The organism is Sphingomonas panni (assembly GCF_022664435.1).
Taxonomy (GTDB): Bacteria; Pseudomonadota; Alphaproteobacteria; order Sphingomonadales; family Sphingomonadaceae; genus Sphingomonas; species Sphingomonas panni.
The window spans coordinates 112,689-168,525 of sequence record NZ_JAKREU010000007.1; the positions used below are offsets into that span (position 1 = coordinate 112,689).

At 67.1% G+C, this 55,837-nt stretch carries 55 protein-coding genes and 1 pseudogene (2 of these 56 only partly in view); 30 read left to right on the top strand and 26 right to left on the bottom strand.

Going from position 1 to position 55,837, the window contains the following annotated elements:
* Together dnaJ and dnaK are read right to left on the bottom strand one after the other, a co-directional pair.
* On the bottom strand, positions 1-565 hold the 5' portion of the coding sequence (dnaJ, locus tag MF609_RS14250) for a molecular chaperone DnaJ (RefSeq protein WP_242416952.1). The gene continues 560 nt to the left of window position 1, outside the view; only the first 565 of its 1,125 coding nucleotides appear in the window; the start codon lies at positions 563-565; its stop codon lies beyond the left edge, outside the window.
* A 120-nt stretch (positions 566-685) separates the two neighbouring features.
* The gene (gene dnaK, locus MF609_RS14255) at positions 686-2,593 is read right to left on the bottom strand and encodes a molecular chaperone DnaK (RefSeq protein WP_242416953.1); all 1,908 of its coding nucleotides are present in this window, start codon (positions 2,591-2,593) and stop codon (positions 686-688) included.
* Positions 2,594-2,748: 155 nt separating this feature from the next.
* Here dnaK and MF609_RS14260 point away from each other — a divergent pair, with 155 nt between their 5' ends.
* Entirely contained in the window at positions 2,749-3,186 is a 438-nt protein-coding gene (locus tag MF609_RS14260) for a copper chaperone PCu(A)C (RefSeq protein ID WP_242416954.1), read from the top strand.
* A 41-nt stretch (positions 3,187-3,227) separates the two neighbouring features.
* The gene (locus MF609_RS14265; protein ID WP_242417084.1) at positions 3,228-3,644 is read left to right on the top strand and encodes a vgr related protein; all 417 of its coding nucleotides are present in this window, start codon (positions 3,228-3,230) and stop codon (positions 3,642-3,644) included.
* 9 nt (positions 3,645-3,653) lie between these two features.
* Here the strand turns inward: MF609_RS14265 and MF609_RS14270 are convergent, their stop codons facing one another.
* Positions 3,654-4,556 carry an energy transducer TonB gene (locus tag MF609_RS14270; RefSeq protein ID WP_242416955.1) on the bottom strand — a complete coding sequence of 301 codons (903 nt, stop codon included), beginning with the start codon at positions 4,554-4,556 and terminating at the stop codon, positions 3,654-3,656.
* Positions 4,557-4,578: 22 nt separating this feature from the next.
* Here MF609_RS14270 and MF609_RS14275 point away from each other — a divergent pair, with 22 nt between their 5' ends.
* The 9 genes from MF609_RS14275 (at position 4,579) to MF609_RS14315 (ending at position 10,977) form a co-directional block, all read left to right on the top strand.
* On the top strand, positions 4,579-5,385 hold the full coding sequence (locus MF609_RS14275; protein WP_242416956.1) for a DUF1206 domain-containing protein: 807 nt from the start codon (positions 4,579-4,581) through the stop codon (positions 5,383-5,385).
* On the top strand, positions 5,382-5,753 hold the full coding sequence (locus tag MF609_RS14280) for a GCN5-related N-acetyltransferase (RefSeq protein ID WP_242416957.1): 372 nt from the start codon (positions 5,382-5,384) through the stop codon (positions 5,751-5,753). The genes MF609_RS14275 and MF609_RS14280 overlap by 4 nt, the downstream gene beginning before the upstream one ends.
* The gene (gene uvrA / locus MF609_RS14285; protein ID WP_242416958.1) at positions 5,750-8,710 is read left to right on the top strand and encodes an excinuclease ABC subunit UvrA; all 2,961 of its coding nucleotides are present in this window, start codon (positions 5,750-5,752) and stop codon (positions 8,708-8,710) included. The genes MF609_RS14280 and uvrA overlap by 4 nt, the downstream gene beginning before the upstream one ends.
* A complete protein-coding gene (locus MF609_RS14290; RefSeq protein ID WP_242416960.1) occupies positions 8,707-9,255 on the top strand; it encodes a hypothetical protein in 549 nt (182 codons plus the stop codon). Before uvrA ends, MF609_RS14290 begins: the two co-directional genes overlap by 4 nt.
* Complete coding sequence (locus MF609_RS14295; RefSeq protein WP_242416961.1) at positions 9,233-9,427, top strand: hypothetical protein; 195 nt, start codon at positions 9,233-9,235, stop codon at positions 9,425-9,427. The genes MF609_RS14290 and MF609_RS14295 overlap by 23 nt, the downstream gene beginning before the upstream one ends.
* Positions 9,428-9,526: 99 nt before the next feature.
* On the top strand, positions 9,527-9,937 hold the full coding sequence (locus tag MF609_RS14300; RefSeq protein WP_242416962.1) for a hypothetical protein: 411 nt from the start codon (positions 9,527-9,529) through the stop codon (positions 9,935-9,937).
* A 188-nt stretch (positions 9,938-10,125) separates the two neighbouring features.
* A complete protein-coding gene (locus MF609_RS14305) occupies positions 10,126-10,338 on the top strand; it encodes a cold-shock protein (RefSeq protein ID WP_242416964.1) in 213 nt (70 codons plus the stop codon).
* A 59-nt stretch (positions 10,339-10,397) separates the two neighbouring features.
* Positions 10,398-10,601: a hypothetical protein gene (locus MF609_RS14310; RefSeq protein ID WP_055759661.1), complete on the top strand. Its 204-nt coding sequence runs from the start codon at positions 10,398-10,400 to the stop codon at positions 10,599-10,601.
* A gap of 49 nt (positions 10,602-10,650) precedes the next feature.
* Positions 10,651-10,977, top strand: coding sequence for a hypothetical protein (locus MF609_RS14315; protein ID WP_242416966.1), 327 nt, complete (start codon positions 10,651-10,653; stop codon positions 10,975-10,977).
* An 89-nt stretch (positions 10,978-11,066) separates the two neighbouring features.
* On the opposite strand, the pseudogene MF609_RS14320 reads toward MF609_RS14315, so the two are convergent.
* The 10 genes and pseudogenes from MF609_RS14320 to MF609_RS14365 all read right to left on the bottom strand — a co-directional run bounded on the left by MF609_RS14320 (position 11,067) and on the right by MF609_RS14365 (position 20,482).
* A pseudogene (locus MF609_RS14320) lies at positions 11,067-12,013 on the bottom strand (IS630 family transposase).
* Between the two features lie 90 nt (positions 12,014-12,103).
* Positions 12,104-14,134, bottom strand: coding sequence for a TonB-dependent receptor plug domain-containing protein (locus MF609_RS14325; RefSeq protein WP_242416967.1), 2,031 nt, complete (start codon positions 14,132-14,134; stop codon positions 12,104-12,106).
* A 22-nt stretch (positions 14,135-14,156) separates the two neighbouring features.
* Entirely contained in the window at positions 14,157-14,504 is a 348-nt protein-coding gene (locus MF609_RS14330) for a HesB/IscA family protein (RefSeq protein WP_242416968.1), read from the bottom strand.
* Positions 14,504-14,962, bottom strand: a complete 459-nt coding sequence (locus MF609_RS14335) for an SUF system Fe-S cluster assembly protein (protein ID WP_242416969.1) — start codon at positions 14,960-14,962, stop codon at positions 14,504-14,506. Before MF609_RS14335 ends, MF609_RS14330 begins: the two co-directional genes overlap by 1 nt.
* Entirely contained in the window at positions 14,959-16,164 is a 1,206-nt protein-coding gene (locus MF609_RS14340) for an aminotransferase class V-fold PLP-dependent enzyme (RefSeq protein ID WP_242416971.1), read from the bottom strand. Before MF609_RS14340 ends, MF609_RS14335 begins: the two co-directional genes overlap by 4 nt.
* A 112-nt stretch (positions 16,165-16,276) precedes the next feature.
* Positions 16,277-17,353 (bottom strand): SufD family Fe-S cluster assembly protein, encoded by a 1,077-nt coding sequence (locus MF609_RS14345; RefSeq protein WP_242416972.1) that lies wholly within the window; start codon positions 17,351-17,353, stop codon positions 16,277-16,279.
* 154 nt (positions 17,354-17,507) lie between these two features.
* The gene (sufC, locus tag MF609_RS14350; RefSeq protein ID WP_242416973.1) at positions 17,508-18,251 is read right to left on the bottom strand and encodes a Fe-S cluster assembly ATPase SufC; all 744 of its coding nucleotides are present in this window, start codon (positions 18,249-18,251) and stop codon (positions 17,508-17,510) included.
* A 46-nt stretch (positions 18,252-18,297) separates the two neighbouring features.
* Entirely contained in the window at positions 18,298-18,594 is a 297-nt protein-coding gene (locus tag MF609_RS14355; RefSeq protein WP_242416974.1) for a hypothetical protein, read from the bottom strand.
* On the bottom strand, positions 18,591-20,054 hold the full coding sequence (gene sufB, locus MF609_RS14360) for a Fe-S cluster assembly protein SufB (RefSeq protein ID WP_242416975.1): 1,464 nt from the start codon (positions 20,052-20,054) through the stop codon (positions 18,591-18,593). Before sufB ends, MF609_RS14355 begins: the two co-directional genes overlap by 4 nt.
* Positions 20,054-20,482 (bottom strand): SUF system Fe-S cluster assembly regulator, encoded by a 429-nt coding sequence (locus tag MF609_RS14365; RefSeq protein WP_242416976.1) that lies wholly within the window; start codon positions 20,480-20,482, stop codon positions 20,054-20,056. The genes sufB and MF609_RS14365 overlap by 1 nt, the downstream gene beginning before the upstream one ends.
* 400 nt (positions 20,483-20,882) lie before the next feature.
* On the opposite strand from MF609_RS14365, the gene MF609_RS14370 reads away from it, so the two are divergent.
* Entirely contained in the window at positions 20,883-21,869 is a 987-nt protein-coding gene (locus MF609_RS14370; protein ID WP_242416977.1) for a quinone-dependent dihydroorotate dehydrogenase, read from the top strand.
* A complete protein-coding gene (locus tag MF609_RS14375; RefSeq protein ID WP_242417085.1) occupies positions 21,869-22,546 on the top strand; it encodes an HPP family protein in 678 nt (225 codons plus the stop codon). The genes MF609_RS14370 and MF609_RS14375 overlap by 1 nt, the downstream gene beginning before the upstream one ends.
* 123 nt (positions 22,547-22,669) lie before the next feature.
* Here the strand turns inward: MF609_RS14375 and ggt are convergent, their stop codons facing one another.
* Positions 22,670-24,409, bottom strand: a complete 1,740-nt coding sequence (gene ggt, locus MF609_RS14380) for a gamma-glutamyltransferase (RefSeq protein WP_242416978.1) — start codon at positions 24,407-24,409, stop codon at positions 22,670-22,672.
* 101 nt (positions 24,410-24,510) lie between these two features.
* On the opposite strand from ggt, the gene MF609_RS14385 reads away from it, so the two are divergent.
* Both MF609_RS14385 and MF609_RS14390 read left to right on the top strand, forming a co-directional pair.
* Positions 24,511-26,301 (top strand): AMP-dependent synthetase/ligase, encoded by a 1,791-nt coding sequence (locus tag MF609_RS14385; RefSeq protein WP_242416979.1) that lies wholly within the window; start codon positions 24,511-24,513, stop codon positions 26,299-26,301.
* Positions 26,298-26,639: a low molecular weight protein tyrosine phosphatase family protein gene (locus MF609_RS14390; protein WP_242416980.1), complete on the top strand. Its 342-nt coding sequence runs from the start codon at positions 26,298-26,300 to the stop codon at positions 26,637-26,639. Before MF609_RS14385 ends, MF609_RS14390 begins: the two co-directional genes overlap by 4 nt.
* A gap of 78 nt (positions 26,640-26,717) precedes the next feature.
* Here the strand turns inward: MF609_RS14390 and MF609_RS14395 are convergent, their stop codons facing one another.
* Positions 26,718-29,123 (bottom strand): TonB-dependent receptor, encoded by a 2,406-nt coding sequence (locus tag MF609_RS14395; protein WP_242416981.1) that lies wholly within the window; start codon positions 29,121-29,123, stop codon positions 26,718-26,720.
* A 195-nt stretch (positions 29,124-29,318) separates the two neighbouring features.
* Here MF609_RS14395 and MF609_RS14400 point away from each other — a divergent pair, with 195 nt between their 5' ends.
* Positions 29,319-30,509 carry an MFS transporter gene (locus MF609_RS14400; RefSeq protein WP_242416982.1) on the top strand — a complete coding sequence of 397 codons (1,191 nt, stop codon included), beginning with the start codon at positions 29,319-29,321 and terminating at the stop codon, positions 30,507-30,509.
* Between the two features lie 344 nt (positions 30,510-30,853).
* Here MF609_RS14400 and MF609_RS14405 read toward each other — a convergent pair whose 3' ends face one another.
* Positions 30,854-33,772 (bottom strand): M16 family metallopeptidase, encoded by a 2,919-nt coding sequence (locus MF609_RS14405; protein WP_242416983.1) that lies wholly within the window; start codon positions 33,770-33,772, stop codon positions 30,854-30,856.
* Between the two features lie 104 nt (positions 33,773-33,876).
* Positions 33,877-34,596, bottom strand: a complete 720-nt coding sequence (locus tag MF609_RS14410; RefSeq protein ID WP_242416984.1) for a Crp/Fnr family transcriptional regulator — start codon at positions 34,594-34,596, stop codon at positions 33,877-33,879.
* Between the two features lie 138 nt (positions 34,597-34,734).
* On the opposite strand from MF609_RS14410, the gene MF609_RS14415 reads away from it, so the two are divergent.
* The 7 genes from MF609_RS14415 to MF609_RS14445 all read left to right on the top strand — a co-directional run bounded on the left by MF609_RS14415 (position 34,735) and on the right by MF609_RS14445 (position 38,751).
* A complete protein-coding gene (locus MF609_RS14415; RefSeq protein ID WP_242416985.1) occupies positions 34,735-35,310 on the top strand; it encodes a NifU family protein in 576 nt (191 codons plus the stop codon).
* Complete coding sequence (locus MF609_RS14420) at positions 35,310-35,900, top strand: malonic semialdehyde reductase (RefSeq protein WP_419723104.1); 591 nt, start codon at positions 35,310-35,312, stop codon at positions 35,898-35,900. Before MF609_RS14415 ends, MF609_RS14420 begins: the two co-directional genes overlap by 1 nt.
* Positions 35,901-35,907: 7 nt before the next feature.
* On the top strand, positions 35,908-36,525 hold the full coding sequence (tsaB, locus tag MF609_RS14425; RefSeq protein ID WP_242416986.1) for a tRNA (adenosine(37)-N6)-threonylcarbamoyltransferase complex dimerization subunit type 1 TsaB: 618 nt from the start codon (positions 35,908-35,910) through the stop codon (positions 36,523-36,525).
* On the top strand, positions 36,522-37,004 hold the full coding sequence (locus tag MF609_RS14430) for a GNAT family N-acetyltransferase (RefSeq protein WP_242416987.1): 483 nt from the start codon (positions 36,522-36,524) through the stop codon (positions 37,002-37,004). Before tsaB ends, MF609_RS14430 begins: the two co-directional genes overlap by 4 nt.
* Before the next feature lie 90 nt (positions 37,005-37,094).
* Complete coding sequence (locus MF609_RS14435; protein WP_242416988.1) at positions 37,095-37,508, top strand: Ros/MucR family transcriptional regulator; 414 nt, start codon at positions 37,095-37,097, stop codon at positions 37,506-37,508.
* A gap of 89 nt (positions 37,509-37,597) precedes the next feature.
* The gene (locus MF609_RS14440) at positions 37,598-38,020 is read left to right on the top strand and encodes a Fur family transcriptional regulator (protein ID WP_066689351.1); all 423 of its coding nucleotides are present in this window, start codon (positions 37,598-37,600) and stop codon (positions 38,018-38,020) included.
* Between the two features lie 5 nt (positions 38,021-38,025).
* Positions 38,026-38,751: a lysophospholipid acyltransferase family protein gene (locus tag MF609_RS14445; protein WP_242416989.1), complete on the top strand. Its 726-nt coding sequence runs from the start codon at positions 38,026-38,028 to the stop codon at positions 38,749-38,751.
* Between the two features lie 109 nt (positions 38,752-38,860).
* On the opposite strand, the gene MF609_RS14450 is transcribed toward MF609_RS14445, so the two are convergent.
* On the bottom strand, positions 38,861-39,793 hold the full coding sequence (locus MF609_RS14450; protein WP_242416990.1) for a Gfo/Idh/MocA family protein: 933 nt from the start codon (positions 39,791-39,793) through the stop codon (positions 38,861-38,863).
* A gap of 60 nt (positions 39,794-39,853) precedes the next feature.
* Positions 39,854-40,609, bottom strand: a complete 756-nt coding sequence (locus MF609_RS14455; protein ID WP_242416991.1) for a competence/damage-inducible protein A — start codon at positions 40,607-40,609, stop codon at positions 39,854-39,856.
* Between the two features lie 63 nt (positions 40,610-40,672).
* On the opposite strand from MF609_RS14455, the gene map reads away from it, so the two are divergent.
* From map to MF609_RS14475, 4 genes are all read left to right on the top strand, one after another.
* Complete coding sequence (gene map, locus MF609_RS14460) at positions 40,673-41,500, top strand: type I methionyl aminopeptidase (protein WP_242416992.1); 828 nt, start codon at positions 40,673-40,675, stop codon at positions 41,498-41,500.
* A 194-nt stretch (positions 41,501-41,694) separates the two neighbouring features.
* Positions 41,695-42,033 carry a P-II family nitrogen regulator gene (locus MF609_RS14465; RefSeq protein ID WP_242416993.1) on the top strand — a complete coding sequence of 113 codons (339 nt, stop codon included), beginning with the start codon at positions 41,695-41,697 and terminating at the stop codon, positions 42,031-42,033.
* A gap of 90 nt (positions 42,034-42,123) precedes the next feature.
* The gene (gene glnA, locus MF609_RS14470) at positions 42,124-43,536 is read left to right on the top strand and encodes a type I glutamate--ammonia ligase (RefSeq protein ID WP_242416994.1); all 1,413 of its coding nucleotides are present in this window, start codon (positions 42,124-42,126) and stop codon (positions 43,534-43,536) included.
* Positions 43,537-43,911: 375 nt separating this feature from the next.
* Positions 43,912-44,862, top strand: a complete 951-nt coding sequence (locus MF609_RS14475) for a metallophosphoesterase (RefSeq protein ID WP_242416995.1) — start codon at positions 43,912-43,914, stop codon at positions 44,860-44,862.
* On the opposite strand, the gene MF609_RS14480 is transcribed toward MF609_RS14475, so the two are convergent.
* The 4 genes from MF609_RS14480 to MF609_RS14495 all read right to left on the bottom strand — a co-directional run bounded on the left by MF609_RS14480 (position 44,852) and on the right by MF609_RS14495 (position 52,724).
* A complete protein-coding gene (locus MF609_RS14480; protein WP_242416996.1) occupies positions 44,852-46,276 on the bottom strand; it encodes a short-chain fatty acid transporter in 1,425 nt (474 codons plus the stop codon). The two genes, MF609_RS14475 and MF609_RS14480, sit on opposite strands and share 11 nt — an antisense overlap.
* A gap of 72 nt (positions 46,277-46,348) precedes the next feature.
* Entirely contained in the window at positions 46,349-50,509 is a 4,161-nt protein-coding gene (locus tag MF609_RS14485) for a translocation/assembly module TamB domain-containing protein (RefSeq protein ID WP_242416997.1), read from the bottom strand.
* The gene (locus MF609_RS14490) at positions 50,506-52,443 is read right to left on the bottom strand and encodes an autotransporter assembly complex protein TamA (RefSeq protein WP_419723103.1); all 1,938 of its coding nucleotides are present in this window, start codon (positions 52,441-52,443) and stop codon (positions 50,506-50,508) included. The genes MF609_RS14485 and MF609_RS14490 overlap by 4 nt, the downstream gene beginning before the upstream one ends.
* 56 nt (positions 52,444-52,499) lie before the next feature.
* Complete coding sequence (locus MF609_RS14495; protein WP_242416998.1) at positions 52,500-52,724, bottom strand: hypothetical protein; 225 nt, start codon at positions 52,722-52,724, stop codon at positions 52,500-52,502.
* A gap of 205 nt (positions 52,725-52,929) precedes the next feature.
* Between MF609_RS14495 and MF609_RS14500 the strand changes: the two genes are divergently transcribed.
* The gene (locus tag MF609_RS14500; protein WP_242416999.1) at positions 52,930-53,070 is read left to right on the top strand and encodes a hypothetical protein; all 141 of its coding nucleotides are present in this window, start codon (positions 52,930-52,932) and stop codon (positions 53,068-53,070) included.
* Positions 53,071-53,079: 9 nt separating this feature from the next.
* Here MF609_RS14500 and MF609_RS14505 read toward each other — a convergent pair whose 3' ends face one another.
* Complete coding sequence (locus tag MF609_RS14505; protein ID WP_242417000.1) at positions 53,080-53,694, bottom strand: S24 family peptidase; 615 nt, start codon at positions 53,692-53,694, stop codon at positions 53,080-53,082.
* Positions 53,695-53,789: 95 nt separating this feature from the next.
* On the opposite strand from MF609_RS14505, the gene MF609_RS14510 reads away from it, so the two are divergent.
* On the top strand, positions 53,790-53,975 hold the full coding sequence (locus MF609_RS14510) for a hypothetical protein (protein WP_242417001.1): 186 nt from the start codon (positions 53,790-53,792) through the stop codon (positions 53,973-53,975).
* A complete protein-coding gene (locus MF609_RS14515; RefSeq protein WP_242417002.1) occupies positions 53,972-54,283 on the top strand; it encodes a hypothetical protein in 312 nt (103 codons plus the stop codon). The genes MF609_RS14510 and MF609_RS14515 overlap by 4 nt, the downstream gene beginning before the upstream one ends.
* Positions 54,284-54,287: 4 nt before the next feature.
* Here MF609_RS14515 and MF609_RS14520 read toward each other — a convergent pair whose 3' ends face one another.
* Both MF609_RS14520 and MF609_RS14525 read right to left on the bottom strand, forming a co-directional pair.
* Positions 54,288-55,067 carry a hypothetical protein gene (locus tag MF609_RS14520; RefSeq protein WP_242417003.1) on the bottom strand — a complete coding sequence of 260 codons (780 nt, stop codon included), beginning with the start codon at positions 55,065-55,067 and terminating at the stop codon, positions 54,288-54,290.
* Positions 55,064-55,837 carry the 3' portion of a TIGR04063 family PEP-CTERM/XrtA system glycosyltransferase gene (locus MF609_RS14525; protein WP_242417004.1) on the bottom strand. Its footprint extends 468 nt past the window's final position, so the window shows 774 of its 1,242 coding nt (coding positions 469-1,242); its start codon lies beyond the right edge, outside the window; the stop codon is at positions 55,064-55,066. Before MF609_RS14525 ends, MF609_RS14520 begins: the two co-directional genes overlap by 4 nt.

Genomic DNA, 55,837 nt, shown 5'->3' on the forward strand with positions numbered 1-55,837 from the left:
TCGGACAGGCTCGCTCGACAACGAAGAAGCCCTGCTGCGCCCGGACCTTCCCATGGCCGTTGCAGGTGTGACAGGTGCGCGCCTTGGTGCCCGGCGACGCGCCGCTGCCGCCGCAGGGCGCGCAGGCGGCGGAGACGTCGACGGTGATCTCGGTCTGGTGGCCGTGATAGGCCTCCTCCAGCGAAACCTCCATGTCGTAGCGCAGGTCGGCACCACGGCGTGGGCCGGCACGGCCGCCCTGGCGCCCGCCGCCCATGAATTCGCCGAAGACGCTTTCGAAAATGTCGGAGAAGCCGCCGAAATCCTGCGCGCCGCCGCCGGCACCGCCCGCACCCTGGCGGAAGGCGGCATGGCCGTAGCGGTCATACGCCGCGCGCTTCTGCGGGTCCTTCAGGCAGTCATAGGCTTCGTTGATCGCCTTGAACTTCGCCTCGGAATCCTTGCACCCGGCATTCTTGTCGGGGTGATATTTGATCGCGAGCTTGCGATAGGCCGACTTGATCGTCCCCGCATCCGCGGTGCGCTCGCATTCGAGCAGTTCGTAGAAATCGACTTCGGTGGTCATCAAAAAGCCCTCTCCCCTTCAGGGGAGAGGGTTTGGGAGAGGGGCAGTCCACAACGACCCGCCCGCCACGCCCCCTCTCCCCGGCCCTCTCCCCCGAGGGGGAGAGGGAGGGGCGTTGGTTTACGCCTTGTGGCTGTCGTCGACTTCCGAGAATTCGGCATCGACGACGTCGTCGGCCTTGTTCTCCGCCGCAGCGTCGGCCGCCGGGGCGGCTTCGGCCTGCTGCTGCTTTTCATAGATCGCCTGGCCGAGCTTCATCGCGACCTGCGCCAGAGCCTGGCTCTTTTCGGTCATGCGATCGGCATCGCCGCTCTCGACCGCCGCCTTGGTCTCGGCAACCGCGGCTTCGATCTCCGACTTCAGCGACGCGTCGACCTTGTCGCCATTGTCGGCCAGCTGGCGCTCGGTCGTGTGGATCAGCGATTCGGCGTTGTTCTTCGCCTCGGCGCCGGCACGACGCTTCTTGTCCTCTTCAGCGAACTGTTCGGCGTCGCGGACCATCTGGTCGATGTCGCTGTCCGACAGGCCGCCCGAGGCCTGGATGCGAATCTGCTGCTCCTTGCCGGTGCCCTTGTCCTTGGCCGACACGTTGACGATGCCGTTGGCGTCGATGTCGAACGTGACCTCGATCTGCGGCACGCCGCGCGGCGCGGGCGGGATGCCGACCAGATCGAACTGGCCCAGCATCTTGTTGTCGGCGGCCATTTCGCGCTCGCCCTGGAACACGCGGATCGTCACCGCACCCTGATTGTCGTCGGCGGTCGAATAGACCTGCGACTTCTTGGTCGGGATGGTGGTGTTGCGGTCGATCATGCGGGTCATGATGCCGCCCAGCGTCTCGATGCCCAGCGACAGCGGGGTCACGTCGAGCAGCAGCACGTCCTTCACGTCACCCTGCAGCACGCCCGCCTGGATCGCGGCACCGATCGCCACGACTTCGTCGGGGTTCACGCCGGTGTGCGGTTCCTTGCCGAAGAACTGCTTCACGACCTCGCGGACGCGCGGCATCCGGGTCATGCCGCCGACCAGCACGACTTCATCGATCGCGCTCGCCTGCACGCCGGCATCGGCCAGCGCCTTCTTGCACGGCTCGAGGGTGCGCTTGACGAGGTCTTCGACCAGTCGTTCGAGGTCCGCACGGGTGATCGACTTGACGAGGTGCTTCGGACCAGTCGCGTCGGCCGTGATGAACGGCAGGTTCACTTCGGTCGTCTGCGCCGACGACAGCTCGATCTTCGCCTTTTCGGCGGCTTCCTTCAGACGCTGGAGCGCCAGCTTGTCCTTGGTCAGGTCGATGCCCTCGACCTTCTTGAACTCATCCGCCAGGAACTGCACGATCTTCGCGTCGAAGTCTTCGCCGCCGAGGAAGGTGTCGCCGTTGGTCGCCTTCACTTCGAACACGCCGTCGCCGATTTCCAGCACGGAAATGTCGAAGGTGCCGCCGCCAAGGTCATAGACCGCGATGGTCTTGTTGTTGTCCTTGTCGAGGCCATAGGCGAGCGCCGCCGCCGTCGGTTCGTTGATGATGCGCAGGACTTCGAGACCGGCGATCTTGCCGGCGTCCTTGGTCGCCTGACGCTGGGCGTCGTTGAAATAGGCCGGCACGGTGATGACCGCCTGGGTCACGGTCTCGCCGAGATACGATTCGGCCGTTTCCTTCATCTTCTGCAGGATGAACGCGCTGATCTGCGACGGCGAATATTCCTCGCCGCCCGCCTTCACCCACGCATCGCCGTTCGGCCCGCGCGCGATGGTGTAGGGAACCAGCTCGGTATCCTTCTTGGTGACCGGATCGTCGAAGCGGCGGCCGATCAGGCGCTTCACCGCGAAGATCGTGTTGTCGCCGTTGGTCACGGCCTGACGCTTGGCCGGCTGGCCGATCAGCCGCTCGCCATCCTTTGCGAACGCCACGATCGACGGCGTGGTGCGCGCGCCTTCCGCATTTTCGATGACCTTGGGGCTACCGCCCTCCATCACCGCGACGCAGCTGTTGGTCGTGCCCAGATCGATACCGATTACTTTAGCCATGGTCCCTCATTGGCCCCCGGGTTGAATGTAAAACCTGGACCCGGCGGCACGGGGAGGTGCCGTCCGGGTCGTTCCGAGGGCGGATATAGGCAGGGTTCGGCTTGCCGCAAGATTATGCGCGGCATAGGGAACCGTATCGGGACAGGAGCGTGCGCATGAAGACACGGTGGATGGTACTGGCAGCGGCGGCGATCGCGCTGACGGGATGCCAGCAACCCACGCGGGTCGAGAATGCGTGGGTCCGCCTGTCCGCCGTGCCCGGACGCCCGGCCGCGGCCTATGCCACGATCCAGCCGGGTTCGCTCGGCCAAGCGCTCATCGGCGTCGCCAGCCCGGCGGTGGGGCGGATCGAGTTGCACGAGAGCATGACCGGCCATGGCGGCATGGGCATGATGCGGCCGCTGGAGCGGGTGGCGCTGACCGCGCATGAACCCACGACGCTGGCACCCGGCGGCATTCATGCGATGCTGTTCGACCTGAAGGGCGGCTTGCGGCCGGGCGGCACCATCCCGCTGACCTTCCGCTTCGACGGATCGCAGGACATCATCGTCGACGCGAAGCTGGTCGGCGCGGGCGATCCGGCACCGAAGTGAAGCGCCTGCTCACCCCCGCCGAAACCGATCTCGCCCGCACCATGTTCGGCGACACGATCGACTATCGACGGGCGCGGGTGGCGAACGCGAAATGGGCGTTCTTTCAGCCGAAACAGGTCGCGATGGCGCCGACCGGGTGCATCCATTTCCACCCGCAAGGCAATCTGTACCGCGACGACTTCGCCTGCGCCGGGCGCGACCTCGCCGCGCTGTTCCTGCACGAGATGATGCACATCCACCAGGCGCAGCATCGCGGGCGATACTGGCTCCCGCTGATGCGCCATCCCTTCTGCACCTATCGCTACGCCATCGTGCCCGGCAAACCGTTCGAGGCGTACGGTATCGAGCAGCAGGCGGAGATCGTCCGCCATGCCTTTCTGCTGCGACAGGGGGTCACGGTGAAGGACAAGCCGCCGCTGGCGGTGTATGAGGCTTTGCTGCCGTTCGGGCGGGGGTGAGGGCGAGCGTCAGGATTGGAAACGGACGACGCGCGACGACAGGGTTTCGACCGGCTTGCCATTTGCATCACGTGCCGGGGTGTAGCGCGCGCGACGCCCCAACGCTTCACACGGGATCGCGTCGAACGTCGCGTTCCCCGACGACCGCACGACGCGGCAATTGCGGATGCGACCTTCTGTCGTGATGATCCAGGCGATGGTGACGACCGCGCTGGCTCCAAGTAATTGGCGTGGAAAGTCCGAATTCAGCAACCACATTGCCGGGTCGCGCTGTGCGCGGGCCGGAACAGCAGGCGTGGTATCGACCGCAGCAACGTCGAAGCCCCAGGATTTCATCAAATCGGTTTCGCACCGGCGCAGCACGTTCAGAGCGGCGGGCGACAGCCCGAGGTCCAGACGCAACGGCTTGCCGCCGGACAAGGTGAAGCCAATCGGCTCCGTTCCGGCAAAATCGGTGACCGTATCACGCGGCAGGTCGAAGGTGACGGCCATGTTCGGCGCTTTCGGCATGGGTGCGCGCTGTCCATGGCCGTCGAATACGCCGGTCCCGGCACGGCCGTCGACATGGACCACTACGCGTGGACCATAACCAATTTGCTTCCGGCTACCCAGCAGCAACGTCTGGACCCGATCGTTGAACGGTGTCGGACGGAAGGCAATGCTCACCGTGTCAGCGGCAGTCCCATAGTCGCGGCTGAGCACGCACATGTCTTCCGCATAGTTGACGCTCCATGCCGCCTTGGGTTTGAGCGGCGGCGCGTCCGCCCCACCCACTTGGCCCACCAGTACCGCCGCCAGCATGATCGTCCGCACCATATCGCACCCCGTTGCCCTTCCGCCGAAGCTGCCACCGGGATCGCGACGCTGCAACCGCCGGAACCCTTGATCGCGCAAGCTGTTGGCATAGCGCAACGATTTCGAAGGCTTCCTCCCCATGTCGACGCGTACCGGCGCTACCCTGCTCGCCCGTCTGGGATTCGCCGCGCGCGGCATCGTGTATTGCATCGTCGGCTGGTTCGCGATCGATGCGGCGCTGCGCGGTGGCAGGGCCGGCGACAATCAGGGGGCGATCGCCAGCCTGGCGGACGAGCCGTTCGGTGAATGGCTGCTGGCGGCGATGGCCGTGGGGCTGGCCGGCTATGCGCTGTGGCGGCTGACCGAGGCGCTGTTCGATCCCGAGGCGCAGGCGAACGATGCCAAGGGCGCGTTCCGCCGTGCGGGGCACGCGGTCAGCGGCATCGCCCATGTCGTGCTGGCGTGGACTGCGGCGCGACTTGCCATCCACAGTGCGCGGGCGACCGGCCGGGTCGGCGGCGAGGACAGCGCCCATGACTGGACCGCATGGATGCTCGACCAGCCGGGCGGGCGGTTGCTGGTGGCGCTGGTCGCCATCGCCCTGCTTGCCGCCGCCGCACAGCAGGCGAAGAAGGCATGGACCGGCGAGTTCGCCCGCACCCTATCAGGAGGCACGCCGGTGCCGGACTATGTCTGCACCATGGGGCGCGTCGGCTATGGTGCGCGGGCGGCGGTGTTCGCGGCGATCGCGATCCTGTTCGTCGGCGCGGCATGGGCAGCGGATGCTGAAGAAGCCGGCGGGATGGCGAGCGGCATGGCATTGTTGCAGCGACAGGCGGGCGGACAGTTGCTGCTGACCGCCATCGGAATCGGCTTCGTCGCGTTCGGCGCGTTCAGCTTCGTCGAGGCCCGCTGGCGGCGATTGCAGGTCCGGCTGCCGTCATGATCGGCCGAAGCGATCTGGAGGCGCGCTGGCTCGATCTGACGCGACGCGCCCTGCCCGGTGTCGCGCGGGAACGCGGCTGGCCGGTGACGGCCGACCATTGTTTCCAGCGTATCCTGCTCGACCACGCCTTTGGCGGGACATGGTACGATCATGTTGCCGGCCGACCGGCCTATGCCCATGCCGATGCGGACGCACTCGAACGCGCGGTGGCACTGGGCGAGGCAGCATTGGCCGGAGAGGCCGATCTGGTCGCGCTCAACCGGCAATCGCTGGCGTGGCGCGGCAAGTCCCCCTCGAAACCGCGAGGCCCCGCCCCCATCTCTCGCCCTAGCCAATCCAAAAGAACGAAGATAGAACGGACCGCATGAGCCTGACCCATATCTCCGTCCGCGGTGCGCGGGAACATAACCTCAAGGGTGTCGACATCGACATCCCGCGCGACACGCTGACGGTCATCACTGGCCTGTCGGGTTCGGGCAAGTCCTCCCTAGCCTTCGACACCATCTATGCCGAGGGGCAGCGCCGCTACGTCGAATCGCTGTCGGCCTATGCACGCCAGTTCCTCGAGCTGATGCAGAAGCCCAATGTCGAGCATATCGAGGGGCTGTCGCCGGCGATTTCGATCGAACAGAAGACGACCAGCCGCAATCCCCGCTCGACGGTCGCGACGGTCACCGAAATCTACGATTACATGCGCCTGCTTTGGGCGCGGGTCGGCGTGCCCTTCTCGCCCGCCACCGGCCTGCCGATCAGTGCGCAGACGGTCAGCCAGATGGTCGACCGCGTGCTGGCCCTGCCCGAGGGGACGCGGCTGCTGCTGCTCGCCCCGGTGGTGCGCGGGCGCAAGGGCGAATATCGCAAGGAATTGGCCGAATGGCAGAAGGCCGGGTTCCAGCGCGTGCGGGTCAATGGCGAAGTCCATCTGATCGAGGATGCGCCCGCCCTCGACAAGAAGTTCAAGCATGACATTGAGATCGTCGTCGACCGGCTGGTGGTGAACGCCGATGCTGCCACGCGCCTTGCCGAGAGTTTCGAAACGGCGCTGAAGCTTGCCGACGGCCTCGCCTATGTCGATCTGGTCGATACCACCGTCGCGCAGGCGCAGTCGGGCAATCCGCCGCTGGACAGCGAACAGGGCGACCGCGTGACCGAGGCTGCGCCGCAGACGGGCAAGCTGAAGGGTGCCGGTATCCCCGACAACCGCATCGTCTTTTCGGAGAAATTTGCCTGTCCGGTCAGCGGCTTCACGATCAGCGAGATCGAACCGCGCCTGTTCAGCTTCAACGCACCGCAGGGCGCATGTCCGGCGTGCGACGGTCTGGGCGAACGGCTGGAGTTTGACGAGGACCTGATCGTCCCGAACCACGAACTGTCGATCAAGAAGGGCGCGGTGGTGCCGTGGGCGAAGTCCAACCCGCCCTCCCCCTATTATATGCAGGTGCTGGGATCGCTGGCGAAGGCGTACGGCTTCTCACTCGACGCGGCGTGGAAGGATCTGCCCGACGAAGCGCAACGTGTGATCCTGCACGGCACCGCCGGCAAGCCGGTGACGCTGACCTTCGTCGACGGCAAGAAGTCGTACGACGTCAAGAAGCCGTTCGAAGGCGTGCTGGGCAATCTCAACCGGCGGATGCTGTCGACCGAAAGCGCGTGGATGCGCGAGGAACTGTCGAAATATCAGGCGTCGCAGCCGTGCGAAACCTGTCACGGCGCGCGGTTGAAGCCCGAAGCGCTGGCGGTGAAGGTCGCGATGCAGGACATCGCCCATGCCACGCGGCTGTCGGTGGTCGATGCGTTGGCCTTTTTCCAGTCGCTGCCCGACCATTTCAACGACCAGCAAAAGGCGATCGCCCAGTCGATCCTGAAGGAGATCGTCGAGCGATTGGGCTTCCTCAACAATGTCGGGTTGGATTACCTGAATCTCGACCGGACCAGCGGCACGCTGTCTGGTGGCGAGAGTCAGCGTATCCGCCTAGCCTCACAGATCGGCAGCGGGCTGTCGGGCGTGCTGTACGTGCTGGACGAGCCGTCGATCGGGCTGCACCAGCGCGACAACGACATGCTGCTGGCGACGCTGCGCCGCCTGCGCGACCTCGGCAATACGGTGCTTGTGGTCGAGCATGACGAGGACGCGATCCGCACCGCCGATTACGTCATCGATATGGGTCCGGGCGCGGGCGTCCATGGCGGCGAGATCGTCGCCAAGGGGACGCTGAAGCAGATACTGAAGTCGAAGGGATCGGTGACCGCCGATTACCTCAACGGCACGCGGTCGGTGCCGCTGCCGGACAAGCGGCGCAAGGGCAATGGCAAGAAGCTGACGGTGCACAACGCCACCGCCAACAACCTGACCGGCGTGACCGCCAGCATTCCGCTCGGCACCTTCACCTGCATCACCGGCGTATCGGGATCGGGCAAGTCGAGCTTCACCATCGACACGCTCTATGCCGCCGCCGCCCGTACGCTGAACGGCGCGCGGATCGTACAGGGCAAGCATGAAAAGATTACCGGACTCCAGCATCTCGACAAGGTGATCGACATCGACCAGTCGCCGATCGGCCGCACCCCGCGGTCGAACCCGGCGACCTATACCGGTGCCTTCACCCAGATTCGCGACTGGTTCGCCGGGCTGCCCGAGGCGCAGGCACGCGGCTACAAGCCCGGCCGCTTCAGCTTCAACGTCAAGGGCGGCCGGTGCGAGGCGTGTCAGGGCGATGGTGTGCTGAAGATCGAGATGCACTTCCTGCCGGACGTCTATGTCGAGTGCGACGTGTGCCATGGCGCGCGCTACAATCGCGAGACGCTGGAGGTGAAGTTCAAGGGGATGAGCATCGCCGACGTGCTCGACATGACGGTCGAGGACGCAGTCGAGTTCTTCAAGGCGGTGCCGCCGATCCGCGACAAGATGGCGATGCTGGCCGAAGTCGGCCTTGGGTACGTCAAGGTCGGGCAACAGGCGACCACCCTGTCGGGCGGTGAGGCGCAGCGGGTGAAGCTGGCCAAGGAACTGGCGCGACGGGCGACCGGCAACACGCTCTACATTCTCGACGAACCGACGACGGGGCTGCATTTCGAGGATGTGCGGAAACTGCTGGAGGTGCTCCACCAGTTGGTCGAACAGGGCAATACCGTGGTGGTGATCGAGCACAACCTAGACGTCATCAAGACCGCCGACTGGATTTTGGACATGGGGCCGGAAGGCGGCGTCAAGGGCGGCAAGCTGGTCGCGGAGGGCACGCCGGAAACCGTCGCTTCGGTCGAGGGTAGCTTTACCGGACGGTATTTGAAGCCGTTGCTGACCCCGAGGGCACAGGCGGCGGAGTGAGCGTCTGGCGCTCATCGTTCGAAGCTGCGCTGCGGATGTTCGCGGCGGTGAGCGAGGCGTTGCGTGCCACCGGACAACCCCGCCCGATCCTGGTCGGCGGGGCCGCAGTCGAATATTGGTCGGGTAGCGCGGTTTCGACTGGCGATTTCGATCTATGTTCGCCCGTCCAAGCCGAATTGGAAGCGGTCCTGCGCGAGCATGGTTTCATCCGCCCGAACGGCCCGGGGCTTGCGACGCGCGGCTGGATTCATCCCGAATTGGCGCTCGGTTTCGAGGTGGTAGGCAGTACACCGCTCGACGGCTTGGTGCCGCGCGAGCGCATCCTGTTGATCGATGACTTCGCGCCCGGTTCGTCCTTCGCCATCCTGGGAGTCGAGGACCTGATCGCCGACCGGATGGGACAATATGCTTCTGGCACCGCTCCCGACCGGATCGATCAGGCGCGGCTATTATACCGGCTTCATTCTCCGCTCGATCATGTTTATCTTGAACGTCGGATACGTGAGGAAAGTGCGGGCGATCATGGCGTCGACGATCTCGACTGAAGTGGAGGAGTGGCCCGGCCTGCGGCTACGGCATGGTGAGGTCGCGGCGCGGCTGGTCGAACGCCGCGCGGCATTGGGCAACCCCGAACTGCCGCGCAATGGTGGCACCAATCGGACCGACAGCAAGCGCGCGCTGCTGGCCGCAATCGACGACGCCGGCGGCCGCTGGTAGTTTCGCCTACGAAACCATTGTTTTCCGTATAAATTCGGAACATCCGCCCGCCCGCGGCATTCCCGTTTGATCGAACTATCAAGCGAAGGACAAGTCGACATGCGCGCGCTCACCCTCGGCCTCGTCGCCGCCGCTACCCTGGTTTCCGGATGCACCGACTACGGCATGGGCGGCCCGCGCTATGCCGATGCGGGCTATAGCCGCTACGACTACGACCGGCCCGATCCGGCCTATAACGGCTATGACGCGGCGCGCTATTATCGTGACGACCGCCGCTATCGCGAGCGCCGCCTGTCACAGAACGACCGCGTCTATGTCGGCAATGACGGTCGCTATTATTGCCGCCGCAACGACGGCACCACTGGCCTGATCGTCGGCGGTATCGCGGGCGGCGTGCTGGGCACGGCGCTGCGCCCAGGCGGTTCGGGACTGCTCGGCGCGCTGCTCGGCGGTGCAGCAGGTGCTGCCGGCGGCCAGGCCATCGACCGCAACAATGTCCGTTGCCGCTGAGACAGGCATTACCGAATAACGGCGTAGATCGGCCTGCCCCTTGAACGGGGCGGGCCGATACCCATATCGGCGATGCTACAGTCGCAAATCGATGGTGTCCTGCTTTGCGGCAAGTTCCTTCTTTCCCTGCTGCCTAAGGCACGGGGGTCGGGCGTTTCCGGCGCCCGCAACCCACGGAAGGAACCGTCATGGCCACACTCGGCACCGTAAAATTCTTCAACATCGACAAGGGCTATGGCTTCATCGCCCCGGATAACGGCGGCACCGACGCCTTCGTCCATATTTCGGCCGTCGAGCGCGCGGGTATGGTCACGCTGAACCAGAACCAGCGCGTGGGCTACGAACTGGAAGAAGACCGGCGTGGTCGGGTCAGCGCGGTCAACCTGACCGCCGCCGACTGATTTTGACGGGGCGGGCGGAGCGATCTCCACCCGCCCCTTTTGTTTGCAGGAGGATATTCTTGGCCGACACCGCCGAAGCCTATCGCGCCCGCGCCGCCGTGGAGCGTGCCAATGCCGAAGCCGCGACGCTGGACAATGTCCGCGACCGCTGCCGCCGCGCCGAACAGGCGTGGACCGAAATGGCCGACCGGGCCGAGCGTACGACCGAACAGCGGCTGATCCGCGAAGCCGCGACCGTTCGCCGGAGCGAAGCCGTCGGTTGAACCTGTCTGCGCGCCGGTCGTTGGACCGGTGACAGCAAAAGGATCGATCATGGCCAAGCATAAGAAACACAAGCCGAAATCGCGCACCGCCGGGGTGTCCGCCCTGCGCACGGTCGCATTGGCCGCGTCCGGCATCGCCATCGGTCTGTTCGGCGTGCTGCTGGCACGGCGCAAGCCGAGCGAAGGCCATGCCGCGCCCGATCTGGCGCTGCACAAGGAACGCCCCGGCCCGACCGACCGCGCGCCCGAAGCCTTCCGCCCCGACCCGACCGCCCCCGTGTCTGCCGCCGATCGGGAGGCCCTGCGCCCCGCCACCGGCCCGGTGCCCTCGATGGTCGCACCGCGCGGCAGCATGGCGTCGCAGACCGGCGCTTGAGATCCAAGTCCACCGACAGGGCATCGACCCGATGCCCTGTCGGTGGCGTTTCCGATATCCGCCGACGTGGTCGCTAGAGCGGTTTTCGATCAGTCTGCATCATATCCGCAGGCTGCAAAGTAGTTGGCGCATTCCTGTGGTGAGTAGAGGTGGAGGATGCGCCCGATAGCGTTCCATAGGCCATGGATGGTCCGTTCTGCGGCTTTGCGCAGGTTCGCCTTCAGCCTGGAGAATGCCTGCTCGATTGGGTTGAAGTCCGGGCTGTACGGCGGGAGGAACAGGAGCGTTGCGCCGACACTCTCGATGGCGGTGCGCACGGCGGGCGTCTTGTGGCTCGACAGGTTGTCCATGATGACGACGTCGCCGCAGTCCAGTTCGGGTACGAGGACACGCGTTACATAGGTGAGGAACGCATCGGCGTTCATCGGCCCGTCGAGCACCCAGGGTGCAACCATGCCGGTGCGGCGCAGACCGGCCGTGAAGGTGGTGGTCTTCCAGTGGCCAAAGGGAATGCCGGCACGCAATCGCTGGCCACGTCGACATCGTCCATGACGGCGGGCCATGTTGGTGGACGCCCATGTCTCGTCGATGAAGACCAGTCTGTCGGGATCGAGGTCGAGCTAGCCCTCAAACCATTCCTCGCGGCGCTTCAGGACGTCGGGGCGGTCCTGCTCGCTCGCGTGGCCGGTCTTTTTTTGCGCGCAATCCCATGCCAGGCAAAGAAGCGCCATAGCGTGGCAATGCTCGTGGTCACGCCGCGCGCAGCCAGCATCTCCCGCAATTCCGCCAGGGTCTGATCAGGCTGCTGCTCGATCGCATCGAGGATAAAGGCTGCATGGTCCTCGATCTTCGCCGTACGGCGGTCGCCGCCTCGGACCTTGCCTGCTGGCGTGCCGTGAACAAGCACCAGTTGCCGCCAGCGGATCGCGCTTGCTGCGCTGACGCCGAACCGGTCGGCCGCCTGTCGGCATGATAGTCCACCTTCAACAGCCGCAACGACGCGGTCCCGCAGATCACGTGATAAAGCTCGACCCAGTCGCGCCAGCCTCCTTTGCCAGCACGGATCGTGAATCAGAAAACGGCCGCCATGTGAATCCCCGATGATTCAATTCGACTGAAAACCGCTCTAACCGCCCAGCCGGACGCCCAGCCACAAGGTGCGGGGAGAGGCTCGCTCTACCACGCCATCGCCACCGATCGCCGTTTCGATCCTGGTATCGGTGACGTTCTCCGCCCGTGCCTCGACCGTCAGCCCGCGGGTTGCCGGTATGGCCGCTACCAGATCGAGCGTCGTGGCGGCGGAAAGCCGGCGCTGATTGGCATCGTCCTCATACTGACCGGCGACATGGCGCAACGTCGCAGATGTCTGCCACCGGTCGCGTTGCCAGCCGAGCGTCGCCGAACCGCTATGCGCCGGCGTCTGCGCAGGGCGCAGGCCGTCCAACGCGCTGCCATCGCGCACCCGCGAGTCGGTATAAGCATAGGACAACCGCCCCTCGATCGCGCCCAGCCGACCGGACGCATCCAGTTCGACACCCTTGACGCGAACATGGTCGAGATTGGCGCGGCGGCGAAACACGCCTGCGGCCGACACGAAGCCGACGCCGGGAAAATTGCCGGGGCCGTTGGCGACGGTGACGTTGGCGATGGCGTCGCGCAGGTCGTTGGCAAAGGCGGTCGCCGCGAGACGGATGCCCGACGCCGGACGCAGTTCGATGCCGGCTTCCCCGCCCCACAGCGTCTCCGGCGCGAGCGCGGCATTGGCGGCGGTCGCATCGGCACCGACGCGGAACGGGCGATAGAGTTCGTTGAGGGTCGGCAGGCGCCAGCCGCGATAGCCCGCGAGCCGCACGGTTACCGCATCGGCGGGGGCCCATGCGATGCCGGCCCGCCCGGTCGGCTCCCACCCCCGTCGATCCGCAAACTGCAAATCGGTCAGCGTCGCGCCGATCAGCGCCGCCTCCCGCAAGTGGCCATCGGCGATCGTCCAGCGGTCGAGGCGGCCGCTAGCGCTCAGCACAATATCGCCGGTCGCAACGCTTGCATCGGTGAACAGGCCAATGGTCGTGTTGCGTCCACCCGCGACGCGCCGCCGCGTCGGGCTGCCCGCGACATAGGTGTAGAGTTCCTGCGTTTCTCCGGTAACGACGCGGACGTCGCCGCCCAGCCGGAGCGACAACGCCCCGAAAACAGGCGCGATCTCCGCACGACCGCCAACGCCGGTCGCCGGCACATTATATTGGTCGAGCGTCAGCGCGGTCGATGTCCGCCCCGCCGCGACACTGGCGAAGCGACTGGCAAAGGCGCGGGTCTGGAGATAGCCGAGCAACGACCAGCTGGTGGTCCCGCGCCCGACCAGGCGCACACTGGCATCCGCGCCCTCGCTGCGATTGTCGGTGAAGTCGATGCCCCGGTCGCGCCGGTCGGTAAAGCCCGAGACATTGGCCTGCAGCTCGGTCGTCGGCGTAACCTGCATCACGGCCCGGGCGGCGGCGCTGGCCTGTTCGAACGGCGCGGCGCGATCGGCGGGGCCGCGATCCTCGCGAACGATGGGCACGAAGCCATCGCCCCGCACATAGGCGCCGGACAGGGTAGCGAACCCGCCGCCACGCACCAGCGCCACCGAGCTTCGCGCGTCGATAGAGGCGCGACTGCCCCCGGTGATCGACGCAGCGAACGGCGTCAGATCGCCCGGTCCGGCGCTGTCGAGTTCGATCGTACCGGCCAACGCGCCCGGTCCGGCCACACCACTTCCCCCGCCGCGCGTCACCCGAATACGGCCGAGCCGATCGGTGGCATAGGCGGGAAAGGCGACCCAGCCGCCGAATGGATCGGCCTGCGGCACACCGTCGAGTAGCAGCAGCGCCCGGCTCGACGCATTGCCACCCAGACCGCGCAAAGTAATCCCCTGCGAGGTGGGATTGGCACTGCGGGAATCGGACCGGCGGAATTGCTGGAGGCCGGCGACATCGCGCAACACGTCCTCCACCCGGCCGCTAGCGGAAGCGAGGATACGGTCGCGATCCAGTTCGACGATATCATAGACGCGTTCGCCCAGTGCATCGGCGAGACCGCGTCCGGTAACGACGATCTCCGGCGCGTCCTGTGCCGCCGCCACACCCGGCCATGCGACCAGCAACCAGTAAAAACGCTTCACGCCTGCCCCCTTCAGGGGACGATCACACCGTGAAGCTCTCCCCGCATCCACATGCGCCCTTCGCATTCGGATTGGCGAAGACGAAGCCTGCGGTGAAATCGTCCTCGACCCAGTCCATCGTCGAACCGATCAGATAGAGGATCGATCCGCCGTCTACGAAGAAGGTGCCGCCGGGCGTTTCGATCCGTTCGTCCATCGCATTGGCGCTGGTCACGTAATCGACCGAATAGGCGAGGCCCGAACAGCCGCGACGCGGCGTCGACAGCTTGACGCCGATGGCATCGGCCGGGGCCTTCGCCATCAGGTCGGCGACGCGCCGTTCGGCGTTGGACGTCAGGATGATCGCCGCGGGGCGAACGCGCGTGGCCATTACAGCATTCCCAGTTCGAGCTTGGCGTCGTCCGACATCTTCTGCGGGTCCCATGGCGGATCCCAGACGAGATTGACGTCGGCGGTGGAGACGCCGGGCACGGCCGAAACGCGCAGTTCGACCTCGGCCGGCATCGATTCCGCAACCGGGCAATGCGGCGTGGTCAGCGTCATCGTCACCGCGACATGGCCGTTGTCCGCCACGTCGACGCCGTAGATCAGCCCGAGGTCATAGATATTGACCGGAATTTCGGGGTCGAAGATGTCCTTCAGCGCGGCGATCACCGCTTCGTACACGTCGCCACCCGGCTCGCCATCGGCGACGGGTACCGGCTTCTTCGCCAGGAAATCGCCCAGATAGTCGCGCTGGCGCGGTTCGTCGGCATCGGTCACCCGTGCGCGCGGCGGCGGGGCCACGGCGTCGACTTCCTCGACCTCAAAGCTGCGTTCATCGTTCATCCGAAAATCCTGCTCACCCGTTCCAGTCCGCGCACCAGCGCGGCCACGTCGTCCGGCCCGTTATACACGCCGAAGCTCGCCCGCGCCGTGGCGGGAACACCCAGCACGTCCATCAGCGGCTGCGCGCAATGATGGCCGGCGCGGATCGCGACGCGTTCCTCGTCCAAGATGGTGCCGACATCGTGCGGATGCACCCCCTCCACCACGAAACTGACGATTCCGGCGGAATCGTCGGGTCCGAGCAGGCGCACCGAATTGATCCGGCCCAGGGCTTCGCGGGTGGCGGTCACCAGCGCGGTTTCATGCGCATGGATCGCGTCCAGCCCGATACCCTCGACATAATCGATCGCGGCGTGCAGGCCCAATGCGCCGACGATATGCGGCGTGCCCGCCTCGAACCGCGCGGGCGGCGGGGCATAGGTGGTTCGTTCGAACGTCACGCGGTCGATCATCGCGCCACCGCCCTGCACCGGATGCATCGCGTCCAGCAGTTCAGGGCGACCCCACAGCACGCCGATGCCGGTCGGGCCATAGAGCTTGTGCCCGGAAAAGACGTAGAAGTCGCAGTCGAGCGCCGCGACGTCGACGCGCACGCGCGGCACCGCCTGACACCCGTCGAGCAACAGCCTGGCCCCGACCGAATGGGTGATGTCCGCCGCGCGGCGACCGTCGAGGACCGATCCCAGCACGTTCGACACATGCGCCAACGCGACCAGCTTATGTTCGGGCCGGATCATCGCCGCCATCGCATCGAGGTCGATCCGGCCGTCGGCGGTCAGCGGAACGACGTCGATCGCAGCGCCGATCCGCTCGGCCACCAGCTGCCACGGTACGATGTTGCTGTGATGCTCCAGCATCGACAACAGGATGCGGTCGCCGGCCTTCAGGTGCCGCTCGGCCCAGCCCTGCGCGACCAGGTTGATCCCCTCGGTCGCGCCGCGCACGAACACGCATTCCTCCGGGGCACTGGCGCCGATGAACGACGCAACACGACGGCGCGCCGCTTCGTAGGCGAGCGTCATGTCGGCCGAGCGCTGATATACGCCGCGATGCACCGTGGCATAGGTCGTGTCATAGGCGCGCGTAATCGCGTCGATCACCGCTTGCGGCTTCTGCGCGGTCGCAGCGGTGTCGAGATAGGCCCAACCGGCGGGAATCGCCGGAAAGTCGCTGACACGGTCGAGGGGTTGGGTATTGCTCATCACTTCGTCACTCCCGCGCAGGCGGGAGTCCATAGACGCTGCCGTCGCGGCCCCATCGCCGACCGCTGCGGCAATGGATTCCCGCCTTCGCGGGAATGACGGAAGGAGCGCTTCACAGCGTCGCCTCCAGCCACGCATCGGCATCGGCCGCGAACGCCTCGCGCACCGTTTCGTCGCCGATCCGATCGAGCGCATCGGCCACGAAGGCGGTGGTCAGCAGCGCCTTGGCCCGCGCCTCGCTGACCCCGCGACTGCGCAGGTAGAACAGCGCCTTCGCATCGAGTTCGCCGACCGTCGCGCCGTGCGCGCACTTCACGTCGTCGGCAAAGATTTCCAGTTCGGGCTTCAGGTTCACCGTCGCGGTCCGCTGCAACAGCAGCCCGCGCAGCGACTGTTCGCCATCGGTCTTCTGCGCACCGCGCGCGACCTCGACCCGCGCGGCGAGGCTTGCCTGGCTGCGGTCGGCTGCGACCGCGCGCCACGTCTGGCGGCTGGAGCCGTTCAGCGCGGCATGGCGGACGGCGACAGCACATTCCTGCCTTTGGTCCTCGCGGGTCAGCAGCGCACCGCCATAATCGACGAACGCGCTATCGCCGTCGAGCGTCAGCTGCGCGTCGATCCGGCTACCCATTCCCCCGGCACCGAGAAACTGCGACACGAGGCTCGCCCCCTCGCCTACCACCGCTTCGTCGCGGATCGACACGAAACCGGTCGACTGGAGCAGGCGCACGCTACGCATCAGTCGCGCACCGCGTTCGAGGTCGATCTGCGTCAGGCGGTTGGTCCAGCCGCTGCCGACATAGGTTTCGACGACCGACGCCACCGCATCCTCGTCCAGCGTCAACCGGGCGGGGACATGGTTCTCGGCACCGGTCGCGATGTGGACGATCTGTACGGTATCGGCGATCTCGGTTGCCGACAGGTCGATCGACCAACCCGCCGCACCCGATGCCTGGACGCCCAGCGGATGCGCGGTATCGAGCGTCAGCGGCGACAGCATGACATGGCCCGGCGTGCTGCGGTCCGGCGCGTAGACGCCATCGACGAACAGGATGCGCGGGCCGGCGATGTCGAGCCAATAGGCATCGGCATTCGCCGCTTCACCACGGATGGATGCGGCCGCGCTGGTCAGTGCGGCAAGGTCGGTCCAGCGGAACGCCTCTTGCGAATTTGTCGGAAGCGTTGCCATCAGATCCTCCCCGCCTGCGGGGAGGGGGACCGCTCGCACAAGCGAGTGGTGGAGGGGGAGCGCCGCGCAACGCAACCGCTCTGGAGGAGGACAGCCCCCTCCACCATGCTGCGCATGGTCCCCCTCCCCGTGCCGGGGAGGATCATGCTCGCGCTCATGCCGCCACCGCTCCATAGCCTTCACGTTCCAGCTCCAGCGCCAGCTCCTTGCCACCCGAGCGCACAATGCGGCCATCAGCGAGGACGTGGACGAAGTCGGGCTGCACATAGTCGAGCAGGCGCTGATAATGGGTGATAAGGATCACCGCCTTTTCCGGCGCGCGCATGATGCGGTTGATGCCGTCGCCGACGATGCGCAGCGCGTCGATGTCGAGGCCGCTGTCGGTTTCGTCGAGGATGGCGAGCTTCGGGTCGAGGATGCCCATCTGCACCATCTCGTTGCGCTTCTTCTCGCCGCCCGAAAAACCGACATTCACCGGCCGCTTCAGCATGTCCATGTCCATGCCGAGGCCATCGGCCTGCGCACGGGCGAGCTTGAGGAACTTGGCACCCGACAGCGGCTTTTCGTCCCGCGCGCGGCGCTGGCTGTTCAGGCTTTCGCGCAGGAACTGGACGTTCGACACGCCGGGAATCTCGACCGGATACTGGAAGCCGAGGAACAGGCCGGCGGCGGCCCGGGCGTCCGCTTCCATCTCCAGCAGGTCTTCGCCAGCGAACGTCACCGACCCTTCGGTCACCTCATAACCGGGACGACCGCCCAGCACATAGCCGAGCGTCGACTTGCCCGCGCCGTTCGGCCCCATGATCGCATGGACCTCACCCGCATTGACGCTCAGCGAGAGGCCCTTGAGGATTTCCTTGCCGTCGATTTCGGCGTGGAGATTGTCGATCTTCAGCATGTTCCGTCCTGTTCGTGCGGGATCAGACCCGCAAATCCTTAAAGCCTTACGGCGTCTCGCCCGCGACCGGTTCGGTACCGAACTCGGCCTCGGCGGCGTCGGGGTTGGTCAGCACCGCCTTCATCGACGCATCGATCTTGTCGAGCATCGCCGCGTGCGCCTTCGCCACCTTCGCCCGGATCGGCGCGCACGCCTTGGCGGCATCGTCGAAGATCGCGACGCGCGCTGCCGGGTCGGCCGGCGGTTTTTCCATGCGGGCGTCCGCATTGATCCGCGCCGACAGGCAATCGGCATAGGGCGCGGTCGGCGCGACCGCCTGTAGCGCCAGCAGCAGCGCGATCACCCCACCGACCCTTCGAGGCTGATGCCGAGCAGCTTCTGCGCCTCGACCGCGAATTCCATCGGCAGCTGTTGCAGCACTTCGCGGGCGAAGCCGTTGACGATCAGCGCGACCGCCGCCTCACTGTCGAGACCCCGCTGCATCGCGTAGAACATCTGGTCCTCGGAAATTTTCGAGGTCGTCGCCTCATGCTCGATCTGGGCCGAGGGGTTCTTGACCTCGATATAGGGCACGGTGTGTGCGCCGCACTGGTCGCCGAGGAGCAAGCTGTCGCACTGGGTGAAGTTGCGCACACCTTCGGCCGAGGGGCCGACGCGCACCAACCCGCGATAGGTATTGTCGCTGCGGCCCGCGCTGATCCCCTTGGACACGATGGTCGAGCGCGACCCCTTGCCCAGATGGATCATCTTGGTGCCGGTATCGGCCTGCTGCCGGTTGTTGGTGACCGCAACCGAATAGAATTCGCCGACCGAGTTTTCCCCGGCCAGCACGCAGGACGGGTACTTCCAGGTGATCGCCGATCCGGTTTCGACCTGCGTCCACGACACCTTTGAGTTCTTGCCCTGGCACAGCGCGCGCTTGGTCACGAAATTGTAGATGCCGCCCTTGCCGTTCTCGTCGCCGGGATACCAGTTCTGGACGGTCGAATATTTGATCTCGGCATCGTCCAGCGCGACCAGCTCGACGACCGCAGCGTGCAGCTGGTTCTCGTCGCGCATCGGCGCGGTGCAGCCTTCGAGATAGCTGACATAGCTGCCCTTGTCGGCAACGATCAGCGTGCGCTCGAACTGGCCGGTATTCTCCGCGTTGATGCGGAAATAGGTCGACAGCTCCATCGGGCAGCGCACGCCCTCAGGGATGTAGACGAAGGTGCCGTCCGAAAAGACCGCGCTGTTCAGCGTCGCGAAGAAATTGTCACGCTGCGGCACGACCTTGCCCAGCCATTTGCGGACGAGGTCGGGATATTCGCGGATCGCTTCGCTGATCGAACGGAAGATGACGCCGGCGGCTTCGAGTTCCTTGCGGAAGGTCGTCGCGACCGACACGCTGTCGAACACGGCGTCGACCGCGACCTTGCGCGATCCCTCGACGCCGGCGAGCACCTTCTGCTCCTCGATCGGGATGCCGAGCTTTTCATAGACGCGCAGGATTTCAGGATCGACCTCGTCCAGCGACCCCAGCTTCGGCTTCGCCTTCGGCTCGGCGTAATAATAGGCGTCCTGATAATCGATCGGATCGAGGTTCAGCTTGGCCCAGTCGGGCGCCTCCATCGTCTGCCACAGGCGGAATGCCTTCAGCCGCCAGTCGAGCATCCATTCCGGCTCGTTCTTCTTGGCGCTGATATAGCGAACCGTATCCTCGCTCAGCCCCTTGGGCGCGAAGTCCTGTTCGATGTCCGAGGAGAAACCCCACTCGTACTTCTTGTTCGCGGCGGCGAGCGCCTCGGCATTCTTCGTGGCCATCACACTACCTCTTGGGGCATCGCCCCGGTGTTCGCGAGTTGGGCGAGCGTCACGCCCGCCAGAGCGCCCCGGACCACGGCGTTGACCGTGCCGGCATGGGGGCGGATCATGCAGTTCGTCTCCACCGCGCAATCGTGGCGCGCGGCATCGACGCAGGTGGTGAGCGCGATCGGCCCCTCGATCGCCTCGATGATCTGCGCCAGGTCGATCGCATGGGCTGCGCGGGCGAGGCGAAAGCCGCCGCCACTGCCACGTCCCGTCTCGATCAGTCCGGCGGCCGACAGGCGGCTTACCAGCTTCTGCACGGTCGGCAGCGGCAGGCCGGTTTCCTCCGCCAGCGCCGTTGCCGTGACGCGCGCCTCCCCACCCCGCCGCGCGGTGGCGGCGAGCAGGACGACGGCATAGTCGGCTAGGCTGGAAAGGCGCATCGCTTCCTTAATCGGATCGTTCCGGTCGGATTGGCATGTGGTCGCGCGGGGGCGTGAGGTCAACCGGGTTTGTTTCGATTGATGTGATCGATTGTTTTCGGGGCAGAAGGATTCGGTTTCACGCGAAGGCGCGATGCCGCGAAGAGAATAAGGAAGTTGGTTCGCGCAGAGGCGCGGAGACGCTGAGGAGTTGCGTTCGTCCTCCCGTTTCGCGCCATTGAGACCTCAACTCTATGCGGCTGCCGCGAGCATGAAAGCCGCTCGCGCGGCAAGACGCTTCCGCCAGCGCAACCCCTCCGCGCCTCCGCGTCTCTGCGCGAACCATTCTTCTTTGCGCCTTCGCGCCTTCGCGTGAAACCGAATCTTCCTTCCGATGCCACCCGGCGATAGAGCGGCGATCATGGCCTGGTATCACCCGCTCCTCTTCGCCCTGGACGCCGAACGCGCGCATTCGCTGACCATCGCCATGCTGGAGGCATGGGGTAAGGCCGGCGCCCCGCTCGCGCCGAAGACAGACGACCGTCATGCGGTGACGGTGGCGGGCATCCGCTTTCCCAACCCGGTCGGGCTGGCGGCGGGCGTCGACAAGGATGCGCGGGCGGTCGCCGGGTTCCTGGGGCTGGGGTTCGGGTTCGTCGAGGTCGGCACGCTGACGCCCAAGCCGCAGCCGGGCAATCCCAAGCCCCGCATCTTCCGCCTGCCCGAGGACAGGGGCGTCGTGAACCGGCTGGGGTTCAACAATGGTGGGATCGATGCCGCGCTGGCGCGGGTGGCGGCGCTCACCCCCCGCCCCGGCATTATCGGCATCAATGTCGGCGCGAACAAGGACACGGTCGACCGCATCGCCGATTACGGATCGGCCGTGGCCAAGGCCGCGCCGCTGGCCGATTACGTCACGATCAATATCTCCAGCCCCAACACGCCGGGCCTGCGCGACCTGCAATCGCAGCCCGAACTGGGCCAGCTGATCGCCGCCAGCGATGCCGCGCGCCATGTCGGGGGCAAGCGCGTGCCGCTGTTCCTGAAGGTCGCACCAGACCTGTCGCGCGAGGGACTGGAAGTCGCCATCCGCGCGGCGATCGATGGCGGGATCGACGCGTTGATCGTGTCGAACACGACGATCTCGCGCCCGGCCACCTTGCGGTCAGCCAATGCGCAGGAAACCGGCGGCCTGTCCGGCGCGCCGCTCGCCCCCCTCGCGCTCGCCAAACTGATCGAGGCGCGTGAGATTGCCGGCGGCGCGCTCCCGCTGATTTCGGCGGGCGGCATCGGGTCGGCCGACGAAGCGCGGCGGCGGCTGGATGCCGGGGCCAGCCTCGTCCAGCTGTACAGCGCGATGGTCTATGAAGGGCCGGGCCTTGCGCGGCGGATCGTCGCGGGACTGTGATCCGGTTGTTTCGCCCGTTGCTCGCCAATGCCGGGTTCGGGCGACGGGTGGTCGCGTGCATCGGGGCGGCGATCGGGATCGCGCTGACCATGGCGGTCTGTGCACAGTTTCCGTGGCTGGGAAGCGACCTGCCGATCATCGTCGCGCCGCTGGGTGCGTCGGCGGTTCTGGTGTTCGCGGTGCCGGCCAGTCCGCTGGCCCAGCCATGGCCGGTGGTCGGCGGCAACATCCTGTCGACGCTGGTCGGGGTGGCGGTGTTTCAGGCGGTGCCGAACGTCACCATTGCCGCCGGTGTCGCAGTCGGCCTCGCAATCCTCGTTATGTCGCTATGCCGCTGCCTGCATCCGCCGGGCGGGGCGGCGGCGCTCACGGCGGTGATCGGCAGCGCGGGCATCCATGATGCGGGCTACGCCTTTGCGTTCGCGCCGGTCGGGATCAATTCGATCGCATTGGTGTCGATCGGCATCCTCTATCACCGGATGACGGCGCTCCGCTATCCGCACCGGCCGGCCACACCCGCCGCGGTTCAGGCGGCGGCGGAACCGGGCGGCGTCCGGCTGGAGGATATCGACGCCGCCTTGGCCGAGACGCCCGATGCCTATGACATTGCGCGCGAGGATCTGGCGCTGCTGCTCGAACGGGCGGAGCATTTCGCGCAGGTGCGGCGGAAAGGCTGATCGACCGCATTTTCGTCACCCCAGCGCAGGCTGGGGTCTCCCCGTAATGAAGCGCGCGCCTCGCCGCAGAAGACCCCGGCCTGCGCTGGGGTGACGTCTGTGGTGAGGCGGGAGCAGGCGCCCCTACTCGACGATCACCTTGCCCTCGCGCCGGGGATCGACGCCGCCATCGACCTTGCCGTCGCGGATGATGACGCCGTGCAGTCCCGAATCCTCGCCCTGCCCCGGTTGCAGCCGCACGCCTTTCGCGGCCAGCGCGCTCAGGATTTCGGGGGAGAACTTGGTCACTTCACCCTGGAAACTGTTGCCGCGCGCGACGAGGTTGGGGAGCGCCAGCGCCTGCTGCATCGGCAGCTTCCATTCGACCGCCCCGACCAGCGACTTGCCGACATAGGCGAGGATCGCGTTGCCGCCCGCCGAACCGAGCGCGCCCGCGAACCTGCCCTGCCGGTCGATCATCACCAGCGGGGTCATCGAGGAGCGCGGGCGCTTGCCCGGTGCCACCGCATTGGCCGACGCCCGCCCCTGCGCATCGCGCGGCGAAAAGGCGAAGTCGGTCATCTGGTTGTTGAGGAAGAAGCCGTCGACCATCCGCCCGGTGCCGAAGAAGCTTTCGACCGTCGTCGTCATCGACACGACATTGCCCTGCGCGTCGCCGACGATGAAGTGCGACGTGCCCGCCGGTTCGCGGGTCGTGTCGGCCGCCGCCGTGACGACCCCCGCCGGGACGCCCGCTGCCGGCGCTGGCCCTGCGGTCGCGCCGATCAGCTTCGCGCGCTCGGCGATATAGGCCGGGGCGAGCAACCCGGCGACCGGCACGTTCACGAACTTGGGATCGCCGACATACAGGTCGCGATCGGCATACATCAGCCGGCTGGCCTCCGCGAAGAGATACCAGCTCTGCGGATCGTTCGGCCCACGCTTGTCGATATCGGTGCGGCCAAGGATGGCGAGCAGTTCGAGCAGCCCGACCCCGCTCGACGGCGGCGGCGGGGTGCAGACGATATAGGCGCGCCAGTTGCCGCACAGCGGATCGCGCTTCACCGCGCGATACGCGGCGAGGTCGGCGAGCGTCATCGTGCCGGGCAGGCTGCCGCTGGTGGTTTTGGCGACGATCCGCTCGGCGGTCTTGCCGGTATAGAGCGCATCCGGCCCCTGCTTGGCGAGGCGGCGCAGGAAATCGGCATAGTCGCCATTCTTGATCCGGTCGCCGGTGGTGGCGAGTGCGCCGCCCTTGCCCTTGAAATAGCGACGGACATCCTCCGCCTGCAGCTGCGGTGACTGGCCGCCGAGGAACCGGCCGAGGCGCGCTGAGATCACGAAGCCCTTGCGCGCGACCTGTTCGGCATCGTCGAACAGCTGGTTCCACGCCAGCGTGCCATGATCGGCATGTGCCTGCCCCAGCATCCTGACCGCGCCGGGCACGCCGGTTGCCCGGCCGCTCATCACGGCCTGAGCGAACGGCAGCGGCTGGCCGTCGGTGCCGAGCAGCATCGTCGGCGTCGCCCCGGCCGGCGCGACCTCCCGCCCGTCATAGATTTCGACCTTGCCGGTCTTCGCATTGAAATAGGTCAGGAACGCCCCGCCGCCGAGGCCGGAGCTTTGCGGTTCGACCAGCGACAGCATCGCCTGCACCGCGATCGCCGCGTCGACCGCGCTGCCACCCTTGCGCAGCACCGCCATCCCCGCTTCGGCAGCGATCGGATTGGCAGCGATCACGAACTTCTGCGCCTGCCCCGGCGTTGCGGCAGGCGGTGCCGGCGTCGCGGCGCTGGCGACCTCCTTCTTACCGAACGACAGGACGTTGCAGCCCCCCAGCGTAACGGTGGCGAGCGCGGCGATGGTGGTGGCGAACATTCTCATGGCGGCCTGTCTAGCCAAGACCATCGGCCCCGTCACCCGCTCTCGGGCGTTGCCGTGTCGGTTCTGCCTGCCTACACCCGGCCGCAGGAGAAGGATAAGCAATGGCCCGGCAACTCGAACGATTTCCCAATCTGGTCACGATGTTCTTCACCCGCGCCGCCGAGCGTGGGGACGCGCCGTTCCTGTGGAGCAAACAGGGTGGCCAATGGCAAGCGACTAGCTGGGCCGATGCCGCGCGACAGGTCGCGAGCCTTGCCACTGCCCTCAAGGCCATCGGCCTGAAGCGCGGCGACCGGGTGATGCTGGTCAGCGAGAACCGGCCGGAATGGTGCATCTCCGACCTCGCCATCATGGCGGCCGGGTGCGTGACGGTCCCGACCTATGTCACCAACACCGTGCGCGACCATGGCCATATCATCGAAAACTCCGGCGCCTGCGCGATCATCGTATCGACCGAGAAGCTGGCCCGCACCGTCCTGCCCGCCGCGCTGCGCACCACCCAGTCGTCGGAAAAGATCATCACGATCGAACCGATGAAGACCGCGCAGCAGGGCAGCCTGGAGTTTCACGACTGGCATGACCTGATCGCGAAGCACCCGGCCGATCCGGCCACGGTCGCGGCTGAGGCAGATTTCGGTCGCGAGGACCTCGCCTGCATCATCTACACCTCCGGCACCGGCGGGTCCCCGCGCGGGGTGATGCAGCATCACGGCGCGATCCTGCACAACGTCAATGGCTGCTGCACCGTGATCTCCGAGGATTTCGGCTGGGAGGACGAGGTGTTCCTGTCGTTCCTGCCGCTCAGCCACGCGTACGAACATACCGGGGGGCAGCATTTCCCGATCGGGCTGGGCGGGCAGATCTATTACAGCGAGGGCCTCGACAAGCTGGCCAGCAATATCGAGGAGGTGCGCCCGACGATCATGGTCGTCGTCCCCCGCCTGTTCGAGGTATTGCGGACGCGGATCACCAAGGCGGTGCAGAAACAGGGCCGTGTGTCGTCATGGCTGCTCGATCGTGCGGTGGCGATCGGCGGCAAGGAGGACGGCCCGACCCTGCTCGACCGGCCGACCAAATTGCTGGTCGATACGCTATTGAAGCCCAAGGTCGGCAAACGGTTCGGCGGGCGGTTGAAGGCGATGGTGTCGGGCGGCGCGCCGCTCAACCCGGAGATCGGCGGCTTCTTCCAGTCGCTGGGGCTGTGTTTCCTGCAAGGCTATGGCCAGACCGAGGCCGCACCGGTCATTTCGTGCAACCGCCCGGCGGCGGGGATCAAGATGGACACGGTCGGCCCGCCGCTGGCCGAAACCGAGGTTCGCATTGCCGAGGATGGCGAGATACTGGTGCGCGGCGAACTGGTGATGCACGGTTACTGGCGTAACGAGGCCGAGACGGCGCGCGTGTTGAAGGACGGATGGCTGCATACCGGCGACATCGGCGAAATCGATGCGAAGGGGCGCATCCGCATCACCGACCGCAAGAAGGACATCATCGTCAACGACAAGGGCGACAATGTTGCCCCGCAGAAGGTCGAGGGGATGCTGACCCTGCAGAACGAGATCGCGCAGGCGATGATCGCGGGCGACCGGCGGCCGTACATGGTCGCGGTGATCGTGCCCGATGCCGAATGGACCCAGCAATTCTGTGCGAAGGGCGGTGCGCGCTGCGACTTCGCCCGACTGCGCGAGGACAGCGACTATCGCGCGGCGCTGGGCGCGGCGGTGGAGCGGGTGAACAAGGACCTGTCGGTCACCGAACGCATCCGCCGCTTCATCATCGCCGACGAACCCTTCACCATCGAGAACCAGCAGCTGACGCCCAGTCTGAAAATCCGGCGGCATGTGTTGAAGGAGGTTTACGGCGAGCGGCTGGACGCGCTGTACCGGGGATGAGGAATTTCCTGTTCGTATGTAGCCAGAACAAGCTGCGCAGCCCCGCCGCCGAGCAGATTTTCGCGGATGTCATCGGAATCGAGGTATCGTCGGCCGGAACCAATCATGATGCGGAAAATCCGCTGACGCATGAACTGGTCGAGTGGGCGGACACGATCTTCGTGATGGAACGCACGCACCGCAACAAGGTGCAGCGCCATTTCCGCCGCAGCCTGAACGGCAAACGAATCGTCTGCCTCGACATTCCCGACGACTATGGCTTCATGCAGCCCGAACTGGTCGCCCTGCTGCGCGCGCGGATGGCGCGGCATCTGCCGACCATAGCACCCGACGAATGACAGGCTGACCGGCGACGGTGCCCCTTCGCAGGCAGGAGGGAGGGGGCGGCCTGCGCGATAAGGGCCGCCCCCGCCCGATCAGAACCCGCGACGCAGCGTCACGAAGAACTGGCGCGGTGCGCCCGCCAGCAGCGTCTGATTGTCGCCGCTCGCGGTATAGCCGTTGCTGCCGATCGTCGCGATATAGGCCTTGTCGGTCAGGTTGGTCACGCTGCCCTCAATCGCCATGCCTTCGAGGATACCGCCGACCCCGGTCAGGCGATATCCGATGCTGGCATCGGCCAGCAGCCGCGCGCCGACCGACTGGTCGTTCAGATAGGTGAAGTAGCGCCGCGACATATAGTCGCCGCCAATGCGCGCGAAGAAGCGGCTGTCGTCATAGGCGATCTCGCCCTTGACCATATGTTCGGGCGTGTCGACCACCGTCTTGCCCGCGATCGCCTGCAGCACCACGCCCGCCGCATTGCGCACGTCGTTCCGGTAGGTCGCCTTGTTGTACGAATAGCTGGCGAACAGGGTGAGCGGCTGCGCCACGCGGAAGGTCGCCGCCAGTTCGGCGCCATAGCTCCGGACATTGCCCGCATTGTTCAGCGTCGGCGGGTTGCCGATAATGCCCGCGCCATTGGCGAAGCCGAGCAGCCGGTTGGCGAAATCCACATAATAGCCGACTGCCGACAGCTGCAACCCGCCCGAACGGATGCGTGCGCCGCCTTCGACCGTCTTCGACGTCTCGGGCTTCAGCGTGCCGCGGATCGCGTTGAACCCGTTCTGGGTGGTCGCGAACGGCCCAGTCGTCGCGGAAGAGACGAACGCGCGCATATTTTCGGTATAGCTGGCGAACAGTTCCGCCCCGCCGCCGAGACGGAACAGCGCCGAAACCTGCGGCAGGAACCAGTCGCGCGCCGAAATCTCGCCGGCGACCAGCGTACCGGTGCGCAGGTTGGCACGGTTGACGACGCGCATCCCCTTCCATCCGCCGTTCAACGTCAGGTCGCCCAGCTCAAGCGTGTCGGCGACGTGATATTGCATCGTCTCGGTATCGTATTTGCCGTCCCACTGGGTGCGGTACGGGTTGCTCTGGAACTGGCGCGCGCCCCGGATCGGGTTCGCGCCGTCGTTCATGCCATAGAAGCGGCGGGCCTGCTGGAACGTATTGCTTTCATACCACAGCCCGACTTCCAGCCGGTTCGCGCCGGTGTTCAACACGGCGCGCGTCTGGTTGCCTGCCCGGTCGATGCCATATTCGGTGGTGCGATATCCGAGCGGCGAGGCGAGCCCGGCGGTCGAGGTCGCCGACGCAGCCAGCGCGGTGCCGTCGGGGCCGGGCGCGCCGGCCGGGGTCGGCGAATAGGGGGTGATCCACGATCCCTGCCCCTTGTTATGGTGGTAATAGCTGGTCGAGGTAAGCGTCAGCTGCTCGGTCAGCTTTGCATCGACGATGAACCCGCCCAGCCAGTCGCGGCGCAGCCCGGCCGCGTCGTAATAAACGTCGTCCACCGTGCCGATCCCGGCCGGGAAGGTAAGCCCCGCCCCGGCCCATGGCGCGACGAAGCCGACCGCCGACCCGTTATTGGCCGAACGATAGCCGGCCAGCGCGGCCTGGTTCTGATAGACCTTCCCGATCTGCACCGCGAGCGGGTAGTTGTCGCTGACATTGTCGTTACGCAGGCCGCGCCGCGCGATGATGTCGTAGCTCAAATCCTGATAGTCGTTCTCGCGCCGGTCGGAGAAGTTGACGAATGCGGCGATGCTGCCACGCGTGTCGATTTCCTTGACCAGCTTGGCATTCGCCTGATGCTGGCGCTGGACGCCGAAGCCCTTCCACTTGTCGGTGGTCAGATATCCGTAGGACAGATAGCCTTTCAGCCCGCCGCCCAGATCGCCGGTGTCGGCACGGGCGAATGCGCGGATCGTGTCGTTGCTGCCATAGGTGCCCGACGCGACCAGATCGGCGCTGTCGGACGGCGTGCGGCTGGTGAATTCCAGCGTGCCGCCGAGGTTGCTGGTCGAAGGAGTACCCAGCGCGCCCGCGCCTTGCGCCACAGTGGTCGAAGCGAGATTTTCGGAGATGATCGCGCGGCTGACATGCAGGCCGTTGACGTTGCCATAGCTCATGTCGCCCAGCGGCACGCCGTCGAGGGTAAAGCCCAGCTGGTTCTGGTTGAACCCGCGCAGGCTGATCCGCGTCGACCATTCATAGGCACCGAACGCGTCACCCGACTGGAAATTCACGCCGGGCAGCTTCGACGCGGCCTTCAGCGGCGAGGTGCCGGGGGTCAGGCGTTCGAGGTCGGCGGCGGTGATCGTCTGCACCTGACGCGTCTTGCCGAAGCCGAGCACGACGATCTCGTCGCCCTCGCCTTCCGACGCCACGGGCGCTTCGGCGTCGGGCGCGGGCGTCGGGACCGAGGTTTCGCGTGCCAGCGCATTCTGCGCGAACAGCGCCAGCGGCGCGACGCTCAGCAGCCACGGTTTGAAAGCCATGCGATATTTCCCCTTCGAGCAGGATGCTCGTCGGGCGGGGCCGGTAGGGAACGGGTATTACGTATACGCGACGTTATGGCGGCGATTTGATGACCCTGGGGGAAAGGGCCGAATTTAAACCGGCCGGTTGACCACGCGACGCCACGAACCATATGGCCATGCTGATATGCTGCAATGCAGCACGGAGGTTGCCCCATGTCCCCTGTTCCCCCTCCCGCCCGCTCGGTCGGGCTTGTCCACCTCGCGCTCGCGCTGGGTGGGTTCGCGATCGGCACGACCGAGTTCGCGACGATGAGTCTCGTGCCGTTCTTCGCGCCGGGCCTCGGCATCGACGAACCGACGGCGGGGCATGTCATCAGCGCCTATGCACTGGGCGTGGTGGTCGGCGCGCCGCTGCTGGCGGTGATGACCGCGCGGATGGCGCGGCGGACGGTGCTGATCGCGCTGATGGCGTGTTTCGGCATCGCCAATGCGGCAAGCGCACTCGCGCCGACCTATGAAGCGATGCTGGTCGCGCGGTTCTTCAGCGGGTTGCCGCATGGGGCCTATTTCGGGATCGCGGCGCTGGTCGCGGCGTCGCTGGTCCCGGCGGAAAAGCGGACGCAGGCGATAGGGCGGGTCATGCTGGGGCTGACGGTCGCGACCATCGTCGGCGTGCCGCTGGCCAATGCGCTGGGGCAGGCGCTTGGCTGGCGCTGGGGGTTCGGCGTGGTCGCGGTGCTGGCGGCGGCGACGATGGCGATGGTCGCATGGGCCGCGCCGCGCGACCGGCCGGACCGCAGCGCCAGCCCGCTGGCCGAACTCGGCGTGCTGACATCGGGACAATTGTGGCTGACGCTCGGCATCGGCGCGATCGGTTTCGGGGGCATGTTCGCGGTCTATACCTATCTCGCCTCGACGCTGATCGAGGTGACCGGCGCCGCGCCGGCGATGGTGCCGGTGGTGCTGGCGGTGTTCGGCGCAGGGATGACAGTCGGCAATCTGATCGTGCCGCGCTTTGCCGACCGGGCGCTGATGCCGACTGCCGGTGGGCTGCTGCTGTGGAGTGCGGCGACGCTGGCGCTCTATCCGCTGGCGGCGGGTCAGTTGTGGTCGATGCTGGTCATCGTGTTCCTGATCGGGATCGGCGGGGCGCTGGGCACCGTCCTGCAGACGCGGCTGATGGATATTGCCCGGCAGGGGCAGAGCCTGGCCGCGTCGCTCAACCACTCGGCGTTCAACACCGCCAATGCCATCGGGCCGTGGGCCGGGGGAATGGCGATCGCGGCCGGTTATGGCTGGACGTCGACCGGCCTGGTCGGCGCAGGGCTGGCGCTCGGCGGGTTGGCGATCTGGGGGCTGGCGGTGCTGGCTGGGGCGCCGGTTCGGCAGATTGTCGAGGCTTAGAAGCAGGTAGGTTTTCACGCGAAGGCGCGAAGACGCGGAGGGGTTGCGCCTTGGGCAAGCGTTCCCCGCGTCAGCGGCCTTACTACTCGCCTATCCCGTCAGGGAACGTCTTCCGTTCGCGAGCGCTTCGCCCGGAACGCAACTTCCTCAGCGTCTCCGCGCCTTCGCGTGAACCCATTTCTTCTTGTTAAAGGATAGAGGCGTCCGCCACCGGTTCGTGTGCGGACGCCCCCCTCCACCATTCGCTGCGCGAACGGTCCCCAGCGTTGGGTTGACCATGCCCCGCATGGTCAAGGATCGTCCGGGGGACGATCCGACCCAACGCTCCGTGCCGGGGAGGGGTCTTACTTCTTCTCCGGCAACACCTGCATCGACCAGTCCTTGGCGGGGACCAGATATTTCGCGGCAAGTGCCTGTAGTTCCGCCGGGGTCGTTGCGCGGATGTCGTTGATGATGCCGGGGATCGCCGCCAGCCGCGCGGGATCGCGCGTGCCGCCCTGCGTCTGGTTCATCCAGAACATGTTGCCGCTCGACATGCGCGCGACCATCTGGATCACCGGCAGCTTGGCGCGGTCGAGTTCGTCCTCGGGCACCGGCGTCTTGACCAGATCGGCGGCCAGTTCGCGCGCGAGGTCGAAGAAGAAGCCGGTCTTGTCCGGCGGCACCATCCCGATCGCCATGATCCGTCCGCCGCCGGGCAGGCCGACCGGCCAGCCATTGTCGACGTTCGGCGAATAGCTGACGCCCGCCTGGCTGCGCAGCCGATCGAGCAGCCGGTCGCGGAACACGGCGGCCAGCACCTCCAGCTTGCGGCTTTCGGTCAGACCGGCGCTGCCCGCACCGGTCGGCCAGGCGATGGCGGCGGCGGCCTGGTTGGGCTGGCCGCCATGGGTGCGGGTGACGGGCGTCGCGACATGCGCCGGGAAGCGGACCGGCGGCGGCGGAGTCGTGGCAGCCGGACGCGGAGCCATCGCGCCGATGGTCGCGGCGACCGCGTCGATCGCCGGCTGCTGCTGCACGTCGCCGAACACCTGCACCTCGATCGGACCGGAAGCGAGCAGCGGTGCCCACAACGCCTTGAACGCCGCCGGGGTCAGCGCCTCGATCTCCTTGCGGTCGGGCGTGCCCCAGCGCGGGTCGTTGTCGTGGAGCAGCGCGTCGAGATCACGCGCCATCACGCCGTCGGGCGAGGCGCCCAGCGCGTCATAGCTGGCAAGCATCACCGCACGGGCACGCGCGACCGGCGCGGGGTCCCATGCCGGCGATTGCAGCTTGGCCGCGATAAGCTTCAGCTGGTCGGTCAGGTCGGCGGCGGTGGTGATGCCCGACAGGCTGAAGGCGTCGTCGTCGATGCCGAAGGACAGCCCGATCTGCCGCCCGCCGGTCAGCCGGTCCAGCTCCTCCTGCCCCAGCACGCCCTTCGGCGTCTGGATGCCCGAGGCGACCAGCGCGAGGTCGGCGGCGAAGGCCGGCGTGCGCCGGTCGGCGGGGAGCGCGTTCAGCCCCCGGCCGAAGCGGACGCGGACATAGACCTTGCCGGTTTCCGATTCATTCGGGAACAGCAGCAGCGACGACCCATTGGCGAAGTCGACGCGCTCGACCGGCGGATCGCTCAGCGCCATGCTGCGGCCGGTGATCGCGCCGGGCTTGCCGAGCGGGGCCAGCCGGTCGAAGCCGATCGCCCCTTGCCCGCTGCGCCGGGTGGCGCTCCCTGCGATCTTTTCCGATAGCGCAGCGGTCAGCTTCGCCTGGGCGGTCGGATCGGGGGTGCGGGTGTTGACGATGGCGCGGGTTGCGGTGCCCTCGAACACCTTCTTCGTCGCCGCCTGGACGCGGGCGGGCGTGAAGAACTTCTTCGTCACCGCCCCTTCGAAGATGCGCAGCGACGTCTCCGGCCCCGCGACCGTCTCGCGGATATCGGTCGCGGCGATGAGGTTGTCGGCGAGCAGCGCGCCCGCCGTCACCGGCGCGGTGCGGACTTCGTTTTCCATGCCGGCGCGGATTTCGGCGACCTCGCGGTCGATCTCCGCCTGGGTCGGCGCGGTGCGCATCGCGTCGGCGATCGACTGGCGCACGTCGCGCAGCGCCGCCGCCCAGTCGTCGCCCAGCGGCAGGATCGACAGCTGGGTGATGTTCGCGGAGCGTGACACGTCGTCGAGATTGGCCCCGGCCGAGATATAGCTGCCCCCGGCCCGCGCGCGGCTTTCCAGCCGGCGGTTCAGGATGCGCAGCGCGATCTGGTCGATCATGCGTTCCTGGTTGAACAGGATGGTGTCATCGCCGACGGTCCACGGCCGCAGCACCGCCATCTGCACCAGCGTCGGCATGGTCGGTTCGCTGACGGGGGCGGCGACCGGTTCGTTCGCTTTCGGAGCGCCGAATTTCGGTTCGGCAGGCGACGGGCCGGTGCCCTGCCAACCGGCGAAATGCTTCTTCACCATCGCTTCGAGGATGGCGGGATCGGCGTCGCCCGCGATGACGATGATCGCGCGGTCGGGGCGATACCAGCGGTCGTGGAACGCCTTCACGCTGGCGGCGGTCGCGGCCTGCAACGTTTCGACATTGCCGATCGGCGAGCGGTCGGCGAGCGGCTGTCCGGCGAAGAACAGCGCGCGCACCGCATCGCCGAAGCGGACCTGGGGGCCGGGCTGTTCACGCTGTTCGGACAGGACGACCGGGCGTTCGGCGTCCAGCGCCGCTTGGGTCAGGGTCGGTTCGGCCATCATGCCCGACAGGATCTTCATGCTTTCGTCGAGGCCGGTCGGCGTCGCCGACGGCAGGTCGAGCTTGTAGACCGTCTGGGTAAAGCTGGTCGATGCGTTGCTGTCGGAGCCGAAGGTGACGCCCAGGCGCTGCCACACCCGCTTCGATTCGCCATCGGGGACGTGGACCGATCCGCGGAAGGTCAGATGTTCGATCAGATGGGCGAAGCCGCGTTCGCTGTCGGTTTCCATCAACGAACCGGTGCCGATCGCGACGCGGATCGCGACCTGCCCCGGCGGCACGCCGTTCTTGCGGACCGCATATTTCAGCCCGTTGGACAGGACGCCGTACGTCCATGTCCGGTCGGGGGGAATGTCGCTGCCCTTGAACAGCCACGGCGTATCCGGCCCCTGTGCGACAGGTTGCAGCGGCGGAAGCTGACGCGCGGGTGCCGGCAATGCGGGCGCGGGCGATGCGGGCGGGGTCTGCGCGGCAAGCGGCGCGGCGATCAGGGCCAGGGTCGTGAACGCGCCCGTGGCCAAACGGAACGAAGATGCCATGGCGGAAGGTGTAGCGTCGTTGCAACGCCCCGACCAGTATCGACAGCGCACGGCAAATATAAAGCTGATCCGGCCGGTTCGTTCAGCCCCGGCTCAGCTTTACCTCAACGTTCCTCCCGCCGCAGATACAGATAGGCATCGTCGAACTCGGCCAGTGCCATCAGGCCGTTCAGGTCGTGGATCGTCACCCGACGCCCGCGAAAGTCCATCAGTCCGCGTTCGCGCAGGTCGCGAAGCGTGCGGTTGACATGGACGGGCGTGAGGCCGGTGCAGTCGGACAGGTCGGCCTGCGTCAGCGGCAGCGCGTAACCGGCATCGTCGGCCTGTCCGATCAGGCCGAGGCGGACACGCAGTTCGCAGATCAGGTGCGCGATGCGTTGGATCGCGGTCCGCCGGCCGAGCGACAATTCCCATTCCCGGTGGATCGCGGCGTCGAGCGCGGTCAGGAACCAGTAGACCCGTGCCAGATGCGGCTGGGTCTCGGTGATCTCGGTCAGCTTCGCATGCGGCACCAGCACGACACGGCACGGGGTCAGCGTCATGACATTATGGTCGAGCTGCTTGAGCGAAAAACTGTGCAGGTCGAGGAAATCGCCCGCGACGTGCAGTTCGGTGATCTGCCGCTCGCCGCCCGGCAGATCCTTGTACCGGCACATCAATCCTTCGAGCAGCAGCGTGCTGGAAGTCAGTCGTTCCCCGGCCCGGATGCAGGTGTCGTGCGCGGGCAGGACGCGTACCTCGCCCAGCGACGCCCGGATGACCGCTTCCTCCTCCGGCGAAATCGTGTCGCGCGCGCGCAATTTCGCCAGATGCGTCTCGATCACCGGTGATGGCCCCTCTTGCTGGATCGTTACGCTGGTATCGTAACGATGCGGCAGAGGCAACGCGCCCGGCGCGTCCGCGAACAGTGGGTTTCCCCGAACGCCCTTGATCCCCCGTTACGGTGCCGCCACATGGGCGGCATGTTGATCGAAACCGAATCCACGCCCAACCCGGCGACCCTGAAATTCCTGCCCGGGCAGGTCGTGATGGACGCTGGCACCCGCGACTTCGCGTCCCCCGAGGAAGCGGAGGCCTCGCCGCTCGCCACGCAGCTGTTCGCGCTGGGCGACGTGGTCGGCGTCTTCTTCGGCCGCGATTTCGTGTCGGTGACGAAGGCGCCGGGCAGCGAATGGGCCGACCTGAAGCCCGACGTACTGGCGCTCCTGCTCGACCATTTCGGCGGGCGGATGCCGTTGTTCCACGCGACCGGCACCGCCGGCTTCTCGGTCCCGGCGGAAGACGCCGCTTTGACCGACAATCCCGAGGATGCCGACATCGTCGAACAGATCAAGGAACTGATCGAGACGCGCGTGCGCCCGGCGGTGGCGAATGACGGCGGCGACATCGTCTATCGCGGGTTCGATCAGGGCAAAGTGTACCTGCAGCTGCAGGGTGCCTGTTCGGGCTGTCCGTCGTCCAGTGCGACGCTGAAGAACGGGATCGAGCAGCTGCTGAAATATTATGTCCCCGAAGTCACGGAGGTTCGTGCAGTCTGATGGCCAAGCTCGACGATACCGCGCTCGACACGCTGTTCCGCAGCGCGCGCACCTATAACGGCTATACCGACCAGCCGGTCGACGAAGCGACGCTGCACGCGATCTGGGACCTGGTGAAATGGGGTCCGACCAGCGCCAACCAGCTGCCCGCGCGGATCGTGTGGTGTACGTCGCAGGAGGCGAAGGACAAGCTGGCGGCGTGTGCCAGCGGCACCAATCCCGACAAGATCCGTGCCGCACCGGTGACCGCGATCATCGGCATGGATACCGAGTTTCACGAGCATCTGCCCGAGCTGTTTCCCCATACCGACGCCAAGTCGTGGTTCGACGGCAATGCCGAACTGCGTCAGGCGTCCGCCTTCCGCAATTCGTCGCTTCAGGGGGCCTATCTGATCCTCGCCGCCCGCGCGCTTGGGCTCGACACTGGGCCGATGTCCGGCTTCGATGCCGGCGCGGTGGACAAGGCGTTCTTTGCCGACACGCCGGCGGTCCATGCCAATTTCATCACGACGCTCGGCTATGGCGATCCGTCGAGCCTGCACCCGCGGTCGCCCCGGCCCGACTTCGCCAAGTTCAACCGGATCGCCTGACGCGCCCGTGCGGACGCTGGTCATCGAAACCGCCACCGCCGCCTGCTCGGTCGCATTGATCGAGGATGGCGCGGTGATCGCGCGCGACCATGTCGTGGTCGGGCGTGGCCATGCCGAGCGACTGGTGCCGATGATCGCCGCGCTGCCCGATGAAGGCCGGGCGGACGCGATCCTGGTCGATTGCGGCCCCGGCAGCTTTACCGGCGTGCGCGTCGGGCTGGCGGCGGCACGGGGGTTGGGTATCGGCTGGGGCGTGCCGGTTTCCGGCTATTCCTCGCTGGCGCTGATCGCCGCCGCCGCACTGGCCGAGCAACCGGGCGACGCGGTCGTGGCGGTGCTGGACGGCGGCCATGGCGAGGTGTTTCAACAGGGGTTCGACGGCGCGCTGATCGCCGACGGCCCGGCGGTGTCGCGCAAGCCGGCCGACGCCGTGGCGGCACTGGACGGACGGCGGGTGGTGGGCCAGGGGCTGGCGCGGCTGCGCACGGTGGACGACGGCCTGCCCGCATGTGACCGGCTGCCCGATGCCGCCGATGCGGTACTGCTGCCGATGGCGCAGGCCACCCTGCCCCCCGCCCCGCTCTATGGTCGCGCGCCCGATGCGGTGCCGAGCGTGCGCGGATGAGCGATACCCGCGTCGACATCGTCCTCGCCGACGGGACCGCCGCCGATGTCGGTGCCGTAGACCAGGTGATGCAGGCGGCGTTCGATCCGCGCTTCGGCGAAGCATGGACCCCGGCCCAGTGCCTGGGGATGCTGTCCTTGCCCGGCGTATGGCTGACGCTGGCACGCACCGACGATGTACTGGTCGGCTTTGCCCTGACCCGCGCGGTCGCGGACGATGCCGAGCTGTTGCTGATCGCGGTCGTGCCGCAGGCGCGCGGGCGCGGCGTCGGACGGGCGTTACTGCAACGCGCGATCAGGGATGCCGCGACGCGCGGCGCGGTGCGACTGTGCCTCGAAATGCGGGCAGGCAATGACGCCACGCGACTCTATGTCAGCGAAGGTTTTGCCAAGTGCGGCGAACGGCGCAGCTATTATGCGGGACGTGGCGGTGAACGCTTCGACGCGCACACCTATGTCCGGCAGATATCCGCCGAATAACGAAAAACGTTGCTTATATTGTTGCGATCACCGCGCCGCGGGCCGATAGCGGCGATGGCCATACGTAGCGGCTGCGTAACGAGGAATGATATGGAACTGGATGCGGAGCGTGACGACACGCTGATCGCCTTGACTGCGGATATTGTCGCGGCACATGTCGGCAACAACACGATCGACATCGCGCAAATCCCGACCCTGATCCGCAGCGTGCATGGCGCGCTGGCCGGACTCGGCACCACGATCGAAGCGCCGGTGCAGCGCGCCGAACCGGCGGTGCCGGTACGGTCATCTATCAAGCCCGACTATATCGTCTGCCTGGAGGATGGGCGGAAACTGAAGATGCTGAAGCGGCATCTGATGACGCATTACAAGCTGACGCCCGAGCAATATCGCGCCAAGTGGAACCTGCCGGCCGATTACCCGATGGTCGCGCCCAACTATGCCGAACAGCGCCGGACGCTGGCCAAGCAGATCGGCCTGGGTACGCAGCGGCGTACGAGCTGATCCGGCCGGCGCGCGTTTAGCGGCTTTCGCTGGCGCGCCCGGCACGCTAGAACGGCGCGCAACCTACCCGTCTGGACGTACAGGAATTCATGCCCCGCAAGATCGACCTCGAAGCGCTGTGTCACCAAAAGGGGCTGCGGATCACCGAACAGCGCCGCGTCATCGCACGCGTCCTGTCCGAAGCAGACGACCACCCCGACGTCGAAAAGGTGTATGAGCGCGCATCGGCGATCGATCCGGGCATCTCGATCGCGACGGTCTATCGCACCGTGCGGCTGTTCGAAGAGGCGGGTATCCTCGACCGCCACGATTTCGGCGATGGCCGGGCGCGCTACGAACCCTCGCCCGAAGCGCATCACGATCACCTGATCGACGTCGAAAGCGGCCGGGTGATCGAGTTCGTCGATCCCGAGCTGGAATTGCTGCAGAAGCAGATCGCCGAGCGGCTCGGCTTCCGCCTGGTCGACCACCGCATGGAACTGTACGGCGTCAGCCTCGACCGCAAGGACTGAGCGAAATGACGCTGCCCGCGCGACTGCGGTTGATCGCGCGGGCGGGCGGGATGCTGGCGGCGCTGCTCGTCTATCTGATCCTGCATGGCAGCTGGCGGTTGTTCGGGCGGCGCTCGCCCTGGCCGCCGCGCTTTCTGGGGCGCATCGCGGCGATCGTCGGGGTACGGACCACCGTCGTCGGATCGCCCGTTCCGCGTGACGTCCTGTACCTCGCCAATCATCAGAGCTGGATCGATATCCTCGCCATCGCCGGGGTGAGCGGGAGCGCATTCGTCGCCAAGGGCGAACTGCGTGACGCGCCGCTGGTCGGGTGGCTGTGCACGCTGAACCACACATTGTTCGTCGATCGCGGTGACCGGCTGGGTGTCGCGCGACAGATCGATACGCTGCGGCAGGCGTTGCTGGCCGATCATCCGGTAACGGTGTTTCCCGAAGGGACCACCGCCGCGCCGGGCGAATTGCTGCCGTTCAAGGCGGCGCTGCTGGGCGCGATCGACCCGCCGCCGCCGGGATTGCGGGTGCAGCCGGTCTATTGCGACTATGGCGATGCGCATGAGGTCGCGTGGCTGGGCGACGAACCGGGCACGACCAATGCCGCCTGCGTGCTGGCGCGGCCGGGCCGAATCGGGCTGACGATCCATTTCCTCGAACCGTTCGATCCGGCGGGCATGGGGCGCAAGGCGGTCGCAAACCGGGCGCGGGATGCGATTGCGGCGGCGATGGCGCCCTAGCCTCATCCGTCACCCCAGCGCAGGCTGGGGTCTCTCGATAATGCAGCGCGCGCCTCGCCGCGGGATACCCCAGCCTTCGCTGGGGTGACGTGCTCGTACGGTTGGAACCCTACTCGCTGAATTCGCCCACCGTCACCCGCCGGCCGAGCAGGAAGGCGTCGTTGACATGGACGAAGGGCGACAGGTCGACATCGCTCTGCCGATCGCGCAGGCATTCGGCGAAACGGCGATAGAGCCGGGCATATTCGGGTTCGTCGCCGACATCGACCGCGACACCGTCCACCGCCATCTGCGACGCGCCCATCGACAGCGTCAGATGACCGTCATCGGTCTCGACGTCGATGTCCCAGGTCTGCGGCCCGGTCTGGTCGAAGTCGAATTCGACGCGGACCGGCACGCCCGCCGTGTCGGTGAAGTCGAGGTCGGCGGCGATCGGCGCGTCGCGGTTCGACGGGAAGCGCAGCTCGGCCGCGTCGAGCAGCAGCGGGCGGGGCAGGATGCGGGTGATGACCGACAGCGCGTTGATGCCGGGATCGAACACGCCGATACCCGGCTCCCAGATCCATGCCTGCCCGGGATGCCAGACGCGCACGTCTTCCTTCCAGTTGACCGTCACGCGGCGGATATCGCGCTGGTTCAGCCATTGCCGCGCCGGCTCGACCGCCGCAGCCTCCCGCGAATGCCATGTCGCGAACAGCACGCGGCGGGCGCGTTCGGCGGCGCGGGCAAAGGCCTGCGCCTCCGACAGGGTCGCCGCCGGCGGCTTTTCGATCATGATGTCGAGGCCATGGTCCAGCGCCTGCTGGATCAGCGACAGCCGCCCGCGCGGCGGCGTGCAGATGGAGATGGCCTGTACGTCGGGCATCGCCGCCATCATCTCGGCGATCGTCCTGAACCCCGGCACGCCCTCGGGCGGGCTATGGCCGGTGACGGCGGCGACGAGTTCGAAGTCGGGGCTGGCGGCGATTTGCGGGATATGCTGGTCGCGCGCGATCTTGCCGATGCCGGCCAAGGCAATGCGGGTGGGGGAAGCCAACGTCATTCTCTCCTGACGATTATTTGTCCGACTTATCAAGCCGACCCCGCCCCCGCAAGCGGTGCGTCAGATTCCGTCGGCCACCACGTCGCGCCCCGTGGCACGCAGCCGCTCGGCGAGGTCGGCAAGGCAGGTTTCGACCAGCGCCGGATCGGTCGCCCGGACGACGAAGTTCGCGCCGGTGCGGCCTTCGCGAAAGAACGGATAGCTGCCGATCGCCACCCCGTCATGCGCGCGTTCCACCTCGCGCAGCATCCCCGCCACCTCGCTCTCACCCACCCAGCAGCCGAGCGTGCCGGACACGACCGGCAGGCCACCTTCCAGCGTGCCGGTCAGGCTGTCGAGCATCGCCGCCGCGATGTGCGGCACCCCGGCCATGACGAAGATGTTCCCGATATGGATGCCCGGCGCACCGGACATGCGGTTCTCGATCAGCTCGCCCCCCTCCGGCACTCGCGCCATACGCAGCCGCGCGTCGGTCAGCCCGCCGCGCGTCGTGTAATATTCCTCGAGGATCGCCCGGGCGCGGGGGTGGACGACGACCGGAACGCCCAGCGCCGCCGCGATCGAATCGACGGTGATATCGTCATGCGTCGGCCCGATGCCGCCGGTCGTGAACAGATAGTCGTTGCGCGTCCGCAGAATATTGACCGCCTCGACGATCGCTTCCTCACGATCGGCGACGACGCGAACCTCGGACAGGCGGATGCCCTGCACGTTCAGCCAGGTGGCGAGTTGCGCGACATTCTTGTCCTGCGTCCGGCCGGAGAGGATTTCATCCCCGATGACGAGCAGGGCGGCGGTCCAGATGCGGTCGGTCATGCCCCTCGCATAGCGCGGGTGTGCGCCCTCGCCTAGCGCCCGATCCTTGCCTATATGGGCACCATGACCGACTATCAGACCGTCACCGCCGATATGCCGCTCGCCCGGACCGGCGCGATCAAGCTGCACGATGCCGCCGGCTTCGAAGGGATGCGGCGCGCTGGCCGGCTTGCCGCGCATATCCTCGACGAAATCACCCCGCACGTCGTGCCCGGCGTGACCACCGCCGAACTCGACACGATCATCTATCGCCTGATGCGCGAAGGGGGCGCGGTGCCCGCGACGCTCGGCTATCGCGGCTATGCCCATTCGACCTGCATCTCGATCAACCATGTCGTGTGTCATGGCATCCCGTCGGACCGGACGCTGAAGGATGGCGACATCGCCAATATCGACGTGACCCCGTTGCTGGATGGCTGGCATGGCGACAGCAGCCGGACCTATCTGGTCGGCAACGTGCCGATCAAGGCGCGCAAGCTGGTCGACGTGACCTATGAATGCCTGATGCTCGGCATCGAACAGGCGAAGCCCGGCAACCGGATGGGCGACGTCGCGCACGCGATCCAGCGCCATGCCGAGGCGCATCGCTACGGCGTGGTCCGCGACTTCTGCGGGCATGGCCTGGGCCAGCTGTTCCACGATGCGCCGGAGGTGATCCATGCCGGGCGACCGGGCACCGGACCGGAGCTGCGGCCGGGGATGTTCTTCACCATCGAACCGATGATCAATATCGGGCGGCCCGACGTGAAGATGCTCGACGATGGCTGGACGGCGGTGACCCGCGACCGGTCGCTGTCAGCGCAGTTCGAGCATTCGATCGGCATCACCGAGGACGGATGCGAGATTTTCACGCTGAGCCCCAAGGGCTTCACCAAACCACCGTACCTCTGAGCTCCTCCCCGCGCCGGGGAGGATAACACTGCCCGAAAAACCGGCACCCTGCCCCTTCTGTGGGCAATATCGACAGTCCCGTCCTAATCCCCGATGATCCCGCCACAGGCGAATCGCCGGTTGGCACGGTAATTGTTTAACAGGATGCAAACGGCCCGTCCGGGTCGTCACGTCCGAGGGGATCGGTAGGGCGCATGAAGAAGATCGAAGCCATCATCAAGCCGTTCAAGCTGGATGAGGTAAAGGAAGCGCTGCACGAAGTCGGCGTCAGCGGGATCACCGTGACCGAAGCCAAGGGCTTCGGCCGGCAGAAGGGCCATACCGAACTGTATCGCGGCGCGGAATATGTCGTCGACTTTCTGCCGAAGGTGAAACTGGAAGTGGTGGTCGAGGACGGTCTGGCCGAGCGCGTCGTCGAGGCGATCGCGCAAGCCGCACAGACCGGGCGCATCGGCGATGGAAAGATTTTCGTCATTCCGGTCGAGACCGCCTTGCGCATCCGCACGGGTGAGCGCAACGACGACGCGATCTGACGCAGCGCAGCATTATTTCGAATCACGGGGCGTTCCGGGGCGATTGATTGCGCCGGAGCGTGGGGTTTAATCCAGAAAGGGCAGTTTCCGATGGCTACTACCGCCAGCACCATCCTGAAGCGGATCAAGGACCAAGAGATCGAGTGGATCGACCTTCGCTTCACCGATCCCAAGGGCAAGTGGCAGCACCTGACCATGGTCGCGTCGATCCTGGGCGAGGACGAGCTGACCGACGGCCTGATGTTCGACGGTTCGTCGATCGAGGGCTGGAAGGCGATCAACGAGTCGGACATGGTGCTGAAGCCCGATCTGGACGCGGTCTATACCGATCCTTTCTCGGCCACCCCGATGCTGGTCATCTTCTGCGACGTGGTCGAGCCGTCGACCGGCGAACTCTATGCCCGCGACCCGCGTTCGACCGCGAAGCGCGCCGAGGCGTATCTGAAGACGACCGGTATCGGCGACACCGTCTATGTCGGGCCGGAAGCTGAATTCTTCATGTTCGACGACGTGCGGTTCGAAAACAGCTATTCGACCAGCTATTACAAGATCGACGACATCGAACTGCCGGGCAATTCCGGCCGCGAATATGAAGCCGGCAACATGGGGCACCGCCCGCGCGCCAAGGGCGGTTACTTCCCCGTCGCACCGGTCGACAGCGCCGTCGACATTCGTGGCGAAATGGTCACCACGATGCTCGAAATGGGCCTGCCCTGCGACAAGCATCACCACGAAGTCGCCGCCGCGCAGCACGAACTGGGCCTGACCTTCGGCACGCTGACCACGACCGCCGACCGGATGCAGATCTACAAGTATGTCGTGCACCAGGTCGCCCATGCCTATGGCAAGACCGCGACCTTCATGCCCAAGCCGATCAAGGAAGATAACGGCTCGGGGATGCACACGCACTTTTCGATCTGGAACGGCGGCAGCCCGCTGTTCGCCGGCGACGGTTATGCCGGGCTGTCGGACATGTGCCTGTATTTCATCGGCGGCATCATCAAGCACGCCAAGTCGGTCAACGCCTTCACCAACCCGACGACCAACAGCTACAAGCGTCTGGTTCCGGGCTATGAAGCGCCGGTGCTGCTCGCCTATTCGGCGCGCAACCGTTCGGCGTCGTGCCGCATCCCGTACGGCACCGGTCCGAAGTCGAAGCGCGTTGAAGTCCGCTTCCCCGACGCGATGGCCAATCCGTATCTCGCCTATGCGGCGCTGATGATGGCGGGTCTGGACGGCATCCAGAACAAGATTCATCCGGGCGAGGCGATGGACAAGAACCTGTACGACCTGCCGCCGGCAGAACTCGCGCAGGTCCCGACCGTCTGCGGTTCGCTGCGTGAAGCGCTCGACAGCCTCGAAGCGGATCACGATTACCTGCTGAAGGGCGACGTGTTCTCGAAGGACCAGATCGAGGCCTATGTCGAGATCAAGCGCGGCGAAGTGGCGCGGTGGGAAATGACCCCCAGCCCGGTCGAATATGACATGTACTACAGCGCGTAAGGCGCGGCGACGACCGCGCCGGTGCGCCTAGCGGGCGCATCCGCGCTGTCGGCCGGCTTCGCCGACCCGGCGAGGACCGACGACGTGGCTTCGCCACGTCGCGCTGAGACAAGAGAAAGGCGTCGGGCACCTGCCCCGGCGCCTTTTTTGTATGTGGTGGGCGCCGTTGCCCCGCTACCCACGAACGTCATGCCAGCGCAGGCTGGCATCTTCCGGTACGAGCGCACCATGCCAACCGCGGGAGACCCCAGCCTTCGCTGGGGTGACGTGCGAATTGTGAAGGCGACTGATGCGATCCGCCTGCCCTCCGCCACACAACCGTAACATCCCCGTGGTGAAGCAACCCCGACCACCCGCCGCAGGAATCTCCCGCCCATGACCGTCCTTCTCGACCGCCGTACGCTGCTCGGCGGGTTCGCCATCGGTGCCGCCAGCCTGACCGTCGCTCCAGCACAGGCACGCGCCGCGAAGAGCTGCACCTTCGCGGTGCTGGGCGACTGGGGTCGGGACACGCCCGAACAGCATCATGTCGCCGCCGCGATGGGCCGGGCAGCAGCGGAGGCCCGCAGCGATTTCGTGCTGGCGATCGGCGACAATTTCTACAGCGACGGCGTCACCTCCACCGACGACCCGCTCTGGCAGTCGGTGTTCGAAGGGGTCTATACCCACCCGGCCTTGCAGGTGCCGTGGTATGCGCTGCTCGGCAATCACGACTATCGCGGCAACCCGCAGGCGCAGCTCGACTATAGCGCGCGCAGCAAGCGCTGGCGGATGCCCGCGCGCTATTATCAGGTGGCCGATGCCTCGCTGGCGCGCGCGGACACCGAATTGTTCGCGATCGACACCTCACCCTTCGTCGAGCGCTATCGCGAAAGCGACGGGATGATCGGCAGCAACACCCGGTCGCAGGACACAAAGCCGCAACTGGCGTGGCTCGACCATGCGCTGTCGCAGTCGCGCGCCAAGTGGAAGCTGGTGACCGGCCACCACCCGATCCGTTCGGGCGGCAGCGGCCATGGCGACCAGCCGGAGATCATCGCCCAGGTGCTACCGATCCTGAACCGGCACGGCGTGCAGGCCTATATCGCCGGGCACGATCATGACCTGCAGCATATCCGCCGCGACGGGATTGACATGATCCAGTGCGGCGGCGGGATGGAAGCGCGCCCGGTGCAGGCGGTCGAGGGTACCCGCTTCTGCCGCGCCGCCGCCGGGTTCGGCATGGTGCGGATCGCGGGCGACCTGTTGTCCTTCGATCTGCGCGACGAACGCGGGGCCAGCCTCTACAACGCGTCGATTCCGGTTCGCGCCCGCGTCACGGCATGACCGGCGGGATATAGGGCAGCGTAAAGGCCAGCGCCCAGAGCAGGAACAGCACCAGCGGCAAGTGGACGATCAGCTGAAGGAAGCTGAACCCGACGATGTCGCGCGCCTTCAACCCGAGGATGCCGAGCAGCGGCAACATCCAGAACGGGTTGATGAGGTTCGGCAGCGCTTCGGACGCATTGTAGATCTGCACCGCCCAGCCGAGATGCACCTGCAGGTCGTTCGCCGCCTGCATCACATAGGGGGCTTCCAGCAGCCATTTGCCGCCGCCCGAAGGAATGAAGAAGCCGAGGATCGCCGAATAGACGCCCATCGTGATCGGGAAGGTTTCGGTGGTGTTGAGCGATACGAAGGCGTGGGCGATGACGTCGGACAAGGTCGATCCGTCGGCACTCTTTGCGGTGGTCATCATCGCGGCGATCGCGGCATAGAAGGGGTATTGGATCAGGATGCCGGCGGTGGCCGGCACCGACCGGGCGAGCGCGTTGAGGAAGCGTTTTGGCCGCCAGTGCAGCACCAGCCCCGCCATCAGGAACAGGAAGTTGTAGGTGTTGAGGTTCGAGATCGCGACCATCCACGGTTGCCGCGCAAATTCCTGCACCAGCCAGCCCGCCGCCAGCAGACCGATCAGGACGGTGAGCAGGGGGGCGTGTTCCAGCCACTCGCCGGGCTGGGTGCGGGGCGGCACGGCGTCGTCCTCGCGCGCCGGATCGATGCCCATGTCCTGCGCCGTCACCGCGCTGTCGCTACCGGGGGCCGATGCGATGGCGATCACCGTCGACACGACGATCAGGATCGCTGCGATCAGCATCGATTGCCACAGGAAGATCGTCTGGCTGAACGGGATGACGCCGGTGATCGGGAGCAGGCCGGGCGGCAGGCTGGCCGGGTTCGCCTGTAGCTGCGCCGAGGAGGATGACAGCCCCATCGCCCAGGTCGCGCCAAGGCCGAGATACGCCGCAGCCCCGCCTGCGCGATAGTCCATTCGGAGTTCGGTGCGGCGCGCCAGCGCGCGGGTCAGCAGGCCACCGAAGATCAGGCTCAATCCCCAGCTCAAGAGCGAGGAGAGCATCGTCGCGATAGCGATCAGCCCGATCGCGCCGCGCCCGCTTTGGGGAATCAACGCCAGCCGGTCGATCAGCCGCTGCATCGGCGCGGAGGTCGCGACCACGTAACCGCCGATGGTGACGAAGGCCATCTGCATGGTGAAGGGGATCAGCGTCCAGAAGCCATCGCCGAAGCTCTTCGTCACCGCCGTGACCGGCGCGCCATTTGCCAGCACCGCGACCGCGACGACCACGACCGCCAGTGCCACGAACACGAAGGCATCGGGAAACCAGCGTTCGGCCCAGTCGGTGAAGCGCAGCGCGACACGGGCAAGGCGGCCATCGGTGGCGGGGGCGGCAGCGGGCATCGGCGTCTCCGGTGGTTCGAACCCTATACGAACCACTGCCCCAATCGTTGCGCAGCCGGTTCGACCCGTGCGTCAGTAATCGCGCGAGATGCGGACGTTGGTGCTTTGCCGGCCGATGGTGGAAATCGACGCGAGCAGCGACAGCCAGCGGGTCACCTGAAACTCGATCCGGGTCGCGCTATAGCCCTGTCCGTCGGTCACGATCTCGGCATAGAAACGCCGGGTCAGATATTTGCCGGCGGCAACCGACGTGCCCTGCCCCGTCTGCGGATCGGCGGGCAGGATGCGTAGCCGGTCGAGGCCGGCGGCACGGCGCACCGCGTTGATCGGGTTCAGCCCGCCCTCCCCATTCTGCAGCGCCGCCACTGCCGCCGCCAGCTGCAACGCTTCGGGCGCGGACAGGTTGGTGATCGAGGTACCGAACAGCAACCGCGACAGCAATTCGTCCTCGGGCAGCGCGGGCACACTCTGGAAGCTGATCTCCGGTCGAGTGGCGGTGCCGGCGACGCGGATGGTGGCGTTCAGCCCCTGCGTATCGGCAGCGGCAACGATATCGAGTGCCGGGTCGGCGGGGCTTTCGCCGTTGAAGCGCAACGCGCCGCGATCGACCCGGAATTCGCGTCCGGCGAATTCATAATCGCCCCTTATCAGATCGGCGCGGCCGTTGATGATCGGGCTGGTCGGCTCGCCGGTGATCGCGAGGTCGGCGGACCATTCGCTGGTGAGGCCGAGGCCGGTGACGATCAGACCGCCGGGCGCGCGTGCCTTCAGGTCGAGCTTCCACGGGACGACCGCCGCGCTCGCCTCGTCATCGCCATCGGGGCGGTTGATCTCGCGAATGTTGAGACGCGGGATCGGCGCGGTGGCCGTCGCGCGGCCGAGGCGATAGCGGCTGCCGTCCATCCGCACCTCGCCCGAAATCGTACCGCCTGCCCCGTCGCTGCGCACGCGGATCGGGCCGGTGACGGTCGCGCCGATCGAATCGGTGTTGATGAGGCGCGCGCGGTCGGCGTTCAACGACAGGTCGATGCCGAAGCCGCGCACGGCGGCGAATTCGAACGCGCCGGTGCCGGTCACCCGCCCCTGTCGCCCGTCGCTGGCGGCAAAGCGATCGATCACCAGCCGCGATCCGTCGAACCGCCCCTGCGCCTCGACCCCGGTCAGCACGCTGCCAGTGATCGCACTTTCGATGCGCGCGCCGCTGGAGCGCAGGACACCACGGATGCGCGGGTCGGCGAGGCGGCCGGTGACATCCGCGCCGACCGATACCGGGCCGGACAGGTCGAACAATTCGATGCCGGTCAGCCGCCACAGCGTGTCGGCAGGACCGCCATAGCGCAGCTGCGCGAAGAGGGGCGCATTGTTCAGCCGGGTGGCGAGGTCGCCCTGCCCCAGCGGCGCCAGCCGCGCCTGCGCCCGGCCGATGGTCTTGCCCCCACTCGCCATCACCGCACGCACGCCCGCGCGATCGGCGTCCAGCACCGCCGCGATGCCGACATCGATCGGGGTCGACGACAGCACCAGCCCGGAGCGGCTCAGGCCGCGGATCGTCAGGTCGACCCGGCCGCTGGGGGTATCGCCGCGCGTCGCATAGGCGATCCTGCCCGACGCGCTACCGCTCAGCCCCAGCCCCGGATAGCCGATATCGAGCACGGCGAGCGGCATCCGCGTCACGTCGAGCGCGAGTTCGGTGGTGTCCGCCGCCACCGCGCCGCCGACCGTCGCTGTGCCGCCGGCAAAGCTGAACTCCGTGGGCGCGAGCCGCCAGCCATCGCCCTCACGCCGGATGACCGCCGGCGTTTCGAGCTTCAGTGGGCGGCGGTCGAGCGTGCCCTGCGCGCTGATGCGATATTCGTCCGCCGTGACCTGCGTCACGCTCTGGATCGAGAAGGCCCGGCCGCGCGACCCGGCGATGGCCGCGCGGATTTCGCCGACGCCGTCGACCAGCCTGGCACTGCCCGCCAGCCGCGCGATCGATAGCTTGCCGCGCCGGAAGCCCTGCGCGGTCATCGTCGCATCGACCGTGGTGCCGCCGTCGGCCAGCACGATGCCGGCCTCCAGCCGCGCGCGGCGCACCGATCCGGCAATGCCCAGACGGGCACGGGTGGCGTCCAGCGCGATATTGATCCGCTGGTCGCTGCCCTGCGGGGCGAAGTCGATCGTGCCGGCGATACCGCCGCCATCGACGTTCAGCCGCCCGAGAAAGCCCTCCTCGACGATATCGACGCCGCCGGTCGCGCGGGTGCCACTGACCTCCAGTTCGTCGACCGCGATGCGGGCGGTGCCGCCGCTCGGCAGCAGGATACGGCCATTGGCAGTGAACGGTCCGAGGCGCGAGCCGCCCTCGGCGCGATAGGCGAAGCCCTCCGCCGTCGGATCGAGATGGGCGACGACGTTGCTCAGGCCCAGCGTCGCGTTGGGCGAGGCGAAGCGGAGGTCGAGGGTCGGCTTGGAGATGTTGCCGTCGAGCACCAGCTGGACCGGGCCGTAGGTGGCCTGTCGCCCGCTGCCTTCGAAATGGAAGGTGCCGTCGCGGCGGCGATAGCCGTTGCCGACAAGCGTCAGGCCGGGCGAGGTGAGCCGCAGCCCGCGCAGATAGAGGATGCCGTCCCTGCCCCGCTCCAGCCCGGTCTCGATGCGCGGCAACCCTTGCGTCAGCGAGCGGAAGAAGCCGTTGTCGAGCCGGCGGACCTGCGCCATGCCTCGCCCGACGATGCGCGTGCCGCCGCCCGGAATCGGCACGGCGGTCAGCCGCGTCTGCACATCGACCAGCCCCAGGCCCGCGATCAGATAGCGTTGCAGCGCGCCGCTGATCCCGACCTCGTAGCGGCCGGTGGTGAGGTCGAGCGTCAGCATGATCCGCCCGTTGAGCTTGTCGGAGCGGACGATCAGGTCGTTGCCGACCAAGGTCCGGGCATCGACCGCCAGCTTGCCCGTGACCGATAGGTTGCGCAGGATGCCGCCCGCGACATCGCCAACGCCGGTAACGCGCGCGGCCGCCAGCCGCACGGGCACGATGACCGGCGCCTTCGAAAAACGCCCCTGCCCGGCGGCGACTACCTGTTCGAACCCGGTCTGGTCGAACGCCAGCCGGTTCGCGCGCAACCGGTAATCGAACCGCGCGGTCGAGAATTCGCCGTCGAGGATCGCACGCAGTTCGATGTCGCGCCCGGTCATGTTCGGGAACATCGCTTCCGGGCGCAGCAGCCGCGCGCGCAGGCGCAGGTCGCGGAACGCGCTGGTGCCGAGGTCGATGATGCCGTCCGCCTCCATCGCGAGTGCGGCACTGCGCAGTGCCAGCACGCCATCGATGCGGCGGTCGGCGAAGGTCGCACTGCCGGTGACGCGGACGTTCGGCGCGGTCAGCCGCTGCAGCTTGCCCTGCAGCAACGACGACGGTGCGAGCGTGCCGCCCAGCGTGTAGCGCCCGGCGCGCACGCCCAGCGTCAGGTCGACGATCCGCGCGCTTCCGGCATCCGCGACCGCGCGCCCGTCCCATGCCGACCAGCGCCCATCGCCCGACACCTCGACCGACAGCGGCCGGCGGATGCCGCTGGCGGTCGCGAGCAGTCCGTCGCCTGCGCCCCGCGCGCGCAGGTCGATATCGAAGCGGTCGCGATCGGGTTCGGCATCGAGGCGAAGGCGCAGCCGGTCGCTGGCCGCGATATCGAGCGCGAGATCGACCAGCGCGCGGCCGGACCGCACATCCGCCTGTCCCGACAACTTGCCCGTGCGCGCGGTCCCGGTCACAGCCTTCGCGAGTTCCAGCCGCTCGACGCTCAGCCGGCCGATGCGAATGTCGAAGCTCGGCAGGATCGGACTCTTGCGCCCGGTCGGGGTCGGCTGCGGCAGCTTGGCGAGGATCGCGCGCGGGATCGTCAGGCTGTTGATCGACAGCCGGTTCGACACGAATTCCCATGGCCGCCAGTCAAGTTCGGCCAGCGGCGCTCGCAGGATCAGCCCCTTGGAATCATAGATGCGGACATCGATCAGCCGCGCCCGCGTATAGATCGATCCGTCGATGCGCCCGATACGATAGCGCAGGCCGTTGGCGGGCTTCATCGTCGCGATGCGGTTCGCGATCAGCCGATGGCCCGGCCCGGTATCGATCACCACCAGCGCGCCGACGATCAGGACGACGATCGCCAGCAGCAACTGCGCGATCCGCCGGCCGCAGCCGATGCGGCGCTTCACCACGACCGGCGGCGGCGCTGCGGCGGGTTCGTCGGTCAAAATGCCTGCCCCAGCGAGACATAGACGGCGATGCGCGGGTCGCCGCGCTGCGGGTTGATCGGCGTGCCGACATCGACGCGGATCGGCCCGAAATTGCTGTAATAGCGCACGCCGACCCCCGCGCCGTAGCGCATCCCCGAAAAGCGCGGGAGCGTGGAGGTATAGATGTTGCCCGCGTCGAGGAACGGCACGACACCGAAATTGCCGAACGCCTTGACCCGTGCCTCCAGCGAGAATTCGGCGAGGCTGCGGCCGCCGATCGGATCGTTGTTCGGGTCGCGCGGGCCGATATCCTGGAACCCGTAGCCGCGCACCGACGCGCCGCCGCCGGCATAGAAACGCCGCGAAGGGGCAACGGCATCGCGCGGCGCACCCAGGATAGATCCGATCCGGGTCCGCGCGGCCAGTACGACCCGCGAGGTCACCGGGCGATAGACGCTCGCATCGATCTGGGCACGGGTATAGCCGAACAGGTCGCCGCGCAGCGACAATTCGGGGCTGATCCGCCCGCCCAGCCGGAAACCGCGCGTCGGGTTCAGCAGGTCGTCGGAGCCGTCATAGTTCAGGCTGCTGGGCAAAGCGCCGATGAAATAGGTGCGGCGGCGCGGTTCGCCGGTCGCGACGATCACGTCGCGTTCGTCCGTCGCGACCAATTCGCCGCCCAGCGCCCAGGTCCACGTCTTTTGAAAGAAGATGTTGGTCTGCCGCTCCAGCCCCGCCGACAGCGAGACGGTATTCGCCTCGAACGCATTGCGCACCAGATGCGTCGCGGCGATCTGCGCGGTCAGCACCCGGTCGCGGCCATGGAAATTGTTGCGGCGGAAGGTGACAGCCGCCACCTGTTCCAGCGTGCCGAGCACGCCGCGCAGCGTCAGTGCCCCTTCGGGCGGGAACAGGTTGCGATGGGTCCAGCTTGCCTCGACCCGGGCGCCTTCGCCGGTGCCATAGCCAATTTCGCCGGCGATGGTGCGCGGCGGTGCCGGCTCCATCGCGAGGTCGAGGTCGACCGTGCCCGGCGCCTGCCCCTCGACCGGGGTCAGGCGCACCTGCGACACCAGGCTGGTCTGCACGATCGCGCGACGCAGATCATCGACCAGCGCGGAATCATAGGTTTCGCCGGGTTTGAACCGGGCGATGTCCTGCGCATGATCGCCGTCGAAGATGCGGTTGGCCCGCGCGACGATCCGGCCGAAACGGCGCTCGCCGCCCGGCTGCACATCGACCTCGATCGTCGCGGTCCGGGTAGCGTGGTCGACGGTGATCTCCGGCTCGCCCACCTTGGCGAAGGGAAAGCCCTCCCGTCCGATCATCGTTTCCAGCTTGTCCTGCGCGGCGACCACGCTGTCGCCCTGCACCGGCGCCTCGGGCTTCAGGCCGAAGGCTTCGCCGAGGGCGGGTGCCTTCGCGCCCGCCGCCGCGATGCCCGGCGTGCGGACCTGAGCGAAGCGGTAGAGCTGGCCCGGCTCGACCTCCAGATACACGATCAGCCGGTCACCTTCGGGGCGGACGCTGGTGGTGATGCGGGCGTCGAAATAGCCTTCGTTGCGGAGCAGTTCGTCCAGCAGCCGTGCATCCTCGCGCGCGCGGCGATCGATCTGCGCGGCGTTCGACGGTTCGCCTTCATTGGCGCGCAGCGTCGACAATTCGTTGAAACGCTGACGGAACAGGTCGTTATTGATGCCGTCGATACCGGTGATGCGATAATTATAGCGGAAACCGCCCTCGGCGCGCTGCGGCCCGGTCGTCAGCGTCGGGTCGGTCGGCGCGGTGGCGAGGTCGGGCCATGCCACGCCGATATCGGGCAGGTCGGCCAGCGGCGCGTTCGGGTCGAGCGGCGTTTCCTGTACGACCGGCGGCGTCTGCGCGAACGCCATCGGACCCGCAAAAGCGAGCCATCCGGCGCTCAACAGCACGGCTAGCCGGCAGCTCGACATGGGATCGTCCTAGACCGGCAGGATAGGTGCCGCCAAGCGCAAACCGGCCGGAATCGTCAGTGAATCGTGCCCCAGGCGTCCGGCTGTTCCAGCAGCGTGACCAGCCGCGCGAGCTGACGCCAGCGGCAGAACTGCACCACATTCTCGCGGTCGCGGGCCTGGTTCGCGCGCGCGGCGGCTTCCTCGGCAGCGGCCGGGCCATAATCCGCCATCAATTCATCCGCCTTCGCCAGATCGGACAGGTCGGCGATATATGGCGGCAGCATGACGGTATCGAGCATGGCATCCCGTAGTTCATGGATCGTGCCGGAACCGAACCGACCGGCTTTCCCGCCGCCTTCGATCCTTAACGCGGCGAATGCAATCCCGCGTTGGCACGGCAGCACGTCCCGATCCGAAACAGACGGGACGAGAGTGGCGCGGTGCCGCCGACTATGGCAAGCGTCGGCGATGAACAGACCACCCCATACGCCGAAAGCCGGCGGAATGCCGATCGCGCTGGGCGTGATGGGCGGTGCCATCATCGGCGCGGTATATGGCGAGGCGACCATGGGCCTGCTGATCGGACTGGCCATCGGTGTCGCCATCGCCGTCGTCATCTGGCGACGGGATCGACCGCAAGGATAACGCCCGCCGTCACAAGGCGCGCGACAGCCAGACGACGCGGCCGACAATGTCCGGCGTTCCGTCGATCGCGATCGGTGGATAGGCGGCATTGTCGCTGACCAGTTCGACGCCGCCCGGCACCCTCGCCAGCCGCTTCACGAGCAACACGCCGTCATGGCGCACTACATGGATCGCGCCCGACACCCCGCGCCGGTCGCCGCCGTCGACCAGGATCGTGTCGCCATCGGCCAGCGTCGGCAGCATCGAATCGCCCGCCACCGCGATCACCGACGCATGGGTCGGGCGCACCCGCAACTGACGTAGCAGCGCCGCGTCGATCCGCAGGGCGCCGTCGCCGCGATCCTCCTCGACAATTCCGCCCGGTCCGGCCGACGCCCGGGCATCGATCCGCGGGACCGCCACCAGTTCGCGCGCGACCGGCCCGCCCAGCGCCTCCTCCGACACGCCCAGATAGCGCGCCAGCGTCGCCCGGTCCCCCTCCGACAGCCGCCGGGGCGACCCGCGTTCGATATATTGCTGCATATAGGCCGGGTTGCGCCCCAGCAGGCGCGACAGCTCCGACAGGCTCGCCCCGCGCTCCGCCGCCAGGCGGGCGACGCCTGCGCGGACATCGTCCAGTTCCATTGCCGCACTCCCTTTAGGAATTTTCCTAGACATGTTGGATTTTAAAGAACAGATCAAGAACATTGTTGAGTCGAGGGAGTGGATGGAGGTGATGGATGCACACCATATTGCAGCGGATCAGTCGGCATCTGCAGGAAACGGGCACGCCCGAAACGCTGTTCGGGCGGCGGGCGGCGGGCGACCCGAGGCTGGTGGGCGACCTGCGCAACGGGCGGCAGCCACGCGCGCCACTGATCGCCCGGATCGAGGCCTATATCGCACGCCAGGAACGGCCGGAATGAGCCGGGGGCCGGACGCGCTGGCCCTGCTCGAACGGCGGCTGCGCAACGCGGCGGAGGCGGCGGGCGTCGCGATCGACGTCCGTGATTCGCACGCCATTCCGTGGGCCAGCGCGACCTTCAACGGCGCGCGGCACCGGCTGACCATCGCCAGCGAAGAGGCTGGCTTCGACGCATGGCTGGCCGGACTGCCCGAAGCGGATTTGCCGCTGCGCGGGCATCTCGTCGCCGACCTCGCGGTCACGGGACGGGAATCACTGGCGGACCAGCAAGTTGCGACGATCGAGGTACTGACTGTCGAAGAGCGCTGACCCCCTATTCACCCCCCGCCATACGGCGCAACGCGCCGAGGGCGGAGGCGAGGCCGGGGCGGGTGCCGTCCGGTTCCGGTTCGGCCTTTGCCGGACGATGGCCGCACCGCCGTTGCAGCCCCTGGTCGAGCCGGTCGATCAGTTCGGACAGTCCGGGTGCGGGCGGCGTCGGTGGCGCCGCCGGTTCGTCGATCGCCTCGACCAGTAGCGGCGCGGGTTCCGGTTCGATCTCCACGACCGGTTCGGACTCGACGACCGGTTCGGCTTCGATCACTGGCGGACGGAACAGCGGGCGGACCGTGGGGGGCGGTGCCGCCGGGACCATCGGCAGCGCCTCCGGGTCGAACATCGCCATCGGCGTGTTCAGGTCGCGCGGCAGTTCGACCTCCGGCTCGGGCGACGCGACCGGATCGAGGAACGGCGTTCCCAGATCGCGGGCGGCACGCACCGGCTGGCGCGGCGGGGCGTCGGGATGGGCATCGGCGCGGCGGACACTGGGCGGCGCTTCCTCGACCGGAATTTCGGCGGACGGCAGCGCGACCGGACGGCGCACCGCCAGCAGGGTCAGCGCGATCCACACCGGCACCGCGACCAGCAACGCAGCGACCAGCATCATCCCGGCCCGCGCCGTCCAGCCCAGCGGCGGCGCGGCGATCGGCAACAGGGCAGGCAGGCCGCTTTCGGACACGACCGTCTCGATCCGCCACATCGGCACGACCGCGATCGCGACCGCGACGATCAGCGCCGATGCGCCGGCGACCAGCGGGGGGAGCGAGCGGTTCATGCGTCCGCCATCGTCGCATTGCCGACGACCGCATCCGCGTGCCGGCCGGCGATCAGGCGCTGGTACAGCGGCTGGTAGCGCGCGACGTTCGACGCCCAGTTGCGCTCCGCCTCGACGAAGGCGCGGCCCCGGTCGCGCATCGCCTCCCATCCCGACCGGTCGGCGAGCAGCGCGGCGACCCGCGCCGCCAGCGCGGCGGGGTCGTCGGCCGGGAACAGCGTGCCGGTGTCGCCGTCGCGGATCAATTCGCGGTGGCCGCCGACATCGGATGCCGCGACCAGCCGGCGCTGCGCCATCGCCTCCAGCGGTTTGAGCGGGGTGACCAGATCGGTCAGCCGCATCGCCTTGCGCGGATAGACCAGCAGGTCGACCAGCCCGTAATAGCGTTCGACCTCCTGATGCGGCACGCGGCCGATGAAATGGATGGCATGGGCGACGCTGGAGGCCGCCGCCTGTGCGCGAAGCGCCGCCTCCATCGGTCCGCCGCCGACCAGCAGCAGCCGGACGTTCGGCCGCGCCGCGACCAGCGCCGGCATCGCAGCGATCAGCGTGTCGAGGCCCTCGTAATCGTAGAAGCTGCCGAGATAGCCCAGCACCTCCTTGCCCTCCAGCGCCAGTTCGGCGGCGAGCGCAGTGTCGGGCGGGGGCGGATCGCCGAACAGGGTCAGATCGACGCCGTTGGGCGACACCATGATCTTGGCCGGATCGATTCCGCGCGCGACCAGATCGCGGCGCAACCCTTCGCATATCACCGCGACGCCGTCGGCACG

Excerpts from the sequence above, each read along its gene's own strand:
- dnaK (WP_242416953.1), bottom strand. The coding sequence starts at position 2,593 with ATGGCTAAAGTAATCGGTATCGATCTGGGCACGACCAACAGCTGCGTC.
- MF609_RS14260 (WP_242416954.1), top strand. The coding sequence starts at position 2,749 with ATGAAGACACGGTGGATGGTACTGGCAGCGGCGGCGATCGCGCTGACG.
- MF609_RS14265 (WP_242417084.1), top strand. The coding sequence starts at position 3,228 with ATGTTCGGCGACACGATCGACTATCGACGGGCGCGGGTGGCGAACGCG.
- MF609_RS14275 (WP_242416956.1), top strand. The coding sequence starts at position 4,579 with ATGTCGACGCGTACCGGCGCTACCCTGCTCGCCCGTCTGGGATTCGCC.
- MF609_RS14280 (WP_242416957.1), top strand. The coding sequence starts at position 5,382 with ATGATCGGCCGAAGCGATCTGGAGGCGCGCTGGCTCGATCTGACGCGA.
- uvrA (WP_242416958.1), top strand. The coding sequence starts at position 5,750 with ATGAGCCTGACCCATATCTCCGTCCGCGGTGCGCGGGAACATAACCTC.
- MF609_RS14295 (WP_242416961.1), top strand. The coding sequence starts at position 9,233 with ATGGCGTCGACGATCTCGACTGAAGTGGAGGAGTGGCCCGGCCTGCGG.
- MF609_RS14300 (WP_242416962.1), top strand. The coding sequence starts at position 9,527 with ATGCGCGCGCTCACCCTCGGCCTCGTCGCCGCCGCTACCCTGGTTTCC.
- MF609_RS14305 (WP_242416964.1), top strand. The coding sequence starts at position 10,126 with ATGGCCACACTCGGCACCGTAAAATTCTTCAACATCGACAAGGGCTAT.
- MF609_RS14315 (WP_242416966.1), top strand. The coding sequence starts at position 10,651 with ATGGCCAAGCATAAGAAACACAAGCCGAAATCGCGCACCGCCGGGGTG.
- MF609_RS14330 (WP_242416968.1), bottom strand. The coding sequence starts at position 14,504 with ATGGCCACGCGCGTTCGCCCCGCGGCGATCATCCTGACGTCCAACGCC.
- MF609_RS14335 (WP_242416969.1), bottom strand. The coding sequence starts at position 14,962 with ATGAACGATGAACGCAGCTTTGAGGTCGAGGAAGTCGACGCCGTGGCC.
- MF609_RS14340 (WP_242416971.1), bottom strand. The coding sequence starts at position 16,164 with ATGAGCAATACCCAACCCCTCGACCGTGTCAGCGACTTTCCGGCGATT.
- MF609_RS14345 (WP_242416972.1), bottom strand. The coding sequence starts at position 17,353 with ATGGCAACGCTTCCGACAAATTCGCAAGAGGCGTTCCGCTGGACCGAC.
- sufC (WP_242416973.1), bottom strand. The coding sequence starts at position 18,251 with ATGCTGAAGATCGACAATCTCCACGCCGAAATCGACGGCAAGGAAATC.
- sufB (WP_242416975.1), bottom strand. The coding sequence starts at position 20,054 with ATGGCCACGAAGAATGCCGAGGCGCTCGCCGCCGCGAACAAGAAGTAC.
- MF609_RS14365 (WP_242416976.1), bottom strand. The coding sequence starts at position 20,482 with ATGCGCCTTTCCAGCCTAGCCGACTATGCCGTCGTCCTGCTCGCCGCC.
- MF609_RS14370 (WP_242416977.1), top strand. The coding sequence starts at position 20,883 with ATGGCCTGGTATCACCCGCTCCTCTTCGCCCTGGACGCCGAACGCGCG.
- ggt (WP_242416978.1), bottom strand. The coding sequence starts at position 24,409 with ATGAGAATGTTCGCCACCACCATCGCCGCGCTCGCCACCGTTACGCTG.
- MF609_RS14385 (WP_242416979.1), top strand. The coding sequence starts at position 24,511 with ATGGCCCGGCAACTCGAACGATTTCCCAATCTGGTCACGATGTTCTTC.
- MF609_RS14390 (WP_242416980.1), top strand. The coding sequence starts at position 26,298 with ATGAGGAATTTCCTGTTCGTATGTAGCCAGAACAAGCTGCGCAGCCCC.
- MF609_RS14395 (WP_242416981.1), bottom strand. The coding sequence starts at position 29,123 with ATGGCTTTCAAACCGTGGCTGCTGAGCGTCGCGCCGCTGGCGCTGTTC.
- MF609_RS14400 (WP_242416982.1), top strand. The coding sequence starts at position 29,319 with ATGTCCCCTGTTCCCCCTCCCGCCCGCTCGGTCGGGCTTGTCCACCTC.
- MF609_RS14405 (WP_242416983.1), bottom strand. The coding sequence starts at position 33,772 with ATGGCATCTTCGTTCCGTTTGGCCACGGGCGCGTTCACGACCCTGGCC.
- MF609_RS14415 (WP_242416985.1), top strand. The coding sequence starts at position 34,735 with ATGTTGATCGAAACCGAATCCACGCCCAACCCGGCGACCCTGAAATTC.
- MF609_RS14420 (WP_419723104.1), top strand. The coding sequence starts at position 35,310 with ATGGCCAAGCTCGACGATACCGCGCTCGACACGCTGTTCCGCAGCGCG.
- MF609_RS14430 (WP_242416987.1), top strand. The coding sequence starts at position 36,522 with ATGAGCGATACCCGCGTCGACATCGTCCTCGCCGACGGGACCGCCGCC.
- MF609_RS14435 (WP_242416988.1), top strand. The coding sequence starts at position 37,095 with ATGGAACTGGATGCGGAGCGTGACGACACGCTGATCGCCTTGACTGCG.
- MF609_RS14440 (WP_066689351.1), top strand. The coding sequence starts at position 37,598 with ATGCCCCGCAAGATCGACCTCGAAGCGCTGTGTCACCAAAAGGGGCTG.
- MF609_RS14445 (WP_242416989.1), top strand. The coding sequence starts at position 38,026 with ATGACGCTGCCCGCGCGACTGCGGTTGATCGCGCGGGCGGGCGGGATG.
- MF609_RS14450 (WP_242416990.1), bottom strand. The coding sequence starts at position 39,793 with ATGACGTTGGCTTCCCCCACCCGCATTGCCTTGGCCGGCATCGGCAAG.
- MF609_RS14455 (WP_242416991.1), bottom strand. The coding sequence starts at position 40,609 with ATGACCGACCGCATCTGGACCGCCGCCCTGCTCGTCATCGGGGATGAA.
- map (WP_242416992.1), top strand. The coding sequence starts at position 40,673 with ATGACCGACTATCAGACCGTCACCGCCGATATGCCGCTCGCCCGGACC.
- MF609_RS14465 (WP_242416993.1), top strand. The coding sequence starts at position 41,695 with ATGAAGAAGATCGAAGCCATCATCAAGCCGTTCAAGCTGGATGAGGTA.
- glnA (WP_242416994.1), top strand. The coding sequence starts at position 42,124 with ATGGCTACTACCGCCAGCACCATCCTGAAGCGGATCAAGGACCAAGAG.
- MF609_RS14475 (WP_242416995.1), top strand. The coding sequence starts at position 43,912 with ATGACCGTCCTTCTCGACCGCCGTACGCTGCTCGGCGGGTTCGCCATC.
- MF609_RS14480 (WP_242416996.1), bottom strand. The coding sequence starts at position 46,276 with ATGCCCGCTGCCGCCCCCGCCACCGATGGCCGCCTTGCCCGTGTCGCG.
- MF609_RS14490 (WP_419723103.1), bottom strand. The coding sequence starts at position 52,443 with ATGTCGAGCTGCCGGCTAGCCGTGCTGTTGAGCGCCGGATGGCTCGCT.
- MF609_RS14495 (WP_242416998.1), bottom strand. The coding sequence starts at position 52,724 with ATGCTCGATACCGTCATGCTGCCGCCATATATCGCCGACCTGTCCGAT.
- MF609_RS14500 (WP_242416999.1), top strand. The coding sequence starts at position 52,930 with ATGCCGATCGCGCTGGGCGTGATGGGCGGTGCCATCATCGGCGCGGTA.
- MF609_RS14505 (WP_242417000.1), bottom strand. The coding sequence starts at position 53,694 with ATGGAACTGGACGATGTCCGCGCAGGCGTCGCCCGCCTGGCGGCGGAG.
- MF609_RS14510 (WP_242417001.1), top strand. The coding sequence starts at position 53,790 with ATGCACACCATATTGCAGCGGATCAGTCGGCATCTGCAGGAAACGGGC.
- MF609_RS14515 (WP_242417002.1), top strand. The coding sequence starts at position 53,972 with ATGAGCCGGGGGCCGGACGCGCTGGCCCTGCTCGAACGGCGGCTGCGC.
- MF609_RS14520 (WP_242417003.1), bottom strand. The coding sequence starts at position 55,067 with ATGAACCGCTCGCTCCCCCCGCTGGTCGCCGGCGCATCGGCGCTGATC.